At 65.5% G+C, this 55,309-nt stretch carries 57 protein-coding genes and 1 tRNA gene (2 of these 58 cut by a window edge); 30 read left to right on the top strand and 28 right to left on the bottom strand.

Annotation, left to right across the window (positions count from 1 at the left end; translation table 11 throughout):
• The 4 genes from NLM25_RS26855 to NLM25_RS26840 all read right to left on the bottom strand — a co-directional run.
• Positions 1-118: the start of an ABC transporter substrate-binding protein gene (locus NLM25_RS26855; protein WP_254138992.1), read on the bottom strand. 1,094 nt of this gene lie to the left of the window's left edge; 118 of the gene's 1,212 nt are visible here — the first part of the coding sequence; it begins with the start codon at positions 116-118; the stop codon falls past the left edge of the window.
• Positions 119-159: 41 nt separating this feature from the next.
• Complete coding sequence (locus NLM25_RS26850) at positions 160-1,011, bottom strand: fumarylacetoacetate hydrolase family protein (protein ID WP_254138991.1); 852 nt, start codon at positions 1,009-1,011, stop codon at positions 160-162.
• A gap of 24 nt (positions 1,012-1,035) precedes the next feature.
• Positions 1,036-2,544, bottom strand: a complete 1,509-nt coding sequence (locus NLM25_RS26845; protein WP_254138990.1) for a bifunctional 3-(3-hydroxy-phenyl)propionate/3-hydroxycinnamic acid hydroxylase — start codon at positions 2,542-2,544, stop codon at positions 1,036-1,038.
• 73 nt (positions 2,545-2,617) lie between these two features.
• Positions 2,618-3,409 (bottom strand): DNA-binding transcriptional regulator, encoded by a 792-nt coding sequence (locus NLM25_RS26840; protein ID WP_254138989.1) that lies wholly within the window; start codon positions 3,407-3,409, stop codon positions 2,618-2,620.
• 147 nt (positions 3,410-3,556) lie between these two features.
• On the opposite strand from NLM25_RS26840, the gene NLM25_RS26835 reads away from it, so the two are divergent.
• Together NLM25_RS26835 and NLM25_RS26830 are read left to right on the top strand one after the other, a co-directional pair.
• Positions 3,557-4,540, top strand: a complete 984-nt coding sequence (locus tag NLM25_RS26835; protein WP_254138988.1) for a VOC family protein — start codon at positions 3,557-3,559, stop codon at positions 4,538-4,540.
• Positions 4,541-4,585: 45 nt separating this feature from the next.
• A complete protein-coding gene (locus tag NLM25_RS26830; RefSeq protein ID WP_254138987.1) occupies positions 4,586-5,548 on the top strand; it encodes an MBL fold metallo-hydrolase in 963 nt (320 codons plus the stop codon).
• Between the two features lie 5 nt (positions 5,549-5,553).
• Here NLM25_RS26830 and NLM25_RS26825 read toward each other — a convergent pair whose 3' ends face one another.
• Both NLM25_RS26825 and NLM25_RS26820 read right to left on the bottom strand, forming a co-directional pair.
• Positions 5,554-6,201: a response regulator transcription factor gene (locus tag NLM25_RS26825; RefSeq protein ID WP_254120354.1), complete on the bottom strand. Its 648-nt coding sequence runs from the start codon at positions 6,199-6,201 to the stop codon at positions 5,554-5,556.
• Positions 6,198-7,583 carry a HAMP domain-containing sensor histidine kinase gene (locus tag NLM25_RS26820; RefSeq protein ID WP_254138986.1) on the bottom strand — a complete coding sequence of 462 codons (1,386 nt, stop codon included), beginning with the start codon at positions 7,581-7,583 and terminating at the stop codon, positions 6,198-6,200. The genes NLM25_RS26825 and NLM25_RS26820 overlap by 4 nt, the downstream gene beginning before the upstream one ends.
• A 190-nt stretch (positions 7,584-7,773) precedes the next feature.
• Between NLM25_RS26820 and NLM25_RS26815 the strand changes: the two genes are divergently transcribed.
• A complete protein-coding gene (locus tag NLM25_RS26815) occupies positions 7,774-8,649 on the top strand; it encodes a DUF3280 domain-containing protein (protein WP_254138985.1) in 876 nt (291 codons plus the stop codon).
• 17 nt (positions 8,650-8,666) lie between these two features.
• Here NLM25_RS26815 and NLM25_RS26810 read toward each other — a convergent pair whose 3' ends face one another.
• From NLM25_RS26810 to NLM25_RS26800, 3 genes are read right to left on the bottom strand one after another with little or no spacing between them, the layout of a single operon-like run.
• Positions 8,667-9,698, bottom strand: coding sequence for an L-idonate 5-dehydrogenase (locus tag NLM25_RS26810; RefSeq protein WP_254138984.1), 1,032 nt, complete (start codon positions 9,696-9,698; stop codon positions 8,667-8,669).
• 25 nt (positions 9,699-9,723) lie between these two features.
• Entirely contained in the window at positions 9,724-10,491 is a 768-nt protein-coding gene (locus NLM25_RS26805; protein ID WP_254138983.1) for an SDR family oxidoreductase, read from the bottom strand.
• A gap of 12 nt (positions 10,492-10,503) precedes the next feature.
• The gene (locus tag NLM25_RS26800) at positions 10,504-11,703 is read right to left on the bottom strand and encodes a mandelate racemase/muconate lactonizing enzyme family protein (RefSeq protein WP_254138982.1); all 1,200 of its coding nucleotides are present in this window, start codon (positions 11,701-11,703) and stop codon (positions 10,504-10,506) included.
• Positions 11,704-11,884: 181 nt separating this feature from the next.
• Between NLM25_RS26800 and NLM25_RS26795 the strand changes: the two genes are divergently transcribed.
• The gene (locus tag NLM25_RS26795; RefSeq protein ID WP_254138981.1) at positions 11,885-12,652 is read left to right on the top strand and encodes a GntR family transcriptional regulator; all 768 of its coding nucleotides are present in this window, start codon (positions 11,885-11,887) and stop codon (positions 12,650-12,652) included.
• Positions 12,653-12,676: 24 nt separating this feature from the next.
• Positions 12,677-14,041 (top strand): MFS transporter, encoded by a 1,365-nt coding sequence (locus NLM25_RS26790; RefSeq protein WP_309143614.1) that lies wholly within the window; start codon positions 12,677-12,679, stop codon positions 14,039-14,041.
• Between the two features lie 70 nt (positions 14,042-14,111).
• On the opposite strand, the gene NLM25_RS26785 is transcribed toward NLM25_RS26790, so the two are convergent.
• The 5 genes from NLM25_RS26785 to NLM25_RS26765 all read right to left on the bottom strand — a co-directional run bounded on the left by NLM25_RS26785 (position 14,112) and on the right by NLM25_RS26765 (position 19,993).
• Entirely contained in the window at positions 14,112-14,348 is a 237-nt protein-coding gene (locus tag NLM25_RS26785) for a hypothetical protein (protein ID WP_254138979.1), read from the bottom strand.
• Between the two features lie 97 nt (positions 14,349-14,445).
• Positions 14,446-15,696 (bottom strand): arsenic transporter, encoded by a 1,251-nt coding sequence (locus NLM25_RS26780; protein ID WP_254138978.1) that lies wholly within the window; start codon positions 15,694-15,696, stop codon positions 14,446-14,448.
• Positions 15,686-17,005: an MFS transporter gene (locus NLM25_RS26775; RefSeq protein WP_254138977.1), complete on the bottom strand. Its 1,320-nt coding sequence runs from the start codon at positions 17,003-17,005 to the stop codon at positions 15,686-15,688. The genes NLM25_RS26780 and NLM25_RS26775 overlap by 11 nt, the downstream gene beginning before the upstream one ends.
• Before the next feature lie 58 nt (positions 17,006-17,063).
• Positions 17,064-17,504 (bottom strand): EamA family transporter, encoded by a 441-nt coding sequence (locus NLM25_RS26770; protein ID WP_254120344.1) that lies wholly within the window; start codon positions 17,502-17,504, stop codon positions 17,064-17,066.
• An 11-nt stretch (positions 17,505-17,515) separates the two neighbouring features.
• A complete protein-coding gene (locus NLM25_RS26765) occupies positions 17,516-19,993 on the bottom strand; it encodes a PAS domain S-box protein (protein ID WP_254138976.1) in 2,478 nt (825 codons plus the stop codon).
• Between the two features lie 211 nt (positions 19,994-20,204).
• On the opposite strand from NLM25_RS26765, the gene NLM25_RS26760 reads away from it, so the two are divergent.
• The 4 genes from NLM25_RS26760 (at position 20,205) to NLM25_RS26745 (ending at position 24,777) form a co-directional block, all read left to right on the top strand.
• Entirely contained in the window at positions 20,205-21,275 is a 1,071-nt protein-coding gene (locus NLM25_RS26760) for a putative zinc-binding metallopeptidase (protein WP_254138975.1), read from the top strand.
• 176 nt (positions 21,276-21,451) lie between these two features.
• A complete protein-coding gene (locus NLM25_RS26755) occupies positions 21,452-23,467 on the top strand; it encodes an acetyl/propionyl/methylcrotonyl-CoA carboxylase subunit alpha (protein ID WP_254138974.1) in 2,016 nt (671 codons plus the stop codon).
• A gap of 147 nt (positions 23,468-23,614) precedes the next feature.
• Positions 23,615-24,481, top strand: a complete 867-nt coding sequence (locus tag NLM25_RS26750; RefSeq protein ID WP_254138973.1) for an oxaloacetate decarboxylase — start codon at positions 23,615-23,617, stop codon at positions 24,479-24,481.
• Entirely contained in the window at positions 24,478-24,777 is a 300-nt protein-coding gene (locus tag NLM25_RS26745; RefSeq protein WP_254120339.1) for an acylphosphatase, read from the top strand. The genes NLM25_RS26750 and NLM25_RS26745 overlap by 4 nt, the downstream gene beginning before the upstream one ends.
• A gap of 51 nt (positions 24,778-24,828) precedes the next feature.
• On the opposite strand, the gene NLM25_RS26740 is transcribed toward NLM25_RS26745, so the two are convergent.
• Positions 24,829-26,349 (bottom strand): PAS domain-containing sensor histidine kinase, encoded by a 1,521-nt coding sequence (locus NLM25_RS26740; RefSeq protein ID WP_254138972.1) that lies wholly within the window; start codon positions 26,347-26,349, stop codon positions 24,829-24,831.
• A 151-nt stretch (positions 26,350-26,500) separates the two neighbouring features.
• Between NLM25_RS26740 and NLM25_RS26735 the strand changes: the two genes are divergently transcribed.
• The 3 genes from NLM25_RS26735 to NLM25_RS26725 are packed head-to-tail and all read left to right on the top strand — an operon-like array spanning position 26,501 to position 29,173.
• Positions 26,501-27,058: a GbsR/MarR family transcriptional regulator gene (locus NLM25_RS26735; protein ID WP_212486519.1), complete on the top strand. Its 558-nt coding sequence runs from the start codon at positions 26,501-26,503 to the stop codon at positions 27,056-27,058.
• A gap of 16 nt (positions 27,059-27,074) precedes the next feature.
• Complete coding sequence (locus tag NLM25_RS26730) at positions 27,075-27,740, top strand: DUF4166 domain-containing protein (protein WP_254120337.1); 666 nt, start codon at positions 27,075-27,077, stop codon at positions 27,738-27,740.
• The gene (locus tag NLM25_RS26725) at positions 27,737-29,173 is read left to right on the top strand and encodes a TIGR01777 family oxidoreductase (RefSeq protein WP_254138971.1); all 1,437 of its coding nucleotides are present in this window, start codon (positions 27,737-27,739) and stop codon (positions 29,171-29,173) included. The genes NLM25_RS26730 and NLM25_RS26725 overlap by 4 nt, the downstream gene beginning before the upstream one ends.
• A 12-nt stretch (positions 29,174-29,185) precedes the next feature.
• Here NLM25_RS26725 and NLM25_RS26720 read toward each other — a convergent pair whose 3' ends face one another.
• Positions 29,186-30,037, bottom strand: a complete 852-nt coding sequence (locus NLM25_RS26720) for a LysR family transcriptional regulator (RefSeq protein WP_254138970.1) — start codon at positions 30,035-30,037, stop codon at positions 29,186-29,188.
• Between the two features lie 113 nt (positions 30,038-30,150).
• On the opposite strand from NLM25_RS26720, the gene NLM25_RS26715 reads away from it, so the two are divergent.
• Positions 30,151-30,573, top strand: a complete 423-nt coding sequence (locus NLM25_RS26715) for a 4-oxalocrotonate tautomerase family protein (RefSeq protein ID WP_254138969.1) — start codon at positions 30,151-30,153, stop codon at positions 30,571-30,573.
• Between the two features lie 42 nt (positions 30,574-30,615).
• Here the strand turns inward: NLM25_RS26715 and NLM25_RS26710 are convergent, their stop codons facing one another.
• Together NLM25_RS26710 and lipB are read right to left on the bottom strand one after the other, a co-directional pair.
• On the bottom strand, positions 30,616-31,329 hold the full coding sequence (locus NLM25_RS26710) for a DNA helicase (protein WP_254138968.1): 714 nt from the start codon (positions 31,327-31,329) through the stop codon (positions 30,616-30,618).
• Positions 31,330-31,530: 201 nt separating this feature from the next.
• Entirely contained in the window at positions 31,531-32,268 is a 738-nt protein-coding gene (lipB, locus tag NLM25_RS26705) for a lipoyl(octanoyl) transferase LipB (protein ID WP_254138967.1), read from the bottom strand.
• An 82-nt stretch (positions 32,269-32,350) separates the two neighbouring features.
• On the opposite strand from lipB, the gene NLM25_RS26700 reads away from it, so the two are divergent.
• Positions 32,351-32,593, top strand: a complete 243-nt coding sequence (locus NLM25_RS26700; protein ID WP_035714832.1) for a FliM/FliN family flagellar motor switch protein — start codon at positions 32,351-32,353, stop codon at positions 32,591-32,593.
• Between the two features lie 200 nt (positions 32,594-32,793).
• Positions 32,794-32,878: transfer RNA gene (locus tag NLM25_RS26695), tRNA-Leu, on the top strand.
• A gap of 151 nt (positions 32,879-33,029) precedes the next feature.
• Here the strand turns inward: NLM25_RS26695 and NLM25_RS26690 are convergent.
• The 3 genes from NLM25_RS26690 to NLM25_RS26680 form a co-directional block, all read right to left on the bottom strand.
• Positions 33,030-33,851, bottom strand: coding sequence for a DUF2182 domain-containing protein (locus tag NLM25_RS26690; protein WP_254138966.1), 822 nt, complete (start codon positions 33,849-33,851; stop codon positions 33,030-33,032).
• Between the two features lie 50 nt (positions 33,852-33,901).
• A complete protein-coding gene (locus tag NLM25_RS26685; RefSeq protein ID WP_254138965.1) occupies positions 33,902-34,531 on the bottom strand; it encodes a DUF1326 domain-containing protein in 630 nt (209 codons plus the stop codon).
• Between the two features lie 340 nt (positions 34,532-34,871).
• Entirely contained in the window at positions 34,872-35,129 is a 258-nt protein-coding gene (locus tag NLM25_RS26680) for a hypothetical protein (RefSeq protein WP_254120329.1), read from the bottom strand.
• Positions 35,130-35,345: 216 nt separating this feature from the next.
• Between NLM25_RS26680 and NLM25_RS26675 the strand changes: the two genes are divergently transcribed.
• Complete coding sequence (locus tag NLM25_RS26675) at positions 35,346-35,720, top strand: hypothetical protein (protein ID WP_254120328.1); 375 nt, start codon at positions 35,346-35,348, stop codon at positions 35,718-35,720.
• A 7-nt stretch (positions 35,721-35,727) separates the two neighbouring features.
• Here the strand turns inward: NLM25_RS26675 and NLM25_RS26670 are convergent, their stop codons facing one another.
• The gene (locus tag NLM25_RS26670; protein ID WP_254138964.1) at positions 35,728-36,996 is read right to left on the bottom strand and encodes a polysaccharide deacetylase family protein; all 1,269 of its coding nucleotides are present in this window, start codon (positions 36,994-36,996) and stop codon (positions 35,728-35,730) included.
• Between the two features lie 161 nt (positions 36,997-37,157).
• Positions 37,158-37,964 carry a polysaccharide deacetylase family protein gene (locus tag NLM25_RS26665; protein ID WP_254138963.1) on the bottom strand — a complete coding sequence of 269 codons (807 nt, stop codon included), beginning with the start codon at positions 37,962-37,964 and terminating at the stop codon, positions 37,158-37,160.
• Positions 37,965-38,047: 83 nt separating this feature from the next.
• On the opposite strand from NLM25_RS26665, the gene mgtE reads away from it, so the two are divergent.
• The 4 genes from mgtE to NLM25_RS26645 all read left to right on the top strand — a co-directional run bounded on the left by mgtE (position 38,048) and on the right by NLM25_RS26645 (position 42,009).
• Positions 38,048-39,469 (top strand): magnesium transporter, encoded by a 1,422-nt coding sequence (gene mgtE, locus NLM25_RS26660; RefSeq protein WP_254120325.1) that lies wholly within the window; start codon positions 38,048-38,050, stop codon positions 39,467-39,469.
• Between the two features lie 211 nt (positions 39,470-39,680).
• Positions 39,681-39,983 carry a DNA-binding transcriptional regulator gene (locus NLM25_RS26655; protein WP_254138962.1) on the top strand — a complete coding sequence of 101 codons (303 nt, stop codon included), beginning with the start codon at positions 39,681-39,683 and terminating at the stop codon, positions 39,981-39,983.
• A 159-nt stretch (positions 39,984-40,142) separates the two neighbouring features.
• Entirely contained in the window at positions 40,143-40,961 is an 819-nt protein-coding gene (locus NLM25_RS26650) for an aldo/keto reductase (protein WP_254138961.1), read from the top strand.
• Between the two features lie 49 nt (positions 40,962-41,010).
• The gene (locus tag NLM25_RS26645) at positions 41,011-42,009 is read left to right on the top strand and encodes a hypothetical protein (RefSeq protein ID WP_254138960.1); all 999 of its coding nucleotides are present in this window, start codon (positions 41,011-41,013) and stop codon (positions 42,007-42,009) included.
• Positions 42,010-42,160: 151 nt separating this feature from the next.
• Here the strand turns inward: NLM25_RS26645 and NLM25_RS26640 are convergent, their stop codons facing one another.
• Entirely contained in the window at positions 42,161-42,880 is a 720-nt protein-coding gene (locus tag NLM25_RS26640; protein ID WP_254138959.1) for a DUF599 domain-containing protein, read from the bottom strand.
• A gap of 123 nt (positions 42,881-43,003) precedes the next feature.
• Here NLM25_RS26640 and NLM25_RS26635 point away from each other — a divergent pair, with 123 nt between their 5' ends.
• The 5 genes from NLM25_RS26635 (at position 43,004) to NLM25_RS26615 (ending at position 46,150) form a co-directional block, all read left to right on the top strand.
• The gene (locus NLM25_RS26635; protein WP_254138958.1) at positions 43,004-43,666 is read left to right on the top strand and encodes a glutathione S-transferase family protein; all 663 of its coding nucleotides are present in this window, start codon (positions 43,004-43,006) and stop codon (positions 43,664-43,666) included.
• A gap of 83 nt (positions 43,667-43,749) precedes the next feature.
• Positions 43,750-44,118 carry a YidB family protein gene (locus NLM25_RS26630; RefSeq protein ID WP_254124422.1) on the top strand — a complete coding sequence of 123 codons (369 nt, stop codon included), beginning with the start codon at positions 43,750-43,752 and terminating at the stop codon, positions 44,116-44,118.
• Between the two features lie 205 nt (positions 44,119-44,323).
• Positions 44,324-44,515 carry a hypothetical protein gene (locus tag NLM25_RS26625; RefSeq protein ID WP_254120319.1) on the top strand — a complete coding sequence of 64 codons (192 nt, stop codon included), beginning with the start codon at positions 44,324-44,326 and terminating at the stop codon, positions 44,513-44,515.
• Between the two features lie 156 nt (positions 44,516-44,671).
• On the top strand, positions 44,672-45,667 hold the full coding sequence (locus tag NLM25_RS26620) for a hypothetical protein (protein WP_254120318.1): 996 nt from the start codon (positions 44,672-44,674) through the stop codon (positions 45,665-45,667).
• Positions 45,668-45,709: 42 nt separating this feature from the next.
• Positions 45,710-46,150: a DUF1489 family protein gene (locus tag NLM25_RS26615; RefSeq protein ID WP_254120317.1), complete on the top strand. Its 441-nt coding sequence runs from the start codon at positions 45,710-45,712 to the stop codon at positions 46,148-46,150.
• Between the two features lie 9 nt (positions 46,151-46,159).
• On the opposite strand, the gene NLM25_RS26610 is transcribed toward NLM25_RS26615, so the two are convergent.
• Positions 46,160-46,936 (bottom strand): hypothetical protein, encoded by a 777-nt coding sequence (locus tag NLM25_RS26610; protein WP_254138957.1) that lies wholly within the window; start codon positions 46,934-46,936, stop codon positions 46,160-46,162.
• 48 nt (positions 46,937-46,984) lie between these two features.
• A complete protein-coding gene (gene panC / locus NLM25_RS26605) occupies positions 46,985-47,836 on the bottom strand; it encodes a pantoate--beta-alanine ligase (protein ID WP_254138956.1) in 852 nt (283 codons plus the stop codon).
• Positions 47,837-48,121: 285 nt separating this feature from the next.
• Between panC and NLM25_RS26600 the strand changes: the two genes are divergently transcribed.
• The 4 genes from NLM25_RS26600 to NLM25_RS26585 all read left to right on the top strand — a co-directional run bounded on the left by NLM25_RS26600 (position 48,122) and on the right by NLM25_RS26585 (position 51,926).
• Positions 48,122-49,045 carry a division plane positioning ATPase MipZ gene (locus tag NLM25_RS26600; RefSeq protein WP_254138955.1) on the top strand — a complete coding sequence of 308 codons (924 nt, stop codon included), beginning with the start codon at positions 48,122-48,124 and terminating at the stop codon, positions 49,043-49,045.
• Between the two features lie 340 nt (positions 49,046-49,385).
• The gene (locus NLM25_RS26595) at positions 49,386-50,246 is read left to right on the top strand and encodes an alpha/beta fold hydrolase (protein ID WP_254120313.1); all 861 of its coding nucleotides are present in this window, start codon (positions 49,386-49,388) and stop codon (positions 50,244-50,246) included.
• A gap of 143 nt (positions 50,247-50,389) precedes the next feature.
• Positions 50,390-51,133, top strand: a complete 744-nt coding sequence (locus tag NLM25_RS26590) for a VWA domain-containing protein (protein WP_254138954.1) — start codon at positions 50,390-50,392, stop codon at positions 51,131-51,133.
• 67 nt (positions 51,134-51,200) lie between these two features.
• Complete coding sequence (locus tag NLM25_RS26585) at positions 51,201-51,926, top strand: DnaJ domain-containing protein (RefSeq protein WP_254138953.1); 726 nt, start codon at positions 51,201-51,203, stop codon at positions 51,924-51,926.
• Between the two features lie 224 nt (positions 51,927-52,150).
• On the opposite strand, the gene NLM25_RS26580 is transcribed toward NLM25_RS26585, so the two are convergent.
• A complete protein-coding gene (locus NLM25_RS26580) occupies positions 52,151-53,974 on the bottom strand; it encodes a serine hydrolase (protein WP_254138952.1) in 1,824 nt (607 codons plus the stop codon).
• 388 nt (positions 53,975-54,362) lie between these two features.
• Here NLM25_RS26580 and NLM25_RS26575 point away from each other — a divergent pair, with 388 nt between their 5' ends.
• The gene (locus NLM25_RS26575) at positions 54,363-54,701 is read left to right on the top strand and encodes a phasin family protein (protein ID WP_254120309.1); all 339 of its coding nucleotides are present in this window, start codon (positions 54,363-54,365) and stop codon (positions 54,699-54,701) included.
• A gap of 77 nt (positions 54,702-54,778) precedes the next feature.
• Here the strand turns inward: NLM25_RS26575 and NLM25_RS26570 are convergent, their stop codons facing one another.
• Positions 54,779-55,309, bottom strand: partial view of a pilus assembly protein gene (locus NLM25_RS26570; RefSeq protein ID WP_254138951.1) — the end only. It continues 1,125 nt past the right edge of the window; 531 of the gene's 1,656 nt are visible here — the last part of the coding sequence; its start codon lies off the right edge, out of view; its stop codon occupies positions 54,779-54,781.

Raw genomic sequence — 55,309 nt, 5'->3', positions numbered from 1 at the left:
TGTCGGTGAGGACGCCGATGCGGATGGCATCGCCCTTGATCTCGGCGCGCGCAGTGGTGCCCGCGAGCGCCAGCACGATCAGCAGGGTAGCGGTGGACGTCGTGCGGATTGTGGCCATGGCGTTTCCTGATTTTATCGTTGATTGATCGGTAGCGGTGGTCACGCCGGCTCGGCGATGACCTTGTTGCGCAAGATTCCGATGCCGGAGATTTCGACTTCGACAGTGTCGCCAGGGCGCATCCACAAGGGCGGGGTGCGCTTGGCGCCGACGCCGCCCGGCGTGCCCGTCACGATGACGTCGCCGGGGACGAGCGGGCAGATGGTCGAGATGTAGGCGATCAGCTCGGGGATGGCGATGATCAGCAGATCGGTGGTGGTGTCCTGCACCACGGTGCCGTTGAGGCGTGTCTGCAGGGTGAGCCTGGACGGATCGGGGATCTCGTCCGCCGTCACGAGCCACGGGCCGAAGCTGCCGCTCTCGGCAAACGTCTTGCCGGAGAGGAACTGGCTGGTGTGGCGCTGCCAGTCGCGGATGCTGCCTTCGTTGTAGCAGGAATAGCCGGCGGTATGGTCGAGCGCGCGACTCGCCGGGATGTGGCGGCCTTCCTTGCCGATGACGAGCGCAAGCTCGCCCTCATAGTCGAAATCGTCGCTCACCTTCGGTTTTACGATGGGTTGGAGATGGCCGACCTGGCTGCAGGGGAAGCGCACGAACAGGGCCGGCTTCTCGGTGACGGTGCGGCCGGTTTCGGCGACGTGGTCGCGATAGTTGAGGCCGACGCAGATGATCTTGCCGGGATCGGGGATGACGGGTGCGAAGCTGATCTTGTCGAGTGGATGATCGGGCGCCGTGGAGGCGACCAGCTTGGCCGCTTCGGCAACGCGACCCGCTTCAAACAACTGCCGCAGCGTGGTGCAGGGTGCCATGCGCGTGCCGAGATCGACGACGCCGTCGTCCTTGACGGCCCCGAAGGAGGCGCGGCCGTCGGCGATGAAAGAGAGCAGCTTCATGAGATGTCCTTAAGGGGTGTTCGGTCAGGCCGCGGACGGCACGTGGGTTGGAGGCGTGATTGCGGCGACGAGCCGGTCGAGCTCGGCATCGTTGCGGGCGGCGCCGAGGACGTAGCGGTCGGGGCGGACGAGCGCGGCGGTGATACCGTGCTCGTGGAGCCAGGGCCCGATACCCTCGGCATCGTCGCTGGTCAGGATTTTGATTGCTGCATGCGAAAGCGCGAGACGTGAGGCGAGCATGGCCGGGGCCTCGACAAGCAGCGCATGGCTGTAGCCGATCCGGTCGTCGCTGCGGCGGCCGTCCTCCAGCGCGAATTGCGGCGCGAGATGCCCGGCGAGAGGCAGGTCGGCCAGCGCAAGGCCCGGGCCGAGGAGGGGCTTCTTCACCTCGAGCTTGACCGGCGCGTTCTCGCGCACCTGCCCGGCGGCGAGGCCCGTCTCGATCGCCTTGGTGTTGATGACGCCACCGAGGCGGATGGCGAGTTCGATGAACTCGCGCACATGCGGCTGGCGTTCGCTCTGATAGGTGGCGAGCAGGTCGGCCGCGGCGCCACCGCGGATGACCGCAGCAAGCTTCCAGGCGAGGTTCGCAGCATCGCGAATGCCGGCGCACATGCCCTGGCCGAGGAAGGGCGGGGTCTGGTGTGCGGAATCGCCCGCGAGAAGCAGCCGGCCGCTGTGCCATTGCTGTGCGATGACGGAATGAAACGTGTAGACCGCCGCACGCTCGAGCTCGGCATCGTCAGGCGTGACCCAACGTGACAGCAGCTCCCAGACCTTTGCCGGCTCCGTGACTTCGTTCGAATCCTCGTCGGGGAGAACCGTGATCTCCCAGCGCCGCCGCGTTCCGGTGCCGCGGACATAGGTTGCCGGCCGCTGGGGATCGCAGTGCTGGAGGCTGTAGTCGCCGAGGTCGTCGCGCTCGCGCTTGAGCAGAACGTCGATCACGAGCCAGCGCTCGTGGAAGCCGAGATCGTCCATGCCGGAGCCGATGAAGCGGCGAACGAGAGAACGCGCGCCGTCGCAGCCGACGATATAAGCCGCGCGGACCTCGGTGAGCCTGCCGTTGGAAAGGTCCTCGTAGCGGACGCGCACGCCGGTCTCGTCCTGATCGAGCGCGAAGACGTCGCAGCGGCTCCGCAAGGTGACGTGCGGCCAGCGCGCAAGGCCGCCGAGCAGCACGTCCTCCAGATCGGGCTGGTGGAAGCGGTAGCTGAGATTCCAGCCCATCGGCGTCAGCGTTTGCGGCCGCGACCAGTCCAGCAGCATCTTGCCATCGGCGTCGAGGAATAGCATCCCGGGGCTGAGGATGGTCTGCGGCAGGATCGCATCGGCAAGGCCGATGGTCTGGAATACGCGCATGCATTCGTCGTCGAAATGCACCGCGCGGGGCAGATGATAAGTCCGCGCCTCGCGCTCCAGCACCAGCGTCCGCACGCCGCACAGGCCGAGCAGATTGGCCAGCGTCGCGCCGACCGGGCCGCGGCCCACGATCACGACGTCAAACTCTTCGAAGGCGGATTTATCTTGCATGGGGCTATCTCTTCCCCAGGTGGTGCCACGCCTTCAACGCCGCCGTGCCAAGTGTCCGCCCAGCGGACGGCCCCTAGACCTCGACCGGAATGGCCGAGGCGGTCTCCTGAAGCTGGCTCGCGAACTGCGCCACCGCTTCCTCGATGCCCAGCGCCGAGCGGATCCAGATGATGGAGATGCAGCCGAACACCGCGCCGTTCCGCACGATGGGGACGGCAATCGACGCCGTCTTCGGATTGTATTCACCCTCGCTGCGGATCGCGTAACCCCGCGCGGCAGTCTTTGTGATCATTTGGGCGAGGCGGCCCTGATCGAGGAAAGGGCGGTCATCAGCCTCGTCGATGCGGCGGAGATGATTAACGATCAGATCGCGTTCGCGCTCGGAGCAGGCGGCGAGATAGGCGCGTCCCGCCGACGTCCGCAGCATCGGCAGGCGCTTGCCGATCATGCCACGGTCGATCGAGAGCGGGCTGCGGGAATGGGTGGTTTCCTGCACCACCATCGCGGCGTTCTCGTAGGTCGAGAGGTCGACGGGCCAGACCAGGGTCTTGCTGAGTTCTGCGAGATAAGGTGCGGCCGCCTGGCAGATCACCACACCGGGATCGTAGCCGTCGCCGAGGCTCAGGGCGAGCCGGGTGACGCGAAAACGGTCGTCGCTGGCGCTGCGGGCGACATAGCCGAGTTCCTCCAGCGTCTCGAGCAGGCGATAGACGGTCGGGCGCGGCAGGTCGAGTGCGCGGGCGACGTCGCCGGCGCGGATGCCGCCGGAGCGATTGACCTCCTGCAGCACGTCCAGCCCGCGCTTGAAGGCGCGCACACCCTCCGACTGCCGGGGCTGCCCGTTCCGCGTCCGCTCCTTGGACACTTCGTATTTCCTCCCTTGTGGCCGACTGCTGCGCGATTATCGTCTTTGCGAACGCGACGCGATTGCGGGACGCCACCGTAGGAGCGCGCGCGGCCGGTATCAAGTTCGCCGCACTGCGGCGAGCGCGATGCCTTCGGGAGGAATTCGATGGAAATCACCGCGCTTGGTTATATCGGGATCAATTCATCAGAGCTCGACCAGTGGGGCCGGATGGCGACCGGGCTGCTCGGCATGCAGCAGGTCGATCGCGGTGGCAAGATGCGGGCCTTCCGCATGGACGATCGCAAGCAGCGGCTGATCGTCGACGGCAGCAGCGATGCTGGTTTGGCGGTGATGGGCTGGGAGGTTCCGTCGACCGCCGAGCTCGACCAGTTGGCGGGGCGGCTGGAAAGCCATGGCGTCAAAGTGACGCGCGGCTCACGCGCGCTGGCCGACGAGCGGCATGTGACCGAGCTGATCGCGTTCACTGACCCCGCCGGCAACCGGCTGGAGGCTTTTTGCAAGCCGGAGCTTGCGAGCGAGCCTTTCAAGCCGGGCCGGCCCATCTCGGGTTTCCGCACTGGTGCGCTCGGCATGGGGCATGTCGTGCTCAATGTCGAGGACGTCGAGCCGCTGGTGCCGTTCTATCGCGACGTGCTCGGCTTCCACGTCTCCGATTTCGGCCTCAAGCCCTATGGCCTCTACTTCTTCCACGTCAACGGCCGTCACCACTCCTTTGCGATGGTCGGCTCGGGGCGCAAGGCGCTGCATCATTTCATGGTCGAGCTCGGCAGTCTGGACGATGTCGGGCAGGGTTACGACCTCGCGCAGATGGACGACGGCCGCATCGCCTACACGCTGGGCCGGCACACCAACGACCACATGACGTCGTTCTATGTGAACACGCCGTCCGGCTTCTTCATTGAATATGGCTGGGGCGGGCGCGTCATCGAGCCTGCGACCTGGCAGCCGCACGAGACTTTCGATGGCCCATCGCTCTGGGGCCACGAACGGCTCTACATGCCCGACGAGCAGCGCAAGCGCCTGCGCGACATGCGGCTGGATGCGGCGGCGCGCGGCGTCCGCGTCGCCGACCCGCGCGTGCCGCCGCTGAACTGCGCGTGGCTGGACCAGGTGATCGCGCGGGAGTGATCCGCGGCCACGCGGCAATCATCTAATACCCAAGGAAAGGACGATATGCTCAAATCCCTCTTGAGGGCAGGCTTCGTGCTGCTCGCGTTCAGCACGGCTGCTTCGGCCGAACCGATCAAGGTGACGCTGCTCGGCACCGGCGTGCCGACGCCGCGGCCGACCAGCTTCAGCGCCTCGACGCTGGTGGAGGCGGGGAATGAAAAGCTGCTGTTCGATCTCGGTCGCGGTTCGACCATGCAGCTCTACAAGCTCAAGATTCCGCTCGGCGCGATCACCGCGAATTTCATCACGCACCTGCATTCCGACCACATCGTCGGCCTTCCCGACGTGTGGTTGACCGGATGGCTCGCCACAACCTGGGCCTCCCGCAAGGGACCGATGAAGCTCTATGGTCCCAAGGGCACCGTGGCGATGACGGAGAACCTGACCAGGGCATTCACTGACGACATCCGCATTCGCATCGATGACGAGCATCTCGATCCGAAGGCGGTGGAGTTCGCCGCGAAGGATATCGAGGTCGGAATTGTCTACGACAACAACGGCGTCAAGGTCAGCGCGATCGAGGTCAATCATGGCGACAAGATCAAGCCGTCGTTCGGCTACGTCATCAAATATGGCGGCCACAAGGTCGTGCTCTCGGGCGACACCAAATACGACGAGCGTATCGCCAAGGCCGCTGAAGGTGCCGATCTTCTGATTCACGAGGTCGCGGTGATCGAGCCGGAGCTGCTGGTCAAGAATCCCGTGTACAAGGATATCCAGGCGCACCACTCCTCGCCCGAGGAGGCCGGCCAGATCTTCGCGTTCGCCAAGCCAAAGCTCGCGGTTTATTCCCACATCGTGTTCGGCACGGTGAAGCCCGGGCCCGACATTCCCGAGGAGCCGCTGATCCTGCGCACGCGCACCGCCTACAAGGGGCCGCTGCTGGTCGGCCGCGACATGATGTCGTTCAGGATCGGCGACGCGGTCGAAGCGTTTGCGCCTGATGGCGCGAAGCTCGAGCCGTAAGACGATCAGACCTCCGTCAAAATCCCCTGACGAAGTGCCAGCCGCACCAGCTCGATGTCGGAGCCGACGCCGAGCTTGTCCTTGATCAGGGAGTGCAGGTTCGCCACCGTCTTCGGGCTGACATGCAGCGTCTCGGCGATTTCCTCCGTCGTGTTCTCGGCGAGCAGCAGCCGCAGCACCTCGAATTCGCGCGGCGTCAGCACGTCGGCGGCGGAGCTTTCCCCGGCGAGGCGGCTCAGCGCAAGCTCGTGGTCGATGTCCGGGCTGATGGCGATCTTGCCGGCGAGCACGTCCATCACGGCGCGCACCAGCGTCTCGGGCGGGCTGGTCTTGGTGACATAGCCCCTCGCGCCAGCGCGGATCGCCTGCACGGCGAAGCCGGCATTCTCGTGCATGGTGAAGACGAGGATCCGTGCGGCCTTGTCCCATTGCCTGATGCGCCTGACGGCCTCGATGCCGCCGATGCCGGGCATGCTCAGATCCATGATGACGAGGTCGGGTGTCTCGGACTTGAAGAGACGGTAGGCTTCCGCGCCATCGGCGGCTTCAGCCACGACGCGAAGCCCCGGCTGCTTCTCGAGCACGGAGCGATAGCCCTCGCGGACGACGGAATGGTCGTCGACCAGCAGAATGGTCGCATCGGCCGCGCTCACGCCGCGCGCTCCAGTGGCTGCCGATCGGCGGCGGCGAGCGGAATGACCACACGCAGCGCGGAGCCGCCGTTCGGCGCGGCCTCGAAGCTCAACTGGCCGCGCAAGGCCGCGACGCGCTCGCGCATGCCGAGCAGGCCCATGCCGGATTTTGCGACGGGATCGTTCGAACGTCCGTCGTCGTCGATCGCAAGCGCGATCTCGTCGGTACGCATGGCCAACTCCAGGCTTACCCGCGTGGCACCGGCATGCTTGGCGGCGTTGGTGAGCGCCTCCTGCACGATGCGGTAGAGGCTCGCGCTGATCGTGGCGGGCAGGCTCGCGAACGCACCGTCGAACCGGATCGAAAACCGCGTCTGGCCGCGGCTGCGCCCGTTCCAGCCCGCAACCAGGCCCTCGAGGCTGGCCACGAGCCCGAGCTCCTCGACGTCGGGCGGGCGCAGCCGGAACAGCGCGCCGCGCAGCGTCTCCATCATGCCGGTTGCGGTCCGCGCGATGCCGTCGCATTCGCCGAGCAAGGACGGGCAGTCCTGCGCGGCGGTCTGGCGGGCGGAGGAGGCCAGCGCACGGATCGCGGCCAGCGACTGGCCGAACTCGTCATGCAGCTCGCGGGCGAGATGGCGGCGCTCCTCATCCTGCAGCGCGATCAGCTTTCGCGTCAGCTCGCTGCGCTCGGCCAAGGCCGTGTCGAGGCTTTCGGCGAGATTGTTGAAGACGTCGCGGATCGCCGAGAGCTCGGCGAGGTCGAAGGGTGGCAGCCGCGTGGTGAGGTCGCCATCGGCGATCCGCTCGAGGCCCGTGCGGATCATGCGGGTGGGGCGCAGTGCGCGGGCCAGCGCAGCATAGACCAGCCCGCACAGCAGCGGCAGCGCGATCGCAAGCGCGAGCATCAGGCGGCCGGCCTCGTGCCAGGCCTCGGCGGTCTGCACGGCTGGATCGACCGTGACCACGGTCTCGCCGAGCCTGGTGCCGCGCACGATCACCGGCCGAGCCGCCTCGCGGCCGGGGTCGAACAGGCTGCGATAGAAGGTGGCGAAGGCCTGCGGCGGCGGGTTCGCCGGTATCGGCGCGCCGCTGCAGAACCGCTGAAGCATGTCGCCGTTCACCCCACGAAAACCCAGGCACAGGCCGGGCGTCATCACATAGGCCGAAACGGGGTCGAGGTTGGGAAAGTCCGAGCGGGGGCTCGCCACCCATTGGATCTTGCCCTGCTGCAGCTCCAGCGTCTTCGCCACGATGGCGGCGGTATCGTCGATGCGCGAATGGGCCGTGCGGTCGGCCGTAATGAGGAAATAAGCGGAGATCGCGGCGAAGCAGGCGGCCGATATCGCGGCCACGCGCAACGTCAGACGGACCTTGAGATCGAACCTCGGGCGGTTCCACATCGGCGTGCACCTGGCGCGAACGGAATTGTCGCCCGCGCATTAAACGGCAGAACGCAAGCGGCGGAAAGCGCTCCGCTTTGCCGCAGTGCAACGTCGTGAAATTTTCCCGGTGCTCGCCGGGACGGTTACGGCTGCATGGTCTGCGGCTACCGTCCAGATTTGTGGCGCCGCTCCATCACACGAGGCCCGCATGCGCCGTCCCTGGTTGATCCTCTCTGCCTTCCTCCTCTTCGTCCTCCCGGCGGCTCATGCGCCGGCCGACGCCGAGGACGCCATTGGCGTTGCCATGGACGACTTCAGCTACACCGATACGTCGGCCGAGCCGGCGAATCAGACCGCCGCCCACGAGCGACGGCTATCGGCGTTCATGGCCGCGCTCAGACGGGACATCGGCGCGGACCGGCGGTACCGGCTCGTGCCGTCCGCCCAGGACGGTGCGGCGTTCAAGGTCATCGGCGGTATCCAGAAGACGAGCACGCTGGTGCAATGGGCCAAGGTCGCCGTGATCGACGTCGGTGCCAAAAAGCTCGTGATGGACAAGCTCTATACCTTCCGCGGCGACAATGATGAATCATGGGAGCGCGCCGAGATCTTCGTGTCGCGCGAGGTGATGGCCGCGCTCGCCACACCCGCGCCGGTCGCGCTGGCGGTATTTGAATTCGAGCTCGACGACAACACTGCGGCCCCGGCCGCCGGCCTCGCGGCCGCAGATGCATCCTATCTGGCCGAAGTGACCGGCAGCGTCCGCGACGCCCTCGGCCAATCCGGCCGCTACCGGATCGTCGACGTCGGCAGCGCGGCCGGCGAGGCGGTGAAGGCACGTGCCTTGCGGGATTGCGGTGGCTGCGATGCGGCGATCGCACAAAAGCTCGGCGCCGATCAGTCGCTGATCGGCGTCGTGCGGCGGGTCAGCCGCACTGAATATACGCTCGGCTTCCAGGTCCGCGACGCCAGGACCGGAGCGGTGCTGGCGCGTGGCGACAGCGGCCTGCGCATGGGCGCGGACTATTCGTGGAAACGGGGCGCCGTGCGGCTGGTCAGCGACCGGCTGATCGAGAGCCAGTAGCTCCGCACCTGGCGCACCTAGAACGTCAGCTGCACCTTCATCGACTGGGAGCGGTCGCTGGCAAGCTCGAATGCCGCGACCGCGTTCTCGAACGGCATCGTCGCCGTGATCAGCGGCTTCACGTCAATCAGGCCTTCGCCCATCAGCCGCACCGCAAGCTCGAACTCGGGATCGAAGCGGAAGGTGCCGCGGAGCTGCAATTCCTTGGCGACGATGGAATTGATCGGCAGCGTCATCTCGCCGCCGAGGCCGAGTTGCACCAGCGTTGCGCCGGGCCGGAGCACGTCGAGCGCGGTGCGGAGCGCCGCCTGGTTGCCGGAGGCTTCAAACAGCGTGTCGAACACGCCTTTGCCGGCGCGCCAGGGATCGAGTGCGGCGGCATCGCTCGCGACATTGATGGCGTGCGTGGCGCCGAGTTTCCTGGCGACCGCGAGCGGCGCGTCGGCGACATCGGTCACCACGATCTCGGAGGCGCCGCCGAAGCGCGAGACCAGGATCATCAGCGCGCCGATCGGGCCGCAGCCGGTGATCAGAACGCGCTTGCCGAGGAGGGGGCCGGCCTGCTTGCCGGCATGCAGGCACACCGCGAGAGGCTCGGCGACCGCGGCTTCTGCCAAGGACAGCTTGTCCGCGATCGGCACCGCTTGCGTGGCATCGACCGTGATGAACTCGCGAAAACCGCCCTGCACATGGGGAAAGCGCATCGCGCTGCCGAGGAAGCGCATGTCGAGGCACTGGTTGCGCATGCCTTCCTGGCAATGCAGGCACTGGCCGCACGGTCTGCTCGGATTGACCGCGACGCGCGTGCCCGGCTTCACATTGGTGACGCCGTCACCGACGGCCGCGACCACGCCCGCGATCTCGTGGCCCAGCGCCATCGGCTGCTGAATGCGGACAACGCCGAAGCCGCCGTGATGGTAATAGTGCAGGTCCGAGCCGCAGATGCCGCCATTGGCGATCTTGACGCGGACCTCGCCCGGGCCGGGTGCCGGATCGGGATAGAGGTCGATCCGCAGGTCTTTCGGGGCGTGGATGACGACGGCGCGCATGGCTTGCTCCCTCAGCGTTCCCAGATCACATCGCGGCGATCATGCCGCCATCGACATAGATGATCTGGCCGTTGACGTAGGTCGAGGCATCGGACGCCAGGAAGATCGCGGCGCCCACCAGCTCGTCCGGCTTGCCCCAGCGTTTTGAGGGGATGCGGCCCATCAGCCAGTTGTTGAAGTCGGTGTTGTTGACCAGCGCCTCGTTCATGTCGGTGAGCATATAGCCGGGGCCGATCGCATTGGCCTGGATGCCGTGCTGGGCCCATTCCACCGCCATCGAGCGCGTGAGATTCTTGATGCCCCCCTTGGCGGCGGTGTAGGGCGCAATGGTGGGGCGCGCCAGCTCGCTGCCGAGCGAGCCGATATTGATGATCTTGCCGTGCTTGCGCGGGATCATGCGCTTCGCTGCCTCCCGGCCGATCACGAACGCGCTCGTGAGGTTGGTCTCGATCACCTTGCGCCACTCGTCGGTGGTGAATTCCACCAGCGGCTTGCGGTGCTGGATGCCGGCATTGTTGACGACGATGTCGACCGCAATGCCCTTCTTGTCGAAGTCGTTGAAGGCCGCGACGATCGCGGGCTCGTCGGTGACGTTGAAAGCGGCGCCTTCGGCCTGATGCCCGGCGGCGCGAAATTCGGCCACAGCCTGCTCGACGCGCATGGGATCGACGCCGTTGACGATGATCCTGGCGCCGGCCTTGGCCATGCCCTCGGCAATGGCGCGGCCGAGACCGCGGGAGGAGCCGGTCACGAGCGCGGTGCGGCCGGAGAGATCAAAGAGGGAGGTGCTCATATCGAGAAATCCTTAAGGGTTGGAGCGGCGCACGGTCAGATCGGAGCGCTCGAATACGGCGGGCAGAAGGTCGACGCCGAGGCCGGGCCCTTCCATCGGATAGACGAAACCGTCCTTGATCGTGGGCATGGTGGTGACAAGCTCATTGTACCAGCCCTTGTAGAAGGCGCGCACCGATTCCTGGATCAGCGTGTTGGGCTGGCTGAACGACATGTGGATGGCGGCGATGAAGCCGATCGGGCCGATGCAGTCATGCGGCGCGAAGGGACGGTGATAGGTTTCGGCCATCGCTGCGATCTTGCGGCCTTCGGTCAGGCCCCCGGTCCAGCACAGGTCCGCCATCACCACATGCATGGCGTCGCGGTCGAGCATGTCCTTGTAGGGGAAGCGCGAGCCCAGCGTCTCGCTGGCGCAGACCCAGACGTCGGTCGAGCGCGCATATTCGGCCAGCGCCTGCGGCGAGTTCATCCGGATCGGGTCTTCATACCAGGTCGGCTTGTAGGGCTCGAGCGCGCGCGCAATCTGCTTGGCGGTCGGCAGGTTCCAGAGCGAATGGAGCTCGACCATGATCTCCATCTTGTCGCCGACCGCTTTGCGGATCTTCTCGAACGGCTCGATCGCCTGCTTCATCTGCGCGGCGGTGATGTAGAGGCCCTTGTTCTCCTGTGCCGCCGGATCGAACGGCCAGATCTTCATCGCGGAGATGCCGCTCTCCAGCAGGCTCTCTGCGAGTGCATCGGCGTGATTCATGAAGCCATCGAGGTCTTCATAGGGACCTTTGGACGCCCCGAGATTCCAGTTGGCGACCGGACTGATATTGGTCGAGCGGACATATTGGGTGCCGGCGCAGGTGTTGTAGATGCGCTGCTTGTCGCGGCAGAGGCCGCCGAGCATCTGGTGTACCGGCTGATTGCAGACCTTGCCGAACAGGTCCCACAGCGCGATGTCGATCGCGGAGGCTGCGCGATACTCTACGCCGGTCGAGGACTGCGCCATCGGCAGGTTGAGCATGTCGCGATGGATCGCCTCGATGTGCAGGGGATTACGGCCGAGCAGGCGGCCGGCAAAGGTGTCGTGGATCTGCGCTTCGACTGCGCCCGCGCCATAGAACGTTTCGCCGAGACCAATTACGCCCGTGTCGGTGTGAACGCGCACCCAGATGACGTTGGAGAATTCCTCGGTGCGCAGCGTCTCGATCGACGTGATCTTCACGGCAATTATCCTCCCGTCAGAAGGCGCGCTGCGCCCGTCTTGTTGTCATTCCGCACCGCAACATGGTACGGGCCATGCGGACGTCTTACGCCTGCTTGTAATATATCACAACATGTTTTAAGGGTGCCACAGATATGGCGCCACCTTTCAACGAGAGCGCGGGCTGACGGGAGAGAACGGCATGGCACGGCGCAAGCGCGCGCTCGAGGTGGTGAGAAGCGGCGACGACGGAGAGGGCAAACCCTCCCGGCGCAACCGGCTCAACTTCTTCGAGCTGGCCTATCAGAAGATCGAAGAGCTCCTGGTTCACTGCGAGCTCAAGCCCGGACAATTCATGACGATGCTGGAATTGCAGCACATCACCGGCTTCGGGCGCACGCCGGTGCATCACGCCGTCAATCGTCTCTCCGCCGATACGCTCATCATCATCCGTCCGCGTCACGGCCTGCACATTGCGCCGATCGATCTGGCGCGCGAGCGGATGCTGCTGGCCTTGCGCCGCGACATGGAACGCTTCGTAATCCGCCTTGCGGCCGACCGCGCCAGCCTCTCGCACCGCAATCAGGCGCTGCACATCGAGCGACTGCTGCGCGAGCGCCGCGCCACACTGACCCTCGACGAATTCAACAGCATCGACCGCCGCATCGACGCACTGGTGCTGGAAGCAGCCGGCGAGCCCTTCCTGGTGCATACGTTGCGGCCGCTCCACACGCTGTACCGCCGCATCGGCTACATCCACCACCGCTTCATGCCGGGGCAGGCCGATCTGTCAGGCACGATCGATCACCATCTCGCCATTCTCAGTGCAGTCGCCGGCCGCCACGTCGAGGACGCTGTGCAGGCGAGCGATGCGTTGATCGACTACATGGATTCGATGTTCACGGGCATGGAGGCGGGGATCGATCCGCGCCTGCTCGATTGCAGCATCGAGCCGCTGCTCGGTACGTAAAGAGTTTTCAAGAGAGGACCAAAGATGTCAACGATGGCGATGCCACAACCGACCGCGAGCGAAGCCGCGGTCCGCTACCTCATCACGAACTACAGTCCCAAGGGCAACAAGGTCGGCTGGCTGATGATGGCCTCGATCCTGGTCGAAGCCTGGGACCTGTATTCGATCGCCTTCGTGCTGATCTTCATCAAGGAGCAGTACAATCCCACCGCACTGATGCTCGGCCTTGCTGCCGCGGGCACGCAGGGCGGCGCGCTGATCGGTGCGCTGCTCGGCGGCTGGCTCTCGGACAAGATCGGCCGCCGCGTCATGTTCCTGACCACGATGGTGCTGTTCATCGTGCTGGCGCTGGCGCAGGCCTTCGTGTCTGATATCACCTGGCTCATCGTGATCCGCTTCCTGCTCGGCATTCCGCTCGGCTCGGACATCTCGACCGGCTACACCTACATCATGGAATCCATGGCCAAGGGTGAGCGCGAGGTCATGGGCAACCGCTGGCAGTTCATGTTCGCGGTCGGCGAGGTCCTCACCATCGGCGTCATCGTGATCTTCCTCCTGATCGACATGAATCACGAGTTGCTGTGGCGTGTGACGCTCGGCCTCGGCGCGTTGCCGGCGCTGATCATCCTGATCATGCGGCATGACGTGCCGGAGACGGCGGTGTGGCTGGTGCAGAAGGGCCGTTACCGCGAGGCCAAGCAGGTCGCGCGCGAGATGTTCAACGACAATCTCGACATGTTGCCGGACCAGGACGTCGAAGTGCCGAAGGTCTCGACCCGCGCATTCCTCGCCGATCTCAGGAAGGATCCGATCCGCTGGCGTGCGACGATCTACGGCTGGATCGCCTGCTTCGTGCAAGCCAGCGAGTTTTCGACCTTCGCGTTCTATCTGCCGGTACTCTTTGTGATGGTCGGCGTGTCGAGCGTGCTCGGCATCAATCTGGTGACGATGGCGCTGTTCTCCTTCGCCGCCTTGTCGGGTTGGGTCGGTCCGCTGCTGACGCCGAAGATCGGCCACCGCGGTATTTCGATCGCGGGCTTCTCGATCGTACTGGCGTCGCTGCTGGTCGCGGCCTTCGCGCTCTATACCGACAACAAGATCCTGCTGCCGTTCGCGGCCGCCGCGATGTTGTGGGGCCATTATTGGGACGCGTCGAACTGCATGACGATCCCGACCATGGTCGCCAAGCCCAAGTATCGCGGCACGGCCAGCGGCTTCGCCTACATGTTCGTGAAGCTGCCCTCGTTCCTGGCGATCTTCCTGTTCCCGACGGTGTTCGCGGCGATCGGCCAAGCGAACGCTACGCTCATGGTCGCGATCTTTCCGCTGATCGGATTGCTCGCTGCGATCTTCATCCTGCCGGAAGTCTACGGCTACGAGAACGACTGACGATGCGTGACCCGGTCGCGGCCATCGTGGCCGCGACCGGGACCGTCCTTGGGATGGGCCGCACGAGCGGCTAGGGGCTCAGGAAGACGGGATCGATCTCGATCCCATGGCCGAGCAGGCCGATCGCCTGAAGCTGGGCGCTGTGCAGGTCGATCTCCACGATCGCGAACAGGGCCAGCAACACGACAGCCGAGTAAATCAGCAGCGGGTGCGATGCCTCGGCTCGCCCTTCGCCCGGGGCTTTGAAGCCCTGAAACGAGCGGCGCAGGGAAAAGCTCTGCGGCAATGCCTTGGACTGAATCTTCATGATGGACCTCCGTGCCGCGCCGTATGGGGACGCGCGACAAGGTGAAGGATAGGTCCGGCTTTGGCGACGACATTGATGCGCCGCAAATTGCGCGCGATTACCAGATCGCAGCCGCGAGCGCTCCGATCAAGGCTGGTGGCGTCACCAGCAGGCCCAGCTTGAGGAACGGCCAGGCGCCGACCTCGATCTTCTCCCGCCGCAGCGCGACCAGCCAGAGGATGGTGGCGAGCGAGCCTGTTACCGACAGATTGGGCCCGAGATCGACGCCGATCAGGATGGCGCTGACGACGGGGGCGGGCAGGTGATCGCTGGCCGCGACCGAGCCTGCGACGAGGCCGACGGGCAAATTGTTGGCGATGTTGTCGGCGATCGCGGTGGCAATGCCGACGCTCCAGGCGGCGTTCGTCACGGATTGAGCGACCGCCTGATGCAGCAGCGCACTGAGGTGGCCGATCACGCCGGTCTTGATCAGCGCTTCCACCATCACGAAGAGCCCGCCGACCAGCGGCAGCACGCTCCAGGACACGCCGCGCAGCACCGGCAGCGGCGATTGCCGGCTGATCAGCAGGACGAAGGCGGCCGTCACCACGCCGCAGATGAAAGTCGGCAGGCCCAGCTGCTTGTCGAGCGCGGAGGCCGTGACCAGCACGACGCCGATCGCCACGATACCCACCGCGGTCAGCTTGCCGCCGCGGCCGAGCTCTGGATGCGGCACGCTGCGCGCGATCGTCTCCTCCTTCAGCGCGCGGTGCAGGGTCAGGCGCAGCACGATGTAGGTCAGCAGGATCGAGGCCGCCGAGGGCAGGGCGAACAGGCGCAGCCATTCCGTCAAGTGCGGCATGCGCGCGCCGAACACGACGAGATTGGCCGGGTTGGAGATCGGCAGCACGAAGCTTGCGGCGTTGGCGATGAAGGCACAGACGAAGAGATAGGGCAGCGGCTTCGCGCCGGCCGCGCGCGTTGCGGCATAGACGGCGGGCGTGAGCACGATGGCGGTGGCGTCGTTGGAGAGCAGCACGGTGACGATCGTACCGACGATGTAGATCAGCAGGAACAGCCGTTGCGGCGAGCCACCCGCATATTCGACCGCAAGCGCTGCGAGATAGTCGAACAGGCCTTCGAGCCGGGCAAGCTCGGCGATCAGCATCATGCCGATCAGGAAGAGGTAGACGTCGATGCCTTTCTCGATGCCTGTGAGCGCATCCTGCCACGGCAGGAACCCGAGCAACACCAGGGAGCCGGCGCCGACCAGGGCCCAGATCGCCTCGGGCAGGCGAAAGGGCCGGATGATGACGCCTCCGGTCGCGGCGGCGATGATGCTCCAGGCCCAGATGGCGTTAGACGGCACGTTCAGTCCTCGAAATGGAACGGGTTTGTTCGGCAGCGATAGCGGAAGCCGGCGCCTCTGTCTTCCCCCGAGGGCGCGGATCGCTATCTTCGCCTTGCCGCGTCTCGGGCAAAGCGACGATGCAGACGACGGCGCCGATCGCGGCCACGGCGCCGAGTGTCATGAACGCTGCGCTATAGCCGGCGCCGACCACGACGAGGCCGGCCAGTGTCGTCGACAGCGCGGCGCCAATGCTCTGCGCGGTGATGACAGCACCTTGCGCCACGTTGAAGCGGCCGGTGTTGCGCATGAGGTCGGCGACGATGACGGGGAAGATCGCACCAAAGATGCCGGCGCCGACGCCGTCGAGCAGCTGGACCCCGACCAGCCAGAACGGATTGTCGGAGAGCGTATAGAGCGCCCCCCGAAGCGGCAGGATCAACAGCGCGGCGAGGAAGAAGCGCTTGTGCCCCCAGCGGTCGGCCCTGGCCCCGACCAGCATGGCGAACGGCACCATCACGATTTGCGCGGCGACGATGCAGGCCGACATCAGGCTGGTGCCCATGTTCCTGTCCTGGAGCGCGAGCTTTTGCCCGACCAGCGGCAGCATGGCAGCGTTGGAAAGATGGAAGAGCAGGACGCAGATCGCGAAGACGAGCAGCGGGCGGCAGGTCAACAGCACCGCGAGACCCGAGGGCTGCTCGCGCTGAAGGCCCGCATCGGCCTCGTGCAGGCCGCGGGCGAGGTCATGGTCGATGGCGCGGGCGGGGATCGCGAGGATGCTGACGAGGCTCGCAATCGCCATGGCCCCGAGAAGGTAGAACACGACGGTCGGGCCGAACCAGTAGGCCGAGAGGCCGGCGAGAGCCGCCGCGACCGCGTTGCCGGCGTGATTGAAAGTCTCGTTGCGGCCGATCCGCCGGGTGAACGCGGCATGGCCGAAGATGCCGAGCGAGACGGCGGCGATCGCCGGTGGAAAGACCACGGCGGCGGCCTGCGCGATCCCTTGCGAGATTGCGACGGGCAAAAACCCCGGAAACAGTGGCAGCGACAGCGAGGCGAGCGTGACCATGATCGCTGCGATGACCATCACCAGCCGCTTCGCCCGGGTCGCGTCGACCAGCGCGCCGGCCGGCGTCTGCGCCACGATGCCGGCAATGGTCGCGATCGACATCACGAGGCCGATGCGCGCCTCGTCCCAGTGCTGCTCGGTGAGGAGATAGACGGCGAGATAGGGGCCGAGCCCGTCGCGGACGTCGGCGAGGAAGAAATTCGCCGCATCCAGCGCGCGGCCGGCACGCCTTGCCTGATCGGGATTTTCGCTCGACATCGCTCTCCCCGATCATGGCTGGGAACAGAAACCGATCTCACGCAGCCTTTGTTCCGTCCTAGAATTTTACGGCCAGCAGCACTGCGCCGGCGCCGATCATGGCGATGCCAAGCCAGCCTTGCGCGGTCGGCCGCTCGCCGAGAAAGGCGAAGGCGAAGAGAGCGACCAGCACGACGCTGAGCTTGTCGATCGGCGCCACCAGCGTGGCGGGGCCGAGCTTCAACGCGCGAAAGTAACAGAGCCATGAGGCGCCGGTCGCAAGCCCCGACAGCACCAGGAACGTCCATGTCTTCGGCGAGACCGCCGACGGGACGGCGAATTGGCCGGTGAAGAACAGCAGCACCGAGAACGCGAGCAGCACCACGATGGTGCGGATGAAGGTGGCGAGATCCGGATTGATGTTCTCGACGCCGACCTTGGCGAAGATCGCCGTCAGCGCCGCGAAGCAGGCGGAGAGGAGCGCCCAGGTCTGCCAGGCGGAAAAGAGGGCGGGTTTCATGGAGTCTCTCTTTAGCGCGCCACCGACAGCTTCTCCGTGATCGCCTTGCGCAAAATGCGCGACAGCGACTCCACCGAATACGGCTTCTGGATCAGTTCGAACCCGCGATGCGCATTTTCCGCGAGGACGTTGCTGTAGCCGGAGGTGAGCACGACGGGCAGGCCCGGATAGCGCTCGCGGATGATGCCGGCGAGCTCGACGCCGTTCATCCCGGGCATGATGACGTCGGAGAAGACGAGGTCGACGGAGAATTCGTTCTCGCCGAGGATGGCGAGCGCCGCATTGGCGTTGGCGACGCGGCGGACGACGTAGCCGAGGTCCTCCAGCAGTTCGGTCGAGAACTGGCCGACATCGTCATTGTCCTCGACCACAAGCACGCGATAGCCGCGCCCCGTGGTCGCGGCTTCGCTGGTCAGTGCCGCAGCGTCCTTCTCCGCGGCAGGACTGTGCGCCTGCGGCAGGTAGATGGTGAAGGTCGCGCCTTCGCCGTGCATGCTGGTCACCGCGATGTCGCCCTCGGACTGCTTGGCGAAGCCGAAGGCCTGGCTGAGGCCGAGGCCGGTACCCTTGCCGACTTCCTTGGTGGTGAAGAACGGCTCGAAGATGGCGTCGATGTTCTCAGGCGCGATGCCGCTGCCGGTGTCCGCGACCGAGATCGCGACATAGTCGCCGCCACGCGCCGACTGCGCGCGCAAGCCGGGGATGCCCGCGACCTTGCGCACGGCGATGGTGAGGCGGCCTTCACCGTCCATGGCGTCGCGGGCGTTGATGGCGAGGTTGATCAGCGCGCTCTCAAACTGCGCGATGTCGGCCACCGTGAAGCAGTCGGCATCGTTCACCTCGACGCCGATCTCGATGCGGCCGCCGACCAGCGGCCGGATCAGTTGCGCCACGCCCTCGACCTGGCTGCCGACGTTGAAGATCTGCGGTTTCAGCGGCTGCCTGCGCGCAAAGGCCAGAAGCTGTGCGGTGAGCTTGGAGGCGCGCTCCACGGTGTCGGAAATGGCGTCGACATAGCGGCGGCGGCGTTCTTCCGGCAGCTCGCGGCGGCGCAGGAAGTCGGTCGCGGAGCGGATGATGGTGAGCAGGTTGTTGAAGTCATGTGCGACGCCGCCGGTGAGCTGGCCGATCGCCTCCATCTTCTGCGATTGCCGCAGCGCTTCCTCGCCGCGACGGCGCTCGGTGATGTCGACGGCCTCGGGTACCGCGCCGGTGATGTTACCGTGGCGGTCGAGCACGGGACGCATGCCGAAGTCGAAATCGCGCTCGCCGATGGGCAGGCGCAGGCGCATCTCCAGCCGCACCGCTTCGCCTCTGAGCACGGTGTCGAAGGCCTCGCGCACGGTTGCGCTCATGCCGTGGGTGCCGGTGAACCAGGGCGTGTCCCAGAATGGCTTGCCGATCACGTCCGCAGGGCTGGCCTTGATGCCGTCGAGCGCGGTCTTGTTGGCATAGAGCAATTCGCCCTCGAGGTTGACCAGACCCTGATACTGGTTGCTGGTCTCCAGGATGGCGCGTAGCCGCGCCTCGTTGGATTCGAGCTGGGCGGTGCGCTCCACGATGCGCTCTTCCAGCGTCTCGTTGAGTTGCCGCAGCTCGATCTCGGCCTGCTTGGCGACGGTGATGTCGTGGGCGACGCCGATGAAGCCGATATGCTTGCCGGTCGGGTCCCAGCGCGGTTGCGATTCCGAGCGCAGCCAGCGCCATTGACCGGATGCGTCCTTGTAGCGTGCCTCCAGCACGAACGGTTTGAGCGAAGCTTCGCCCTGGACCGATTGCTGGAGCACATGCGGCAGGTCCTCGGGATGCAGCACCTTGCGCCAGTCGAAGGCGATGGCCTGGTCGTAGGGCAGGCCGACGAAGTCGACATAAGCCTGGTTGGCGAAGGAACGCGTGCGGTCGAGCTTTGTGACCCAGATCGGCACCGGCGCGCTGTCGGCGATCAGCCGGAAACGCTCCTCGCTCTCGCGCAGGGTCTCGCGCGCGAGCGCCTGGGCCGTGACGTCGATATGGGCGCCCACGAGGCGGATGGCGCGGCCGTCGGTGTCGCGTTCGAGCTTGGCGACGACGCGGATCCAGCGGGTCTCGCCGTCGCTGGGGCGGATAATGCGGTACTCGGCTGTATAGTCTTCGCTCGTGCCGGCCAGCGCATCGAAGAAATGCTTGACCGCGGCGTCGCGGTCCTCGGGATGGATGCGGTTGACCCAGTCCTCGTGCGTCTCGTCGGCGGCTTCCGCCGGCAGCCCGTGGATCATCAGATATTCCGGCGAGCGGCGGTTCTTGAAGCCCTGGCGGAAGTCGACCTCGAGGCCGCCGACCTTGCCGATGCGCTGGATGCGCGCCAGCTCCGCCTCGCGCTCCTGGAGCGCGCGGTAGGCATCGTCGCGCTCGCGCGCGATGTCTTCGAGGTGCTGGCGCAGCCTTTCGGCGGCGGTGGTCTCGGGCAGAGGATCGTTCAAGGTGTCGGCCGTTGTGATGCGAGAGCGCACGTGCCGGGCCGATATTCACACAGACAAAGCGTGATAGCCATTGCTCAAAAGGGGATAAGAATGGAAAGGCGCCACCGATCCGGTGTGGATGTGAACGAACGCCGGGTCTGGCTATTTGTTCCGAATATTGGAACGATGAGCCCTCCGCGCGCGTATCTGCGAGGCGCCACAACTCTTATTGATAAAACTCCCTTCCCGAAGAGGCTAAATCTTGAAGCTCTTTGTCTGCCAGGACTGCGGCAACGTCCTCTATTTCGAGAACCGCGCCTGCGAACGCTGCGGCCACCGGGTCGCATTCCTGCCGGAGAGGGAGACGATGTCGGCGATCGAGCCCGATGGCGAGGCCTGGGCCACGCTCGCCGACAAGGGCAAGCGTCGGATGCTCTGCCGCAACGCCGAGTACGATGCCTGCAACTGGCTGACGGATGCGGGCGATACCACCGGCTATTGCCGCGCCTGCCGCCACAACGGCATCGTGCCTGATCTGTCCGATCCGGTTCAGCTCGCCGGCTGGCGCGAGCTGGAGGTGGCGAAACACCGGCTGTTCTATTCCCTGATCCGCTGGAAGCTGCCGCTCCAGACGCGGCAGGAAAATCCTGAACATGGGCTGATCTTCAATTTCCTCGCCGACGATCCGAACAGCGGGCAGAGGATCATGACCGGCCACGACAACGGCCTGATCACGATCGCGCTGACCGAGACCGACGACATCGAACGCGAGCGGCGCAGGCTCGAGATGGGCGAGCCCTACCGCACGCTGCTCGGGCATTTCCGCCACGAGGTCGGCCACTATTTCTGGGATGTGCTGGTGCGCGACGGCGACAGGCTGGAGGAATGCCGCGCGGTGTTCGGCGATGATTCCGCCGATTACGGCCAGGCCTTGCAGCTCCATTATGCCGAAGGCGCGCCGCCGGACTGGCAGCAGAACTACGTCTCGGCCTACGCGACCACGCATCCCTGGGAAGACTTCGCCGAGACCTGGGCGCACTACCTCCACATCGTCGATACCCTGGAGATGGCCTCCGAGTTCGGCATGGAGGTGCGCCCCAAGGTCGACCGCGACGGGGAATTGACGGCGCGCATCCGTTTCAACCCCTATGAGACGAGGAACGTCGAGGCGCTCGTCAACGCATGGCTGCCCTTCACCTTCGCCATGAACAGCGTCAACCGCGCCATGGGGCTGCGCGACCTCTATCCCTTCATCCTGTCTCCGGCGGTGGTCGGCAAGCTGGGCTTCATTCACGGCCTGGTCCGGGACGTGGCCCGGGCCGCGAAGCCGTAGGTCCGCTCAAGGGCTCACCAGGCCGGTTTCGGTCTTGCGCTGGTACGCCAGAGGACGCGGATTTAGACCGTTGCCTCCGGCCCATTTTGATGTACCACGGGGGCCACACGGCCCGTCCCCGCAGGCCCCAACGGCCAGGGGAAGGGTCCCGCCCAAGGTCGAGACTCAAGAAAAGCATGTTCAAACGCATTCTGATCGCCAATCGCGGCGAAATCGCCTGCCGGGTCATCAAGACCGCTCGCCGCATGGGAATTCAGACGGTTGCGGTCTATTCTGAGGCCGACCGCGATGCCCTCCATGTCGAGATGGCCGACGAGGCCGTGCTGATCGGCCCGCCGGCAGCCGCCGAGAGCTATCTGGTGATCGAGAAGATCGTGGAGGCTTGCCGCAAGACCGGCGCCGAGGCCGTGCATCCCGGCTACGGCTTCCTGTCCGAGCGCGAGGCGTTTCCGCGCGCGCTGGAGGCCGCCGGCATCGTCTTCATCGGCCCGAACCCGGGCGCGATCGCCGCGATGGGCGACAAGATCGAGTCCAAGAAGGCCGCCGCCAAGGCCAAGGTCTCGACCGTGCCCGGCTATCTCGGCGTCATCGAGGACGACAAGCACGCGGTCAGGATCGCCGACGAGATCGGCTATCCCGTGATGATCAAGGCCTCTGCCGGCGGCGGCGGCAAGGGCATGCGCATCGCGCATTCCAAGGCCGAAGTTGCCGAGGGCTTCAACCTCGCCAAGGCCGAGGCCAAGGCCTCGTTCGGCGACGACCGCGTCTTCGTCGAGAAGTTCATCGTCGACCCCCGCCACATCGAGATCCAGGTGCTGGGCGACAAGCACGGCAACGTGATCTATCTCGGCGAGCGCGAATGCTCGATCCAGCGCCGCAACCAGAAGGTCATCGAGGAGGCGCCGTCGCCGCTGCTCGACGAGGCCACCCGCCGCAAGATGGGCGAGCAGGCAGTCGCACTCGCCAAGGCGGTGAACTACGATTCCGCCGGCACCGTCGAATTCGTCGCGGGCCAGGACAAGAGCTTCTTCTTCCTGGAGATGAACACGCGTCTCCAGGTCGAGCATCCCGTCACCGAGCTTGTCACCGGCATCGACCTCGTCGAGCAGATGCTCCGCGTCGCCGCCGGCGAGAAGCTGGCGATCAGCCAGAAGGACGTCACGCTGACCGGCTGGGCGGTGGAATCGCGTCTCTACGCCGAAGACCCGTTCCGCAATTTCCTGCCCTCGATCGGGCGCCTCGTGAAGTACCGCCCGCCGGCCGAAGCGAGCCAGGACGGCATCACCGTGCGCAACGATACCGGCGTGCAGGAGGGCGGCGAGATCTCGATCCATTACGATCCGATGATCGCCAAGCTCGTCACGCATGCGCCCTCGCGCGCGGCCGCGATCGAGGCGCAGGCCACCGCGCTGGACTCGTTCTATGTCGAGGGTATCCGCCACAACATCCCGTTCCTGTCGGCGCTGATGCACCATCCGCGCTGGCGTGAGGGACGGCTCTCGACCGGCTTCATCGCCGAGGAATTCCCCAAGGGCTTTGCGGTGCGCGTGCCCGAAGGCGAGGTCGCGCGGCGGATCGCCGCGGTCGGCGCCGCCATCGATCACGTGCTCGGCGAGCGCAAGCGGCAGATCTCGGGCCAGATGGGCGGCCGCGTCGTGCAGCGCGAGCGCCGCCGTGCGGTCTGGCTCGACCGCCAGGAGATCCTGCTCGAGGTCGGACGCGAGAGCGATGCCATCGCGATCCGCTTCATCGATGCCGAAGGCAAGGCCGGCACCGCGCATCTGCTGCAGTCGCCGTGGAAGCCGGGTGATCCGGTCTGGCAGGGCACCATCGACGGCCATTTCGTCGCGGTGCAGGCACGCCCTGTCGCCAACGGCATCCGTCTCGCGCATCAAGGCGTAGAAGTGCCGGTCTATGTCTGGACCGAAACGGAAGCGACCTCCGCGCGGCTGATGCCGGTGACTACGGCTTCCGACACCGGCAAGAAGCTGCTTTGTCCGATGCCCGGCCTCGTGGTCTCGATCGCGGTGACCGAAGGGCAGGAGGTCAAGGCCGGCGAGACGCTGGCGGTGGTCGAAGCCATGAAGATGCAGAACGTGCTGCGCGCCGAGCAGGACGGCACCGTGAAGAAGGTCCACGCCAGCGCGGGCGCGACGCTCGCGGTGGACGCGCTGATTCTGGAGTTTGCGTAAGCGCTCCAGGGCACAACAGTCGACCCTCACCCTGAGGAGCCGCGCCTGCGCGGTGTCTCGAAGGGCGAGGCCACCAGTCGGGCCTTCATCCTTCGAGACGCGCGCAAGAGCGCGCTCCTCAGGATGAGGAATTGAGAGTGAGGCACCATGGCCTTTCGTTCCCGCCGCGAAAAACTGCGATCGATCCTGACGGGCTCGGCCTGCGTTCATCCCGGCTCGGTCTATGACGCGATCTCCATCCGCATCGCCGAGGATCTCGGCTTTCCACTCGGCATGTTCGGCGGCTCGGTGGCCTCGCTCGCGGTGCTCGGCGACCCCGATATCACGCTGATCACGCTCACCGAGCTCGCCGAGCAGATGCGGCGGATGTCGCGCGCGGCAGTGCTCCCGGTGCTGGTCGATGCCGATCACGGCTATGGCAATGCGCTCAACGTGCGCCGCACGGTGCAGGAGCTGGAGACCGCGGGTGCTGCCGGCCTCACCATTGAGGACACGCTGCTGCCGGCCGCCTTTGGCGAGGCGAAGACGCAGCTGATCTCGCTGGAAGAGGGCGTCGGCAAGATGAAGGCGGCGCTCGATGGCCGCGGCGATCCCTCGCTCGTTATCATGGGCCGCACCGGAGCTGCCTCCGTCACCTCCATCGAGGATGCGATCCGCCGCGCCAGGGCCTATGAGGCGACCGGTGTCGATGCGCTGTTCTTCACCGGCATCAAGTCGCGCGCGGAGCTCGAGGCGATCGTATCCGCTACGCATCTGCCGATCGTGCTCGGCGGTGCGCCGGACGACTTGAACGCCACCGACTATCTCGCCAGCCAGCGTGTGCGCATCGCGCTCCAGGGCCACGCGCCGATCGCGGCTGCAACGCAGGCCGTCTACGACACGCAGAAGGCGTTGCGTGAGGGCATGCCACCGAAGAACCTCAAAGGACTCCCATCGTCTGACTTGACCAAGCGCGTCATGCGCGAGGCCGACGTCAAGGCGCGCGGCGCCGACTTTCTCGGACTGAAAACATGAGTCGGGCGATTCTCCAGGTCATGATCCGCGGGCGCGTTCAGGGCGTCGGCTATCGGGCCTGGGTCGAGTATCAGGCGACGGCGAGCGGCCTCGAAGGCTGGGTTCGCAACCGCCGCGACGGCAGCGTGGAGGCTTTGTTCGCGGGCGCACCCAAGCATGTCGCCGACATGGTCGCGCTCTGCCGCCACGGCCCGCCGTCCTCGCGCGTGGACAGCGTCACGAGCGAGACCGCCAGTGAGGATGAATTGAACCTGCGCAGGGCGGGGGATGTGTTTTCGGTGTTGCCGACGGTGTAGGTGAGCTGCGTTCGCTCTTCTCGCACGCGGGGAGTGGCGAAGAAGCCAGCTTCACCGCGGCAGCTTCGAGATCGCCTCGCTCAGTTCGTGGATCTCGTAGGGCTTGCGCAGGATCGGGAAAACGCCGCGGACGTCGGCGGCGGCTTCGCTGTAGCCGGTGGCGAGCAGGATCGGCAGGCCAGGGCGGATCTGGCGCAGATGATGGGCAAGGCCGAGCCCGTCCATCTTGCCGGGCATCACGATGTCGGTGAACACGAAGTCGACGCCGTTCTTCTCGAGCTCGCGCAATGCGGACTCGGCGTCGGCAACCCGGCGCACGCGATAGCCGAGTTGCTCCAGCAGCCCGATGCTGACGATCGCGACGTCGGGATTGTCCTCGACCAGCAGCACTGTGCCGGTGCCGAGAACGGGAACTGTCTCAGGCGGCTCGCTCGCCGGGGCCCCGGTTTCGCGCGGCAGCAGGATGGTGAATGTCGTGCCCTTGCCGAGTTCGCTTGCGACCTTGACCGTGCCGCCCGCCTGATGCGCGAAGCCGTGCACCTGCGACAGGCCGAGGCCGGTGCCTTTTCCGACGGGTTTGGTCGTGAAGAACGGCTCGAAGATCTTGTCGACGACGTCGGAGGGGATGCCAATCCCGGTATCGGCGACCGTGATGGCGACGAACTCGCCGGCATGGAGCGGATCGTCCAGGACGACGTTGCCTGCGCCGACCGTCACCGTGCCGCCGTCGGGCATGGCATCGCGAGCGTTGATGACGAGATTGAGCAATCCCGTCTCGAGCTCGGAGACATCGGCCTTGACCGACCAGACCTCGCGGTCGATGTCGAAGGCGAGATGAACGGCGCTGCCGACGCCGGCTTGAAGCACTTCACGGATCGCCTCGATGCGGTCGCCGAAGCGGATCGCCTGGGGATTGACGCTCTGCCGCCGCGCGAAGGTCAGGAGCTGGCTGGTCAGTGCGGCGCCACGCTTGGTTGCCGTCTCGATCGCTGACATCGCGCGCTGAAGCTTGGCCTCGTCGTCGTCGCCCTTCTTCAGGATGTGAAGGCTGCCGCTGATGATCATCAACAGGTTGTTGAAGTCGTGCGCGACGCCGCCGGTAAGCTGTCCGAGCGCATCGAATTTCTGCGACTCCGCAAGCTGCCTCTGCATCGCTTCGAGCTTGAGCTGCGAATTGCGCCGCTCGGTGATGTCGCGAGTGATCTTGGCGAAGCCGACCAGGCTACCGTGCTCGTAGATCGGATCGATGATGACGCTCGCCCAGAAGAACGTGCCATCCTTGCGGACGCGCCAGCCTTCCTCCTCGTAGCGGCCGTGGTCCCGCGCAATGCCGAGGGCACGCGCGGGCTTGCCGTTGGCGCGGTCGGTCTCGGTGTAGAAGCGCGAGAAATGCTGGCCGAGGATCTCTTCGGGCGCGTAGCCCTTGATCCGCTCGCCGCCGATATTCCAGCTCGTGATGATCCCGGTGGGATCGAGCATGTAGAGTGCGTAATCCGCGACTCCTTCCACCAACAGCCGAAAACTGCGCTCGCTTTCGAACAAGTCTCTCTGTTGACTGGACTTTGTCGCCATTCTCAACCCGCCTGGAACCGGGGCAAACGCGCCGAAGGGCGTTTGGTTCCCGTTCTCTGGGATGTTTTTAGGCAAATATGACGGACGGTATGCAGGGCGCAAGCGGCCGGGCGCTCTTGACAGTCAGTCGCATTCATCAGATATTTCTGTTATGACAGAAATAACCGGAAAGAAGAAATTGCCTGCCGCCGTCGAGCGCTTCATCCTGCATTGGGGCGACATGGGGGACGGGTGGGGCGTCAATCGCTCGGTCAGCCAGATCCACGGGCTGCTCTATCTCGCCGAGGCTCCGATGACGGCCGAGGACATCGCCGACACGCTCGGCATGGCGCGCTCCAACGTCTCCAATTCGCTGAAGGAGCTGCTCGCCTGGAACTTGATCCGGCGGGTGCCGATCCTCGGCGACCGCCGCGATCATTACGAGGCCGAGACCGACATTTGGGAGGTCGCAGCGAGGATCGCGGCGCGCCGCAAGGAGCGCGAGCTCGACCCGGCGATCACAGCGCTCCGGGCCTGCGTGTCCGATGCCGCCGACGATCCGACCATCAATCCGGTCGCGAGCAAACGGCTGAAGGAGATGCTCGCCTTCACCGAGCTCGCCGACCACTGGTTCATGCAGATGCTGAAGGTGCCGCGGCCGCGGCTGGTCGCCTTGATGCGGCTTGGCGAGAAGATCGCCAACCTGCTGCCGCTGGGCAAGGCCAAATAGTTCTGAGGAGGGTACGATGACGTCGGCTCGATTATCAGGCTCCAGCGCATCTCCCTCCACTCACACCAAACTGCTCGACGATCGCCGCTTCCGTTCGCTGCTGTCGGACGAGGATTGGGGCCGACTGCCGCTCGCGACCTGGCGGCGCTTTTCCAAGCGCGTCGCCGATGGCGACAGCGTCGTCTATGTCGGCGTGGTCGACGAGTTAGCCTTCAGCGACATCGGCTGGTGGTTCGCGCAAATCGCGCGGCTGATCGGCGGGCCGCTACCCACGGGGCGCGACACCGGCGTGCCGATGATCGTCACTGTCACCGAGGACGGTGCGACCGGCGGCCAGACCTGGACCCGCATCTGCGCGCGCAAGCGTGGCTTTCCGCAGGTCATCCACTCGGCCAAGCGCTTCGCCGGTCCGACCGGGCTGGAGGAATATGTCGGCTTCGGCGTGTCCATGGCGCTCCGCATCGCGGTCGAAGGCGAGACGCTCACTTTCCGCAGCGCCGGCTACGGGCTGCAGCTCGGGCGCCTCTGGATCCCACTGCCGCAATGGCTCACGCCCGGCGATCTCACGGTGACGCATCGCGACCTCGGCGAGGGTGCGTTTCGCTTCACTCTCGACGTCATTCATCCGCGTTACGGCGCGCTGATCCACCAGTCCGCCGTGTTCAGGGAGGCCGTGTCATGACCCCGCTACTGTGGACGCTCATCGCCATCCAGATCGTGATGGGTGTGTTCGACACTTTCTATCACCACGAATTCACCGAGCGCCTCGCGTGGCGCCCGTCGCAGCGTTTCGAATTGAAGCTGCACGGCACCCGCAACATGCTTTATGCGCTGCTATTCCTGCTGCTCGGCTGGCTCGAGGTCTACGGCGTGTTGGCGCTCTTGATCGTCGCGGTGCTGGTCGCCGAGATCGTCATCACGCTGATGGATTTCGTCGAGGAGGATTTGAGTCGGAAGCTGCCGCCGAGCGAGCGGATCAATCACACGCTGCTTGCGATCAACTACGGCGCCATCCTGGTGCTGCTGCTGCCGGTGCTGATCGACTGGGCGATGCGGCCCTTCGGCGTGACGGTCGTGTATCAAGGCCTGCTCAGCATCGCCGCAACCGCCTGCGCGGTCGGTGCTGCGCTCTGCGGCATCAGGGATTTTGCCGCGATGCGCCGTCTCGGCCGCATGCGTAGCGTTCCCGCCGCCGGGCTCGTCGAAAAGCTCACCAGTCGCAAGACCGTGCTAATCACCGGCGCGACTGGCTTCATCGGCAGCCGTCTTGCTGCGAGCCTCAGCGGGACAGGGCACCACGTCATCGCGCTGATTCGCAATCCTGCCAAGGCCGAGATGTTGCCGCCGCCGGTCACGCTGATCACCAGTCTCGACCAGCTCGCTTCGGATACGCCAATCGACGCCATCGTCAACCTCGCGGGCGAGCCGATCGGCAACGGCCTGTGGACCGAGGCGAAGCGCGCGAAGATCATCGGCTCGCGCATCGACATGACCGGTGAGGTCGTCAAGCTGATCGCGCGGCTCGACCAAAAGCCGGACGTGCTCGTCAGCGGCTCCGCGATCGGCTGGTACGGCCTGTGGGCCGACCAGGTGTTGACGGAGTCGGCCAAGTCTCACGCCTGCTTCAGTCACGAGCTTTGCGCGGCCTGGGAGAAGGCGGCACGGGCCGCGGAGGAGCTTGGCGTCCGCGTCGTCAATTTGCGCATCGGCCTCGTGCTCGGCACCGAGGGCGGCTTCATTACGCGCATGCTGACGCCGTTCGAATTCGGCCTCGGCGGCCCCATCGGCACCGGGCGGCAGTGGATGTCCTGGATCGAGCGCGACGATCTCATCAGGCTGATCGCCTATGTGATGGCGACGCCCGATCTCGCCGGCCCCGTCAACGCCACCGCGCCGATCCCCGTCACCAACGCAAAATTCACCGAGGAGCTCGGCCGCCGTCTGCACCGGCCCGCAGTGTTTCGCATCCCCGGTGGCCTGTTGCGCCGGATCGGCGGCGGCTTTGCCGACGAACTCCTGCTCGGCGGTCAGCGCGTGCTGCCGAACAAGGCGCTGAGCCGCGGTTTTGTGTTTCGGCACGAGACGCTGCGCAGCGCATTCGAGGCGATCCTGTGAGCGTTCGCGGCATCAACCCGCCACGCTCCGGAATGTCGCCGCGACCGCGCGGAGCGCTGCGAGCTTTGCGGGATCGCTGACCTTCGAATGCAGCATCACCTTCGAGCTGCCGAGTTTTGGCAGCTTGTGCGCGGGTCCGATGTCGATAAGTCCTGCCGGAGCAATCCGCCGCGCCAGTGGCGCCACAGCCAGGCCTGCAAGGGCGGCCGCGACCACCGCGGTCACGCCACCGCCGACAAAGCGCTCGCGCCAGGCGGTGCCGGCCTTGTCCAGCGCGCGCACGGCGACGGCGCGGACACCGCAGGGCGGGGCTAGTGTTGCGAGCGGCAGCGCTTCACCTTTCGGCAGCGTGAAGCGTCGCGATGCGAACCAGCCGAACTCGTCCTCGGTCAGCTTCTCGCCGCCGCGGCGGCTGCCTTCCTGACGGACGATCACCGCATCGAGCTCGCCCGCGTCATAGGCATCCTGCATCTCGCGCGAGAAGCCGATGGTGACGGCCAGCGTGAGGTTCGACGACATCGCGTGCAGACGTTCGAGCAACGGCACCAGCTCGGGGCCTGCCGCGTGGTCGGAGATGCCGAGCGAGAGCGACTGCGCGGCTGGTGCCTCACCTGACAGCGCGCGGTCATGCGCCGTCATCAGCGCGCGGGCGCGATCGAGGAAGCTGGCGCCTTCGGCGGTGAGCCGGACGGCGCGCGGCGAGCGCTCGACGAGGCGCTTGCCGAGCAATGTCTCCAGCCGCTGTAGCTTTAGGCTGACCGCCGCCTGCGTCGTGCCGAGCGCTTCGGCGGCGCGGGTAAAGCTCTGGAGGTCGGCGACCAGCAGGAAGGCCTGGACGGTGGCGATGTCGAGGATTGGTGTCATTACGCATGCTTATCACTGGTATCAATAGAGATAAGATACCAAAATGACGAGGGGAGGTCTAGTTTCTCACCAACGCCGTGCAAGACCTGCGCAGCATCTTGAGGAGAACCACCATGCCCCTGATCACCGTGTCCTACACCTCGTCCCGCCGGTCGCCGTCGCTGAAGGCCGACATTGCGAGCGCCGTGTCCGAGCTCACTGCAAAAATCCTGCACAAGGATCCCAAGGTGACCGCCATCATCGTCAAGTCCGTGGACGCCGATGACTGGTTCGCCGGCGGCAAGTCGCTCGCCGAGCAGAAGCTCGCCAGCTACTGGATCGACATCCACGTCAGCGAAGGCACCAACACCAAGGACGAGAAGGCCGCCTATCTCGCCGCGATGTTCAAGCGCATGGCCGAGATCCTGGGCCCGCTGCATCCGGAGACCTACCTGCATGTCGACGAGGTCAAGGGCGACGCCTACGGCTTTGGCGGCCTGACCCAGGAGCGGCGCTACATCGCCGGCAAGCTCGAGGTGCCGCTCAAGGCGGCGTGAGATGACAGCCGCGGGTGAGGCATCTCGCCCGCGGCCTGATCGTCAGCTCGCCGCGCGGAACTGAACCTCGGAATTGTTCAGGAAGCACGTCTTGTCGAACAGTTTTAGATCCAGCGGATTCGGCAGCCTGACATCGCCGAGATCAGGGCAGGGCTTGACGGCGGGATCATAGGACCGGTCGATTTGCGAGATGAAGACGACGATCAGCCCCTTGTCGCGCGCGAAGGATTTCAGCGCGCGAACCTGAACGGTCAGATCAGGGTTTTCCCGCCTCTGGTCGAGCAGTTGCAGATAGTCGATCACCACGACCGTACCGCGAGGGGCTGCGGCCATTTGCTTGACAACGTAATCGGCGCAGATGACGTCGGAGCAATCGACCTCGAAGAGTCCGCGGAATTGCGCGGGGTTCGCACCGATCGCCCGCAAGCGGTTCAGGACGTCCTTTTCGGTATATTCGAGCGAGAAGAACGCGGCGCGGCGGCCCGACTTCATGGCCTCGACGGCGAGTTCGAGGCTCATCAAGGTCTTGCCTTGGCCAGGGCGCGCCCCGACCAGCACCAAGTCCCCCGGTTGGAATTGTGGAAACAGCCTGTTGGCCGGCGTCAGTGCGGCGGCCTTTGCCGCCAGCATGCTCCAGGCGGAAAACCCTTCGCTCGCAGCAATGCGGTCGAGCGCATCGTGCAGCGGAATGCCTTCCTCGCGCGACAAGCGCTTCGCCTTACGCTTCAGATGATAGATCGGCGCAGACAACTTCACGGAGAGAACCTCCCATTGCGAGCAGAAAGCGCAATCCCTCCTTATGCCTGGCGCTCGAACAGTCGGTCCGATGATCTCATCGCCCGGCATGATCTGTACTTTCCCGGCGGAGGGGGGAGGCGTGGGCGGCACCTGGCTCAAGCATAGCCGATTCCCCGGCGAGCGGAGACGCGCACGGTTCCGGCTGAAACAGAAAAAGTGCTAGGCGGCCGCTTCGGGCAATAGTGCGCGTGTCGGCCCGAACAGCTCCTCGAACGCCTGCCGGAGCGCGACGTCGACGTCGGCGATGGTCACGAGCTGGCCGAGATCCACCAGCGAGGTGACGCCATAACGGGGATCGGCAACGCCGCAGGGCACGATGCCGGCGAAATGGGATAGCTCGGGCTCGACATTGATGGCGATGCCGTGGAACGAAACCCAGCGCTTCAGCCGGACGCCGATCGCCGCGATCTTGTCCTCGTGCCCGACGCCCTTGTCGGGCCGCTTCACCCAGACGCCGACCCGGTCCTCGCGCCGCTCGCCGCGGACGTTGAAGGCGGCGAGCGTGCGCAGGATCAATTCCTCCAAGCTCGCGACATAGGCCCGGACGTCCGGCCGGCGGCGCTTGAGGTCGAGCATGACATAGGCCACCCGCTGGCCCGGCCCGTGATAGGTCAGCTGCCCGCCGCGCCCGGTGGCAAAGGTCGGGAATCGCGGATCGAGCAGGTCGGAGTCCTTGCCGGAGGTCCCGGAGGTGTAGAGTGGGGGGTGCTCGAGCAGCCAGACCAGTTCCGGGGCTTCGCCCGCCGCGATTGCGGCGACCCGCGCCTCCATGGCGGCCACCGCCTCCGGATACGGCACGGGCGCGTCCGAGATTCGCCATTCGACGGGCTCACCGCCGGCGGCGGAAAACGGCGTCAAATCGAGGTCTTGGCGGGGGTTTTGAGGCGAATTAACCATTGGCTAACCATAACGTGGTGATGATCGCAGGCGCAAATGCCAAGTCCTTTGGCTTAAGTCCCAAGTTGCGGCGGTCCTGACAGTGCCCACTCTCGACAAAGTCACCGTGGATCTCATGGTCGTCCTCGGGACGACCACCATGCCGATCCATCAAGTATTACGTCTTTCCCGCGGCGCCATCATCGAACTGGACGCAACCGAGGCCGACGAGGTCAAGGTTCTGGCCAACAACCTGCCGGTGGCCTCCGGCGTCGTGCTGGTCGACCGCAACCGGATCGCGGTTGAGGTCAAGCAGATGCTGCCGCGCACGGCGGGCACGCGGTAGCGGCCCGGGGACCCGGTAGGGCCCGGGGCAGGCGGTTGCGGCCGAGGCACCCGATAGGGCCGATCCGGGGGGAGCGGCAGAATTTTCCTGCAAAGCTTGTGGAATTCGGGGCCTTTGCAGGCTTGTACCCCTCTGATGGATTTGTTAGATCGGCGCCGTTGATCCGGTTGGCCCTCAAGCCTAAAGCCGGCATCCCCTAAGCGCTCGTGGCGGAACTGGTAGACGCGCTGCCTTGAGGTGGCAGTGAGTAAAATCGTGGGGGTTCGAGTCCCTCCGAGCGCACCAAGGGAAGAGAGGCGCGAAGAATCTTTCTGCGATCTTCGACGCCCGCCTTGTTGGCACTGCCAATCCTGGAATGTGCCCCCGCTGATCCCTGATGTTCGATCTCTCGGCCGGGGGGCGCTCCGTCGTCGCGATAAACGTCCGCGACCTGCAGTCACTGCGGCAAGAACACCAGCAGCGAGGCGCCCGCGGCGACACATGCAATGCCGGCAGCACGCGCGATCCATCGTCCGACCGGAGTGAGTTTCTCCAAAAGGACAAGCAGCGCCAAAAGCGCAATCCAGAGCACGTTCATCACCCCGCCGACGAACAAAAGCGCCATCAAAACCCAGCAGCAGCCGACACAATAGCCTCCGTGCCGAAGCCCCAGCAGCAGGCAGCCTCGCCGGTCGCCGCGAAAGCCGCCGTGGCGCATCAGGAACAGAAACGGCGACTGGCATTGGGCGAGACAGACGTCCTTGAGCGGTGTCCATTGATAGACTCCCGCCGCGATCAGCACGATGGCGCCGAGCAGGTTGCTGGCGATCGCCATCCGGGAATCGAGCAAGGCGGCCCGCTCGATCACCCATTGCAGAAAGGTGGCCGCCAGCGAAAAGCCGCACCAGGCGAGGAGATAACCGGCCGCAAACCAGCCGGTCGCGGCGAACGGCTTGCCCTGCGCTTTGCCCTGTCGACCCACGCGGGCGTACATCAGGATCATGGGCGCGGCCGAGGGGGCCATCATTCCGATCATCATCACGGCCCACATCAGCAACACATACGCGAACTCGATCGCTCGCCATGGCTCGTTGGCCGGCAGCATGATGCCGATCCCGGCCGGGATCATGCGGAACCCGGTCATGTCCATGCCGCCCATGTCCATGTCGTTAGCGAGCCAGATCACATAGCTCCATGCCAGCGCGACAATGACGCCGATCGCGCCGCCGACAATCCAACGATCGCGCCGGAGCACGGTTTCCAGAGGGCTGTCCGTCATTTGCGATCGACGTTGCTGGCCCTGACGCTGGCCGGTATCGGGAGCTTACATCACGCCTGGTTCGACCAGCGGATCGGCGCATAGAGGCCGTTCTTGCCGGAATTATCCCAGTGCATGCCGTGATCGCTGAATGTATTGCCGGGGGCGCCGACGGCCATCACCATGGCGTCGGGGCTGACCGGATGACCGATGTTTGCCCACATCTCGCCGCTCGGATGCATGGTTGGTAAGGGATCGACGGACATGTGCAGGATGCCGGGGATTTCCGCGGACCGCGTCTTGCCGTTGATCCGGAACGTGATCGGGACCTTGCGCACGCCCAGGTTCTTGCTGATCAGCGGTGTGAACGCGGCCATCGGACCACCGGCGGCGCCGGTGAAGATCGCAGCTAGAGCCTCGGTCTGCTCATCGTTGGCGCGCTGATCGATATAGGCGGCCACCGACCAATCTCCGTCTGCCATGACCCCAGGTGCTTGGAGGATAACCAGGACATTGAGTCCATCGAGCTCGATGTCGCCATAGCGGCCGCTTTCGACGTGGAAGATCAGCGGTACGTTACAGAAGCCTTCGGTCGGTCGCGCGGTCAGCGGGGGAGCCGCCGACACGAGGCAGGGACACACGATGCTGCAACTGCAATTTTCGAAATAGTCACCGGAAAGGTGCCATGGGACATCTGCCATCGCTCTCTCCCGCTAGGCCGAACCCGATAGTTTGCTTTCGAATGAGCTACGTGTAGTTGAAAGTTACGCTTCGTGGGGAAGCGCCGCAAGCCGATTCCACTATCGAAATACGTTGAGGAAGGTGAGCTAGTGCCGGCAGATTTCAAAGGTGCGCACCTCTACTCGGCGAAGCGGAGTGTGAGCCTCGGCCGACTTGCTGGAAGAGCACCCTATCAGCGGAAACGCACCTAACTCTTTACCGATTTCCGCAAGCCATTGAAATCGCACCAGATGCGACCGCCCTCCGAGCGCGCCAGCCTCGAAGATCCTGATCTGACGCGAAACGGCCCCCACGGGCCGCTCAGCCGTATTCGTCGCCGATCCCGTATTCCCGGTAGATCTCGAGCGGATCTGCCTCCGGAAACAGGCGACATTTGGCCTGGGCGAGGTGCAGGCTCACGGCCGACGGCTCCTTGCCGTTCGCCAGCATTTTGCGGATGTCGTCCATATGCGCGCTCGGCTGGTGCTTCGGCTCGAGCTGCTCGAGCGCGACCAGCGCGGTCGCAAGCGCCTCGGTCAGAACCCAGTCGTCGTGGCCGGTGATTCCCTTTTTCGGCATCGGCAGACCCCACATGCGGTGGCTGAGCCAATCTACCGTAGCTTCCAGCGAATCTCCATCGAGCTGCTGGCAACCTCTCGTTTACGTGGAACGCGCAAGCCCCTGGGCTCTCCCTTGCATTATGACCGCGCGTGGCTAAAAGGCGCCCGGCGATCGTATCTTTGTCGAAATTAAGTTGGCGTAGACCGGGTCGCATCGCTCAGGGCTGGAGCCAGCATGGTCTTTCTTAGCTTCGTCTACCGTTTCGTGACCAACTTCGCGTTCATGGCGATGGTCTATTTCAGCCTGAACTTCATGGAAAAATACCAGAACCGGGCGATCCTCGCGATCCTGGTGCTGGTCTATGCCGGCATGCGTGCCGCCTCAACGCTGCGTGCGTTCTATTTCTTCCAGAAGATCGAGAAGCTGGAGGCGGAGACGAAGCGCCTGCAGGCTCCGATCAATGACGGTTCGGGCGGAACGAGCGCGCGCAAGCAGGTCGTGGCCGACGTTGCCCGGCTGCGCCGCGACGGCGAGCTGAAGTCCTATATGGACCTGTTCTTCCTGGCGCTGATCGTGCTGCTCTGCGTCGCCAACATCATGCGGCAGTGACGACGACTTAGGCGCGCTTCTTCACGCCGGTCGCGACGCGGGTCGAATGCGATGCGGGGCCCTTGGGCGCAGCGCTCTTGGCCTGCGCCGTATGCTTCGGTGCGCCATGGGCCGCATGCGCGGCGCGGGCAGCGTGCGGCTTGCCGGCCTTTCCCTTGGCCGCACGGGGCGTCTCGGACGCCATCGCCAGCCGCGTCGCCGCGCGCCGCGACAAGGTCGTCGACAGCAGGACTTCGAGCGAGCCCTCGGGAATGGCAAACAGATCGGGGCCGGGCACGGGCAGGGAGGATGCGACGTCCACCTGCGCCTTGGTCCGGCGCGGCAGCAGCGGCTGATGCTCGGTCTGCGCATTGAGGTCGGCCAGCGAGGGCGCCGGCAGCGTTTTGGTCTGCGTGAACACGAAGCTGGGCACGGAGGGCCAGCGTGCGATCGGCACGGTCTCGGTCGGCGGATGCAGCAGCCATTCCACCGCCGTGGTCGGCGTCGCCGGACGGTCCGCGGTCGCCGGCACCACATGCACGATGCGATAGCCGCGCGCCTTGAGGTCGCGGATGATCTTCGGCAGCGCCGCGACCGTGCGGGCCTGGATGTCGTGCAGCAGCAGGATGCCCTTGCCCTTGGCTTCCAGCCGCTGCATCGCGAGTTGGTAGACGCGGTCGGACGACACATGGCGCCAGTCGTCGGCCGGGAAATCGGCGCTCCAGACCTGGATGCCGCGCGAGATCAGAAGGTTCTCGACGCCTTCGGCGCGCATCAGGCCGGGAATGCGGAAGAACGGCGCCAGCTTGGACGGATCGGTCATCGCGGCCGAGGTCCACGCGATGCCGCCGTTGATCTGCGTCTCGGCCTTGTCGAGCGGCATCCGGTCGAACGTCAGCGGATGGTTCATGCTGTGCGTGCCGACGGTGTGGCCCGCCGCCACCAGCTTGCGCACGCCTTCCGGGTTCGCCTTGGCCTGTTCGCCGATGATGAAGAAGGTCGCCTTGATGCACTCGTCGGCGAGCATCTGGAGGATCTGGTTCGAATATTTCGGCAGCGGACCGTCGTCGAAGGTCAGGACGACTTCATGGTCTTTCAGCGGCAGCGTCTCGCGGTACTGCATGGTGCCGATGCGCGGATGCTCGCGCGGGTCGACCACGAGGGTGCGGGATGTTCCGAGCGCGTCGGGATGACCGGGGCACTCCGCCGCAAGGGCCGCCGGCGAACCGACGACCAATAGCCCCAGACAGAGGACGATCCACGATCGCGTCCGAAGAACAACGCTACTTCCGATCATGAACCTCGTCTTCCTCCTTACGCGGTTGCCGCCTTAGTAGGTCGGAGATGCCCAGAAACGGTTCAGGCGCAATACCCCCTGCATCTTTGCATGGCGTAGCATGAACAGACTGTTAATGGGGCTCAAATCACCCCATTTTGCGACGCCGTGACATTACGGCATCAATGCGCGTCGGCGTTCTTCTGTGATGCGCCCGCCGGCACCACGTGAACCACGCGATAGCCGTTCTCCCTCAGATACCGCAGGAAGGCCGGCATGATAGCGGCCGTGCGCGCCTTGGGGTCGTGGAAGAGGATGATGCCCTTGCCGGCGGCGGCAAGGCGCTCGGTGACGAGCTTCAATTCCTGCTCCGGCGTCATCTCGTTCCAGTCGCTGGCCCAGAGGTCGGCCCCGAACACGACGATGCCGCGCGACTGGAGCAGGTCGAGCTGCGCTTGCGTGTGTTCGAAATAAGGGAAGCGGAAGAACGGCGTCGAAGGCGTCGTCGTCGACACGCCCTTGAGGGCCATCTCGTCGGCCGCGATGCCGCGGTCGATCTCGCTCTTCGCCTTCTCGAACGGGATCCGCGCCATGAACGGATGCGACCATGTGTGGTGGCCGATGCTGTGGCCCTCGCGCGCGATGCGCTTGACCATCTCGGGCTGCTGCGAGGCGTGCAGGCCGATCAGGAAGAAGGTCGCGCGCACGCATTCCTGCGCCAGCGCGGCCAGCACCTTCGACGTCGTCGGCGGGTTCGGGCCGTCGTCGAAGGTCAGCACGACCTCGTGATCGGCGAGCGGCAGCGTCTGCGGAAAGCTCTTCAGGCCCACACGCGGCGTGGTCCTGGCATCGACGCTCAGAACGCGCGAGGTGCCGAGCGCGTCCTTGCGCGGGCACTCCGCGGCATCCGCCGAGGCGACGCCGGCGAGGGCCGCGAAGACCGCGCTCACCGAGATCGACGTCCATTTCAGCCGAAGCATCTTTGCCATTGCGCTCGCAGTTCGCTTGTGGGTATTGCCTGACCGTCAGCTCAGACCACTCGTTCCAACCTAGTCAAACGGCGAGGCGCGCCATGGATGAACATATGGACGGTGCCCCATCCGCCGAGGCCTCGGTACTCGACCACGTTCCGATGCGCAATGAAGACGGCGAAATTCGTCACGAATTCGTCGAGGAGATTGCCCATGCGATCGAGGCCGGCGACAGCGCCGCGCTGCGCGCCTGCGTCGCGGAGCTGCATGAGGCCGATCTCGGCGATCTGATCGGGGCCCTCGAGCCCGACCATCGCGTTCGCCTGGTCGAGTTGACCGGGCGCGACTTCGACTTCTCGGCACTGAACGAGCTCGACGAGGGCGTGCGCGAGGAGATCCTCGAGGAGCTGCCGCCGGAGACGGTCGCGGAGGGCGTCCGCGAGCTCGAATCCGACGACGCGGTCGAGCTGCTGGAAACCCTCGACCAGGCGGAGCAGGAGGAGATCCTCGAGAAGCTGCCGTTGCCTGAGCGCGTCGCGCTCGAGCGCAGCCTGCTTTATCCCGAAAATTCCGCCGGCCGCCGGATGCAGACCGAATTCATCGCGGTGCCGCAGGATTTCACCGTCGGGCAGGCGATCGACTACATGCGCGAGACGCCGGATCTGCCAGACCGTTTCTACGAGATCTATGTCGTCGACAGGGACCAGCATTGGCAGGGCGCGGTCTCGCTCGACGTCCTGCTCCGTGCCCGTCGTCCCGTGGCGCTTGCCGAGCTGACCGACGAGGATCGCCGCCGCGTCTCCGTCCTGGAGGACCAGGAGGAGGTGGCGCGCATGTTCGGCAAGTACAATCTCGTCGCCGCGCCCGTGCTCGACACCCAGGACCGCCTGGTCGGCGTCATCACCGTCGACGACGTCGTCGACGTGATCGAGGAGGAGGCGGACGAAGACCTGAAGGCGCTCGGCGGCGTCACCAGCGATGAAGAACTCTCCGACACCGTGTTCACGATTGCGCGCGCGCGGTTCAACTGGCTGCTGGTCAATCTCGCCACCGCCTTTCTCGCATCCTCCGTGCTCGGCCTGTTCGAGGGCCAGCTCGAGAAGATGGTCGCGCTCGCGGTGCTGGCGCCGATCGTCGCAAGCCAGGGCGGCAATGCCGCGACCCAGACCATGACGGTCGCGGTGCGCGCGCTTGCGACGCGCGAGCTCGGCTCCTCCAACGCCTGGCGCGTGGTGATACGCGAAGGCATGGTCGGGCTCGTCAACGGCCTTGCCTTCGCCGTGATCACGGGCATCGCGGCGGTGGCCTGGTTCAAGATCCCGGGCCTCGGCATCGTCATCGGGCTGGCGATGGTGTGCAACCTCATCGCCGGCGCGCTCGGCGGCATCCTGATCCCGATGGCGCTCGAACGTGTCAGGGCCGATCCGGCCGTGGCCTCGGGCACGTTCGTCACGACGGTGACCGACGTCGTCGGCTTCTTCTCCTTCCTTGGCATCGCGACGCTGTGGTTCGGGTTGAGGTAGGGGTGTTCGGACGCATCTCTCCCCGTCATTGCGAGCGCAGCGAAGCAATCCAGAATCTCTCCGCGGAAAGATCCTGGATTGCTTCGTCGCAAGAGCTCCTCGCAATGACGGGGGTTGGGCCGGGGGCACCCTCACTCCCGTGTCCCGGGTTACGGGGCCATCTTTAATCCGAACTTAAGCGACCTGCCGCATCATCGCTCCGCTTGGGGGAATGAACATGCGGTTGCGGCTGAAGGCGGACGGACGGGTCGTCGAGTTGCGGGATGGACAGGAATTTCCGGTCCAGCCGTCGGCCAATGCTGCGCAGGGCGACACCAGCTCGCTCGCGGTGCGCGACTTGCGCCGCCGCGCCTGCCTGACCCAGATGGAGTTCGCCGCCAAGCTCGGCGTTCCCGTCGAGACCATCCGCAACTGGGAGCAGGGCAAGCGCGCCCCGCGGGGACCGGCCCGCGCGCTGCTCGCCGTGATCGCGCATGCGCCGGATACGGTGTTCCAGGCGCTCGCCAAAGCCTGACGTCAAGTCGTGACGTCGAGGTCTGACGCGAACCTCCCGTTAGCATTGCCCTGAAGATCCGGCCCGGCGGCCGGCGTCGTCCGTTGGCAGTGTCACGGACGGGGTCCATAATGACGCCTGGACGATGATTTGGGGCGATCGCAACAGAGAGGATTCCTCATGCTGTTCGTCGAGGCCAACGGCGCAAGGATACCGGCGATCGGGCTCGGGACCTGGGAGCTGAGCGGGCGCACCTGCGCCCGCGTGGTCGAGCAGGCGCTGCGGCTCGGCTATCGCCACATCGACACCGCGCAGGTCTACGACAACGAGCGCGAGGTCGGTGACGGCTTGCGCGGCTCCGGCGTGCGCCGCGACGACATCTTCCTCACTACGAAGGTCTGGACCAACCATTTCGCGCCCCACGATCTCGAACGCTCGGTCAAGGAGAGCCTCGCCCGGATGCGGCTCCCGTCCGTCGATCTCCTGCTCCTGCACTGGCCCAATTCGCATGTGCCGCTGGAGGAGACGCTGGGTGCGTTGTCGCATGCCAAGCGGATGGGCCTGACCCGCCACATCGGCGTTTCCAACTTCACGGTGGCGCTGACCGAGCAGGCGGTGGCGCTCTCGCCGGAGCCGCTGGTCTGCAACCAGGTCGAATATCATCCTTATCTCGACCAGACGAAGGTGAGGGCGACCTGCAACCAGCACGGCCTCGCGCTGGTCGCCTACAGCCCGATCGCCAAGGGTCGCATCAAGACAGATCAGACGCTCGCGGCGATCGGCCGCGCACATCGCAAGACACCGGCGCAAATCTGCCTACGCTGGCTAGTGCAACAGAACGTGTCCGCGATCCCGCGCACCTCGCGCGTCGAACGGTTGTCGGAAAACATCGATATCTTCGATTTCGAGCTCTCTGACGACAAGATGGCCGAGATCGCTGCGCTGGCCAATCCCAAGGGCCGCCTGACCGATTTCGGCTTCGCGCCGAAATGGGATTGAGGGGGCACCGCGGTATGCTAACAGCAGGGCGGCAACCCAAGATCGGTCGATGGAACTGCGGAAGATCATACGGACGGACATTGCAGCGTCGGCGATCGCGCATCTGACGCTGGTGGCGCTGATCATCGTGATCAGCGAAGTCCGTCCGTTCCACGCCGCAGCGCCCGAGGCCGTTTCGGTCGACATCGTCACGCCGGAGCAGGTGAAGCAGGAGGAGGAAAAGGCCGAGGAGAAGGCTCAAGAGGAGGCGAAGGAGAAGCCGCCGGAGCCGAAACCCGACCTGAAATTGCCGAAGCTGGATTTCACCGACAAGGACAAGGCGGAAGCGGCGTCAAAGCCTGCGGCCAAGCAGCAGGCGTCGCCTGAACCTGAGAAGCCGACGCAACAGAAGCAGCCGCAGCCGCAACCCTCACAGGCGCCGAAGCAGCGCGAGGCCAACGTCCAGCCGCAGCCTCAACAACCGCAGCCGTCGCAACAGCCGCAACCGCAATCGCAGACGATGCCGCAACCGCCGCTTCAGGCGATGCAGCCGTCGCCGACACCGCAGCCTCCGATGCAGCCGCCGCCACCAGCGATGCCGCAGCCGCAGGCCGCGCCGCCGCCGGCGTATCAGGCACCGGAGCCGGACGTCACCGTCAAATACGGCGTCATGCTGGGCCTGCCGCCTGAATTGCCGACGGATTTGCCGAAAGACGCGCCCAGGGACGATGGCGGCGACGCCAAGGATTCAATCGCGGCCAAGCTGCCGGCCGAAGTCATCGCCGCGCTTCGTCGCCATTTGCGAAGCTGCGCCAGGCTGCCGGCCGGGGTCAGCCCGACCGACTCCGTCAACATCAAGCTGCGCACGCTGTTCGCCACCAATGGAACGCTGGCGCGCGAGCCGATCCTGATCGAAGCCCCGCCATCCGCGAAGGGCGTGGCCCTCGTCAAGTCCGCGATGGCCGCGCTCCAGGCCTGCCAGCCCTACAAGATGCTGCCGGCCAATCTGTACGACGAATGGAAGATCTTAGATCTGCCATTCAGCCCACGGGATTTCGGCGGATCGTAGCCCGGATGGAGCGCAGCGCAATCCGGGGTCGCTGTTGCGCCGCGAGGACGCGAAGGTGCGTCTGCGAGTGGAGACGCGAATGAGCGCACGACGGCGATGCATTTTGGTCCGTCGCTGCGCTCGCAATGACGAGGAGGAGAGTGAGAGCGCATCAATGACCGCGCTTCAGCCCCTCGCCACCCTCCACCGCCTCCGGCGCCATCGCCGCCCAGGCACTCGACGCGAACTGCCGTCGCCACGTCACCACCACCACCACCGCCGCCGTGGTCACGAACAGCACCCAGGGGCTGACGAACCAGCCGAGATAGCCGAGCGCGAAGAAGAAGGCGCGCTGGCCGCGGTTGAAATGGCGGCCGGCGGATTCGAACAGGCGAGAGGTCCGGATGACATGAGCTTCGGCTTCGGGCGTGTCGCGCCGGTCGGCCGGCGGCATGCCGCCGAACAGGATCGCGACATAGTTGAACAGGCGATAGGCCCAGGCGAATTTGAAGAAGGCGTAGACGCAGATCAGCACCAGGCCGACGCATTTCAGTTCCCACAGCGCCGGCGTGGGGCTGAGGTCGATCGGCAGCTTGCTCAGGATCGCGATCGCGTCGTTGGTCGCGTGCAGCAGCGCCAGCGCGCCGCCGAGCGCGAACAGGCTGGTGGAGGCGAAGAAGGCGGTGCCGTTCTGGAGCGAGGCCATGATCTGCATGTCGACCATGCGGGTGTCGCGGTCGAGCAGGCGGCGGACCCAGACCTCGCGATAGCGGTTCATGCGCGCCGACAGGCTGTCGCGGCCATAGGCTGAGTGCTCCAGCGTCAGGGCATAGACCAGCCATTCGATGATGAAGAAGCCGACCGCCGTGATGTCGACCCAATGCCTGCTCATGTCGCTCTCCTCGCGCGGATCGCAACGATTGCCACGCATGCATTGGCACGGCAACGATTGATTGGGGGCAGGCGATGGCGCTAAAAGCAGCGCATCCAGAGCACGCAGGGAAGGACCAGCGACATGGCAGCGCTCAAGCTCGCGATCGGCAACAAGAACTACTCGTCATGGTCGATGCGGCCATGGCTCGCACTGCGTGCTAACGACATCCCGTTCGTCGAGACCGTCATTCCGCTCTACACGGACAATCCCGCGGACAAGGATCAGATCCTGTCCTTCAGCCGCGCCGGCAAGGTGCCGGTACTGGTCGACGGCGACATCACGGTGTGGGATTCGCTCAGCATCATCGAGTACGTCGCCGAGCGCTACCCGGAAGTGAAGCTGTGGCCCGACGATGTCGCCGCCCGCGCCCACGCCCGTTCGGTGTGCGCCGAGATGCATTCCGGCTTCATGGCCTTGCGCAACGAATGCGGCATGAACCTGCACCGCCCCGTGGGCGCCGTGACGCTGTCGGCGGATGCCAAGGCCAACATCGCGCGCGTGCAGGAGATCTGGCGCGAGTGCCGGGCGCGCTACGGTGCCAGGGGTCCGTTCCTGTTCGGCCGCTTCGGTGCGGCGGATGCGATGTACGCCCCGGTCGTGCACCGTTTCCGCACCTATGCGATCGAGGTCACACCGGAGACAAAGGCCTACATGGACACGATGATGGCGCTGCCGGCGTTCCAGGAGTGGACGCGCGACGGGATCGCCGAAACGCTTCGCATCGCGAAGTTCGAGGACGCCTAACCCGCGAATGTGATCGGGCGCCGCTTGACGATGAGTAAGCCGGCGGCGCTCAATCTTGGTAAGGGCAACAAGAGGGCACGGCCATGGGAATCCTGGACTCGCTGGAGAACAACCCCGCGCTTCGCAGCGCGCTCGGCCAGCTCGGTGCCGCCGTCTTGCCCGCCGTGCTGAACGAGGTGCTCGGCAGCAACAATCAGGGCGGCCTCAGCGCGATCGTCGCCAAGCTCCAGCAGTCCGGCTTCGGCGACCAGGTCAAATCCTGGCTCGGCAACGGCCAGAACCTGCCGATCTCGGCCGACCAGCTCCGTGCCGTGCTCGGCAGCGACACGGTCCGCCAGCTTGCCGCCCGCTATAACATCCCGGTCGACCAGCTCGGCCAGATCCTTGCCCAGGAACTGCCCAAGGCGGTGGACCACGCGAGCCCGGACGGCCATTTGCCCCATACCGCCTGAAGGGGGCGGTTCCGGCGGCATCATCGGCTAGCCGGTTCGCCGATTATCGTCCTGAAAACACTGCGGGATTAGCCCATTAGCCAGGCCTGCATACCGCTGGCCAAAACGCCGCATCGCGTGCTATAGAGCGGGCCGGGTTTTCAGCCGGTCCGTCGCAGTGGGACCCTGGGCACGGCCGGCGCTGTTTGAGTGATGGAGATGGGCGTTGAAGCATAAATTCCCCGTGGGAACGCGCGTGTTGTTCACTGCCAGCAACGTCGCGCGCCCGGCTGCGAGTGGCGCATACGAGATCATCCGCCTGCTGCCGACGGACGGCGACGACTGCCAGTACCGGATCAAGAGCTCGACCGAAGCCTTCGAACGCGTCGCCAAGGAAAGCCAGCTCGCTCAATCCTGACGGATGACGGTGCCGCGCGTTGACATCGCGGACGAATTTGCTTCGCTCGCCGTCAAAAGGCCCCCTTCGCCTCGACAAGGTGAGCCGGGGGCAGTTGCCGAGTCGCGGTGCTAGCTTTGACCATTCGCGCATTGCTCGCGTGAGGGGACGTCGCGCATGAACTGGGCATCGGCCACTTCGTTCGACCAGATATGGCATTCGCAGGGCCTTGCGATGTGGATGACCTTGGCCGCCGCCGGCTTCTTCGGACTGATTCTCCTGGTTACGGTGCTGCGCGCCGAAAGGTCGGTTGCCAACGGCGCGCTGACTGTCATCGCGCTGCTTGCCATTGCCATCGCGCTGGCCGCCACCGAGCGTGCATACGGTCCGGCGGAGCAGGCCGCCCCGGTCGAGGCGCGCACGCAGACGGCGGTCATCGCCAGCCTGCCGGCGCTGTCCTGTCTCGACGATCTCGCCGGCAACGCCGTGGCGATTGGCTGCGAGAAGGCGCTGTTCGGCTCGCCTGACGCGGCGGCTGCGGCCGTCTCCTACACCGCCGCCCGGATCGACCGGCTGACTGCGCTCGGCGACGCCGCGACCGCCGAGAAGAGCCTGACGCTGGACATGAAGGTGTTGCGCAAGGCGCTGGAGCATGATCGCTACGGCCTCGTCGCGCAGGTGCTGGTCGCGCGCGACGGCTGCACGCAGTTCGACTGCCCCGCCTTCCGCTCCCTGACCGATCAGCAGCGGGTCGCTGCCAACATGGATTCCCATCTCTACGACACGCTGGTCGCGCGCTATGCGCCGACCTGGAACGCGCCCGCAACGGGACCGGCGATGCCAGCGATGCCGGCCACTGCGGCGCTAGCCGGGATGCCGCCGTCGATGCCAACGGGCAAGCCGACCAATGCTGAGTTCCCGAGCGCCTCATCGACGCCGCCGGTGAGCATCATGAATCCGGAGCCGCCCACGGCGTCGGCGCGCCAGGCGGCGCCAGGCGCAGCGTCGGCGCCGCGCGCGTCCGCTCCGACCTCAACGCAGGCCGCAGCTCCAGCGGCGCCGGCTGCGAAGAAGCCGCCTGCGCCGAAGGCCGCGCGTGCGCCGGCCGCAGCACCGGTTCCGCTCGCGCCGCCGCCTCCGGCCCCGGCTCCCGCGGCTGCGGATAACGAATAGTTCGGCATTCCAAATGCGTGGCCGCCCGGCTAATGCTGGGGCATGCCGCTACACCTGATCAAGCTCGCCGTCGGCTGCGACTCCGTCAAGGAATTGAAGGGGTGGGTCGCCGAACGGATGCAGACCGCCAAGAAGAAGGGTCTGCCGCAACATCACATCCACATTACCCGCATGGTGCCCAAGCGCGACGCCGAGATCCTGTCGGGCGGATCGCTCTACTGGGTGATCAAGGGCGAGATCGCCGCGCGTGAAAAGATCATCGGCATCGAGCCGTTCCGCGACAAGGACGGCATCGGCCGCTGCCGGATCGTGATGCAGCCGAAGGTGATCATGGTATCGCCGCGGCCGATGCGCCCGTTCCAGGGCTGGCGCTATCTCACCGACGATTCCGTGCCGTCCGATCTCGGCAAGTCGGCCGCCGGCTCGATCGCGGCGATGCCGGAGCCGATGCGGCGCGAGCTGCGCGATCTCGGACTGCTCTGACGCGGCCGTCTACGGCGGCGTGACGATGTGCAGCCGCGCCCAGTCTGCGGGCGGCATCACGATCGGACGTCCACCGTCGCCAATGGCGTCGACCATGTCGACCAGCTCGGGCTCGACGCCCATCTCGAGCAGGTACTTGCGATACTGCTCGCCAAAGATCACGGTCAGGCTCTCGCGCTGGTCGGGCGCCACGTTGGGCGCGCGCCGGTTGCGGATGGAGCGGCCGGTCAGCACCACCGTGGCACCTTGCGGGAGACTGCGATGCACGCCGCCGGCGAGCATGAGGACGCATGCGAAATCGCAGGCCGGATCCGGCAACGTCACCTTGGCGTCGAGCGGCCTGCCCGGGCGCTTCAGCGTAAAACAGTCTGCTTCCGGCTTGCCGGTGCAGGCCTCGACCTCGGTCGCACCGACCGTGGCATCCAGGCCGCGGTCGCGCAGGATGCGGCCCATGCTGACCGCGACATTGAGGTTGGAGCCGCCCCAGCTATGGATGACGAGCGGCAGCTTGTGACCGACTTGGCGATCGAGGATCGCGATCAGCCGCTTGTAGCTGTCCCATTGCACCGTGCCCTCGGCCGCGATCCAGTCAGAGCAGCCCGGCCCGCAGGCACCGGCAGGGCCGTGGGCGACATAGAAGATCATCGCGTCCGGCGGCGACCCATACAGGCCGATCGGCTGGCGCTGTTGTGCTTGCGCGGCAGTGGCGGCGACGAGCGCCAGCACGCCGCTCACGATCATTGTGCGGATGGATGACATGCCCTGCCGGTCGGCTCGCTTCCTCATGCCGATCATCCATCCGGGCGGGGGGGCGCGCAAGATCGGCGCGGGCGTTCACACCGCGATATTGTCGATCAGCCGGGTCGTGCCGAGCTTGGCCGCCACCAGGATCCGCAAAGGGCCGTCCTTGCGCGAGAGGACCGGCGCCAGCGTCTCGGCATGGCGCGCCTCGAAATAGTCCAGCGCAAAGCCGGCCGCTGTGATCATCCCGGCGCCGCGCGCCATCGCAGCTGCGATCGCTTCGCCGGCGCGGATGCGCCCGGCGCTGTCCTTCATGGCGCGGTAAAGTGTGGTCGCGGTCAGCCGTTCCTCCGGCGAGAGATAGACGTTGCGCGAGGACATCGCGAGCCCGTCGCGCTCGCGCACCGTGCCGGAGCCGGTCACCTTGACGCCGAGATCGAGGTCGCGCGCCATCTGCGTCACCACCCGCAGCTGCTGAAAGTCCTTCTCGCCGAAGATCGCGACATCCGGCCGGCACTGCGTGAACAGCTTGCCGACGACGGTGGCGACGCCGCCGAAGAAGTGCGGCCTGAAGCGGTCCTCCAGGCCGGCCAGCGCCGGTCCCTCCGGTACGATGCGGGTCGCAAAGCCCTCCGGATACATCGCCTCGACCCCCGGGTGCCAGACGATGTCGACGCCCTCGGCTTCGAGCTTGGCGATGTCGGCCTTCCAGGTCCGTGGATAGGCGCCGAAGTCCTCGGTCGGGGCGAACTGCGTCGGGTTGACGAAGATCGACACCACGACGCGACTCGCGCGCCGCTTGGCGAGGCGCACTAGCGACACATGCCCGTCATGGAGCGCCCCCATGGTCGGGACCAGCGCGATCGTGGCCTTTCGCTTGCGAAGATTGTCGACGGCGCGTCGCAGGGTGGGGACCGTGCGGGCGATCAAGGGGCTTCGTGACATCAGGACTCGACTGGGTTGGATTGGGAGGTGGGCGCGTCCCGGCGCCCGGCCGGCTAACCTTAACAAGCGGCGATCGTGGACGCCATGCATGCGGATGCGGCACAGCATCCCGCGCGCGGCCGCGCACGACGTCGCGACGGTGTGGGCCGGATCACGGACGAGAGAAGGCGCCGCGATTCATGTTGAAGAACTGGCGCGCTGCGATTTGCATTTGCTGTCACGCATTTCACTTGACCGCAGACGCGGCCAACTCGAAGATATTCGTCAGGGGTGTTGAGGATCGCAATGCTTGTGCAGGCTAGCCAAGGCCAATCCGGCGCGGCGCATGTCGTCGTGCTCGGCAACGAGAAAGGCGGCTCCGGCAAGTCGACCACCGCCCTGCACATCGCGGTCGCGCTGCTGAAGGCCGGCCAGCGCGTCGCCACCATCGACCTCGACTGCCGTCAGCAGAGCTTTACCCGCTACATCAGCAACCGTTCCGCCTGGGCGCGCCGCACCGGCCTCGGCCTCGAGCTGCCGGTGCATCGCTGCATCAAGCTCGGCGAGACCATGCAGATCGCCGAGAACGAGAACTCCGAGTTCCTGCAATTCATGGAGGCGGTCTCGGCGGTCGAGAGCAGTTTCGACTTCATCGTCATCGATACGCCCGGCACCGACAGCTACCTGATGCGCCTTGCGCACTCGATGGCCGACACGCTGGTCACGCCGATCAACGACAGCTTCCTCGATTTCGACGTGCTCGGCACCGTCGATCCCGCCAACTATGCGGTGACGGGCGAGAGCCACTATGCCGAGATGGTGCGGGATGTCAGGCGCAAGCGGCGCCAGCTCGACGGCTCCAGCACCGACTGGATCGTCGTGCGCAACCGCCTGTCGATGCTCGGCTCCCGCAACAAGCAGCTCGTCGCCGAGGGCCTCAAGGATCTGTCGCTGCGGCTCGGCTTCCGCTACGTCGACGGCTTCGCCGAGCGCGTCGTCTATCGCGAATTTTTTCCACGCGGCCTGACCGCGCTCGACGAGATCGACGAGGCCACGCTCGGCATGCGGCCCAATCTTGGCCATCTCACTGCGCGGGAAGAGGTGACGGGCCTGCTCCGACAGCTCAAGCTGCCGCTCGACGAGCGCGGCCGCCGGCGTGCGGCAAATCGCGCCGAGTGGTTCAGCCAGGTCGACAAGCCGCTTGAGGTCCACGACATCCTCGGCGCCTGAGGCGGTATAAAGCTACTTTCAGTCGCCCTGAGCGGTCGGTTCGCAGGGGAACCGGGCCGGCGTTCGGTCGTTTTAACCCTGCATTCACTGCGAAATTGAACCCAATCGAGACTGGTTGCGTCGGATGGTGACCTGCACCTCACGTAGCCGTCCGAGAACGGGATGCCCAACAAACGTGTGCGACGCACAATGAAAGGGCTGCCAGTTCACAATATTTGGCCTTCCTGTCACGCCGCTGTGACATATATTAGGGAATAGGCGACCAGGGGCCGAAGAGCCCCGGAACAACACGATTTTCAACAGGGATTCAGGCCGCAAGAGCCTGAGGCTGAGGACGAAAATGAAGCGTGGAATTGCCGTTCTGGTTTCGGTCAGTGCCCTCTGCGGCGTCGCCTATTTCACGGCGAGCAAGTGGGCCATCAAGCACGAGACCATCACCTTCTACGACGCCTCGCGCGACAACCGTCCCGTGCCTGTCGATATCGCGGTCCGCCGCGACAAGGAAATGCAGGCCAACGCCGGCATGATCACGCTGCCGGTCGCCGTGATCAATCACGGCAACACTGTCAAGAATACCGAGTACGGCTTCCTCGCCAACATCTTCGCGGCGCGCGGCTATATGGTCGTGAGCCCGCAGCATGATTTGCCGACAGATCCGCCGATGGTGACCAAGCCCGGCGAGCTCTATGTCGGCCGGCTGCCGCAGATCCTGCGCGGCGTTGCCAACATCCATCTCGCCATGCAGGAGATGAAGAAGGTTCAGCCCAACGCCGACTACGACAGGGTGACGATGGTCGGCCACTCCATGGGCGGCGACATCACGATGTATTTCGCCAAGCAGTATCCGGATGAGGTCAAGAAGGTCGTCACGCTCGACAATCTGCGGGTGCCCTTCGTCACTGCCGGCAAGTTCAAGATCCTGTCGTTCCGCTCGCAGGATCCGCAGTTCAAGACCGACGCCGGTGTGATCCCGACCGATGAGGAATGCGAGAAGGCCGGCATTCAGGTCGTGAAGACCGAATTCCAGCATAACGACATGCGCGATACCGGTCCGGATGCGGCCAAGAACTCGATCCAGGGCATGCTCGACAAGTTCCTGAACGACTCCGACAGCGCGGTGGCGCCCGTCGATACGCGTTCGGCCCCGCCGAAGATCCTGGAGCCCGGTCCGGTTGCTCTGATGGCGCCCGCCAAGAGCTGAACCCGACAAGAGCTGAGCCCGACACCGCTCCGATCGTCATCACGACTTCAAAGCCTCCGCCGGCATCGGCCGCGGAGGCTTTGCACATTGACCGGGCAGCATGCGCTATCCACATTAGTCGCTCACGCAAGAAGCGAGCAGGGATGCCCGGCGAACCCGTCAAACCGCGTGGCCGTGATGCCGTCTCGAGAGAGGCTGGCGGCGCGCTGCCCCAAGCCAGCACTTCGGAGGACATCGCCGCGTTCGTCGCCAAGGCGCGTGCGCTGTCGCCGCATGCCCCTGGCGCGAAGGGGCGGCTGATTTTCGCGCTGGATGCGACGATGAGCCGGCAGCCGACCTGGGACATGGCCTGCGCGCTCCAGGCGGACATGTTCCGCGAGGCCGCAGCCATCGGCAGTCTCGACATCCGGCTCGTCTACTATCGCGGTTTCAATGAGTGCCGCGCCACGGGCTGGATCTCGGACAGCGCCAGGCTCGCGACGTTGATGAGCAAGATCGACTGTCGCGGCGGCGACACCCAGATCGGCAAGGTGCTGAGCGACGTCCGGCGCGAGGCGGTCGCTTCGGGCGTGCGTGCCGTCGTCTTCGTCGGCGATGCCATGGAGGAGCAGCTCGACGAGCTCTGCGCCAAGGCCGGCGAGCTCGGCATGCTCAAGGTCCCCGTGTTCGTGTTTCAGGAAGGCGGCGACGCCGTGGCCGAGCATGCCTTTCGCGAAATCGCGCGGCTGACCGGCGGGGCTTGGTGCCGGTTCGATCCCGGCGCGGCAGCGCAGCTCCGTGAGCTGTTGCGGGCAGCCGCGGCCTATGCCGCCGGCGGTCGCGAGGCGCTGCTGAAATTGGCGCAAAGCGCGAGCGGCGCGGCGAAGTTGATCGGCCAGATGAAGTAGCGCCGGCGCGGTCTATGCGGAACGAGGACACCATGCATTTTGACGATCGGGCGACTATAATCCGGCCATGACCCTGATCGCCGGCGCCGTCGCCGTTATCACGCTTTATCTGCTGCTCCAGATGTTCCGCTCCGCCAATCCGGCGGTGCTGGCGCGCGCCATCAAGTTCGGTGGTGGCGTGGTGGCGCTCGCGGTCGCAGCGTTCACGGGCCTGCGGGGCGAACTGGCGGTGGCGATCCCGCTCGGGATCTTCGGCGCCGGGCTCCTCGGCTGGACGCCGCTGGCGAACGCCGGCTTCGGCAATATCGGGGGGCTGTTCGGCGGCGGCGCAACGCGCGCGTCCGGACAGGCCTCGCGGGTGCGCTCGCAATTCCTGGACATGCGGCTCGACCACGATTCCGGCCAGCTCAAAGGCCAGATCGTCGCCGGGCCTCACGCCGGGCGCGATCTCGACGAGTTCGATCTCGCCGGCCTGCTGGCGATGGCTCCGGCGTTCGACGCCGAGAGCGTGGCCCTACTTGAAAGCTATCTGGACCGCCGGTTTCCCGCCTGGCGTCAGAACGCGCAGGGCGATGCGGCAGGGCGGCAGCGCCGCACGGCGCCGAGCGGCAAAATGACGGCGGAGGAAGCCTATCAGATCCTTGGCTTGCAGCCGGGCGCGGGACGTGACGACATCAGCAGGGCTCACAAGTCCCTGATGAAGAAACTCCATCCCGACCAGGGGGGCTCGACGTATCTCGCCGCCCGTGTGAACGAGGCCAAGGATACTCTGCTTCGTACGCATAACGGCTAACTCCGGCACTACGCTACAAACGCCCGTACCGCGTGAACTCCGCTTGCTCTGTTTGCCGTCGCCCAGATGCCCGCCATTGCCGGCGTGGTCGATCCCTTGCGTAAAAATTTAACCGTAAATTGTTGACGAGAAGTTGTCGCGGAACTGACTTTGTCTGACCGCGTCCCCAAAACAAAAATGCCCGCGCAAGGCGCGGGCATTTTGTTTGGGGCGGGTCCGATAGATCAGTTGCGGACGGTGATGCAGGAGATGTCGGCGCGCTTGAGGGCGCGGCAGACGGCCTCGGCTTGGTCCCGCTCGAGCCCGGCGAAGCGGGCCCGGTAAAGCTTGCGATTGTCCTTGGCGACGACCTCGGTGAACGGGTCGGCCTTGCTGAGCAGGCCGCGGGCCGAGCTGCGTGCGGCGTCGATACGCTGCTGAGCCTCGTTCTCGCTCTCGAGCGCGCCGACCTGGACGATCCAGCCGCTATGGGTGACGACGGGCTTGGTGGTGGCACTCATCTGGATCGGCTGCGGGGCAGGATCGGCCGAAGCGAGCTTCGCGGTCGTGGGGGCAGGGGCCGCAGCGGTTGTGGCCGGCAGCACGCCCAGGATGCCGTTGCCGGTGCCGAAGCCCGCCGGCTGACGGGGCATCTCGGTGCGGGCGATCTCGGCCTTCGGCGCGTCCGGCTGGCTCGCCGTCTCGGGCCTGTTGATGAGATCGGCCCGGGCGACCACGGCGCCGGAGGTTTCCGCGACGTCGGAGCGGGCCGCAATTGTGCTGGTGACCTGCGGTGCGACCTGAGCCGGGGCGGCGGAGGCGACCTTCACGGCGCCGGCCTTGACCTGAACCGTCTTCACCCGGACCGGCTTCATCGGCTCGGACGAGCCGGGGATGATGGAGAGCGGCTGGCTCGAGATCACACCATTGGTGAGCGGCGCGGGCTCGATCTTGGATTCAGTCTGCCGAACTTCAGGTTTGGCCTGAGCCGGCGGCATCGCGGCCGTCGCAGCGGCAAGGGTGGACAGGCGCGCAGCCAGACGCGACGGGGCGGCCTCGGGAGCGGCCGCAGCCTGAACCTGCGGAGCGGGGCGGGCCGGGGTCTCCGATGCATCGGCAACGTCGGTATTGGCGTCAGCGCCGTTGCGCTCGGTGACGGCGACGACGGTGTGGGTGGTCGCGCCCTTATCGAGGTTCTCCGCGAGCAGGTTGCGCATGATGGCGTCGCGCGAGCCGCCGCTGCGGCCGCCGAGCACCACACCGATCAGATGGCGGTTGCCGCGGCGCATCGAGGTCACGAGGTTGAAGCCGGAGGCGCGGGTGTAGCCGGTCTTGATGCCGTCCACGCCCTCGACGCTGCCGAGCAGATGATTGTGATTCCGGATCGACTGTCCGCGCCAATTGAACGTCGAGGTCGCGAAGTAGCGGTAGTAGCGCGGGAAGCGCTCCTGGATGGCGCGGCCGAGCGTGGCCTGGTCGCGCGCGGTCGTGACCTGCTCGTCGTTGGGAAGGCCGTTGGCGTTGCGGTAGACCGTCTTCGACATGCCGAGCGAGCGCGCCTTGCGCGTCATCATCTGGGCGAAGTCGTCCTCGTCGCCGGCGATCGCTTCCGCGATCACAACGGCCGCGTCGTTGGCCGAGCGGGTGACGAGACCCTTGATCGCGTCCTCGACGCGGATGGTCTGACCGGCACGCAGGTTCAGCTTGGTCGGATCCTGATCGGCGGCGTGCTGCGACACCGGCATCTCGGTGTCGAGCTTCATCTTGCCGGACTCGAGGCGCTCGAACAGCAGATAGAGCGTCATGATCTTGGTCAGCGAGGCGGGGTGGCGAATTCCGTCGGGGCTCGTTGCCTGGAGCACGGAGCCGGAATTGCCGTCGACGATGATCGATGCGAATTTCGGGCTGGAACTCTCGGACACATCGCGCTGCACCCGGTGGTGCGCGTAGTGGCGGCGGTGACGCCGTGCCTCGGCAGCATCCGTGAAGATGATTACGGTGGTGACCGTAAGAAGCCCGAAAACGCCAACCCGCGCCAAGCGCGAGGAAGACAAGTTTTTACGAAGCATGAAACCCCGTCCCCGTTTCTGACTTGATCACCGGCTCGTGGGGCGAAATTGTGCCCACTGGACCCGGGATCATTACCTGCTCAGGCTGTCCCTCCGCTGGTGTTCGCTGCGGGGGACGTTGGGCCTGAGCCGCTGTTCTGGCTAAGGTGGTGTTCTCAAACGGCTTTTGACCGTTCGCGGAAGATGAACACGTCCAGGGAATCAGGGTAGGGGTCCGCGGTTTCCAAAAGCTTAAGGAACCCTTGCGGGAAACCCCGGGAATCTCCGAGATTTGCATCGAATTTTGTGCGTCGCACAAGATTCTTGACTTTTTTGTGCGTTGCACTATTTTTGGGCGAAGTCAGGGAGCCGGGGCTTCCGGACGAGAGCCAGGGAAAAGGATTCCGAAATGTTCAAGGTTGAAGACTTTCAGAGCTACGGGAAAGAGCAGTTCGAGCAGTGCGTTGCTTCCGCGACCTCGATGCAGCACGGCCTCCAGGCGATCGCCAGCGCGTATGGCGACTACACCAAGAAGTCGTTCGAAGACACCAAGTCCTTCGTCGAGAAGCTTTCCGGCGTGAAGTCGCTGGACAAGGCCGTGGAAGCGCAGACCGACTTCGCCCGTTCCGCCTACGAGACCTTCGTTGCGGAATCGCAGAAGATCGCCGGCCTCTACAGCGACCTCGCCAAGCAGGCGTTCAAGCCGGTCGAGACCGTCGTGTCGAAGTTCACCCCGGCCGCCAACTAACGCTTTCTGGAAGTCCTGGAATCAAAAAGCCCGGCTGATGCAGTCGGGCTTTTTTTGTTCGTGCGAGCTGGTCTGGATTACTTCGCGACGCGCAGCTTGGAGATCTGCGTGAGGATGTTCTTGAACGCATCGGACGTGTCGGACGACTTCATGATCATCTGGAAATTGCCATTGGTCGCGCAGTCCTGCAGCACCTGCGATTTGGCGTCCTTGCTGTTGATGTTGACCTGGATCGTGAAAATCGTGACCGGGTTTGCCGTGTCGCCCTTGATGTTCTGGCAAAGGATTTCCTGGCGGTCGTCGATGCTGGACTGGGTCGTGCTCCAGCGGTTCTGGGTGTTCAAGCCGTCGGACAGCAGCACGATGTAATCCTTGTAGACGTAGTTGCTGGCTTTGGGCGGTGCCGCGATCGGTCCGTTGGTCGTACTGAGGGATTGCCATCCCCACGCGAGGCCCACGGCCTGGTTGGTATTGCCGCTCGGGGCCATCGCGGTGATCTGGTCCTTCAGCGTCTGCCACTGGTTGCTCATCGGAAAGACGGTGGCCGGAAGGCAGCCCGACCACTGCTCCGCATAGAATTTCGTAGATGGGGTTCCGCTGCCCGAGGC

Origin of the sequence: Bradyrhizobium sp. CCGB01 (genome assembly GCF_024199795.1) — a bacterium.
Taxonomy (GTDB): Bacteria; Pseudomonadota; Alphaproteobacteria; order Rhizobiales; family Xanthobacteraceae; genus Bradyrhizobium.
This window is presented reverse-complemented; position numbering and strand designations above follow the sequence as displayed.

Bases quoted from the DNA above. Each gene is read 5' to 3' on its own strand.
- NLM25_RS26850 (WP_254138991.1), bottom strand. From the start codon at position 1,011: ATGAAGCTGCTCTCTTTCATCGCCGACGGCCGCGCCTCCTTCGGGGCC.
- NLM25_RS26845 (WP_254138990.1), bottom strand. From the start codon at position 2,544: ATGCAAGATAAATCCGCCTTCGAAGAGTTTGACGTCGTGATCGTGGGC.
- NLM25_RS26835 (WP_254138988.1), top strand. From the start codon at position 3,557: ATGGAAATCACCGCGCTTGGTTATATCGGGATCAATTCATCAGAGCTC.
- NLM25_RS26830 (WP_254138987.1), top strand. From the start codon at position 4,586: ATGCTCAAATCCCTCTTGAGGGCAGGCTTCGTGCTGCTCGCGTTCAGC.
- NLM25_RS26820 (WP_254138986.1), bottom strand. From the start codon at position 7,583: ATGTGGAACCGCCCGAGGTTCGATCTCAAGGTCCGTCTGACGTTGCGC.
- NLM25_RS26815 (WP_254138985.1), top strand. From the start codon at position 7,774: ATGCGCCGTCCCTGGTTGATCCTCTCTGCCTTCCTCCTCTTCGTCCTC.
- NLM25_RS26810 (WP_254138984.1), bottom strand. From the start codon at position 9,698: ATGCGCGCCGTCGTCATCCACGCCCCGAAAGACCTGCGGATCGACCTC.
- NLM25_RS26805 (WP_254138983.1), bottom strand. From the start codon at position 10,491: ATGAGCACCTCCCTCTTTGATCTCTCCGGCCGCACCGCGCTCGTGACC.
- NLM25_RS26795 (WP_254138981.1), top strand. From the start codon at position 11,885: ATGGCACGGCGCAAGCGCGCGCTCGAGGTGGTGAGAAGCGGCGACGAC.
- NLM25_RS26790 (WP_309143614.1), top strand. From the start codon at position 12,677: ATGTCAACGATGGCGATGCCACAACCGACCGCGAGCGAAGCCGCGGTC.
- NLM25_RS26785 (WP_254138979.1), bottom strand. From the start codon at position 14,348: ATGAAGATTCAGTCCAAGGCATTGCCGCAGAGCTTTTCCCTGCGCCGC.
- NLM25_RS26775 (WP_254138977.1), bottom strand. From the start codon at position 17,005: ATGTCGAGCGAAAATCCCGATCAGGCAAGGCGTGCCGGCCGCGCGCTG.
- NLM25_RS26770 (WP_254120344.1), bottom strand. From the start codon at position 17,504: ATGAAACCCGCCCTCTTTTCCGCCTGGCAGACCTGGGCGCTCCTCTCC.
- NLM25_RS26755 (WP_254138974.1), top strand. From the start codon at position 21,452: ATGTTCAAACGCATTCTGATCGCCAATCGCGGCGAAATCGCCTGCCGG.
- NLM25_RS26750 (WP_254138973.1), top strand. From the start codon at position 23,615: ATGGCCTTTCGTTCCCGCCGCGAAAAACTGCGATCGATCCTGACGGGC.
- NLM25_RS26745 (WP_254120339.1), top strand. From the start codon at position 24,478: ATGAGTCGGGCGATTCTCCAGGTCATGATCCGCGGGCGCGTTCAGGGC.
- NLM25_RS26740 (WP_254138972.1), bottom strand. From the start codon at position 26,349: ATGGCGACAAAGTCCAGTCAACAGAGAGACTTGTTCGAAAGCGAGCGC.
- NLM25_RS26735 (WP_212486519.1), top strand. From the start codon at position 26,501: ATGACAGAAATAACCGGAAAGAAGAAATTGCCTGCCGCCGTCGAGCGC.
- NLM25_RS26730 (WP_254120337.1), top strand. From the start codon at position 27,075: ATGACGTCGGCTCGATTATCAGGCTCCAGCGCATCTCCCTCCACTCAC.
- NLM25_RS26725 (WP_254138971.1), top strand. From the start codon at position 27,737: ATGACCCCGCTACTGTGGACGCTCATCGCCATCCAGATCGTGATGGGT.
- NLM25_RS26720 (WP_254138970.1), bottom strand. From the start codon at position 30,037: ATGACACCAATCCTCGACATCGCCACCGTCCAGGCCTTCCTGCTGGTC.
- NLM25_RS26715 (WP_254138969.1), top strand. From the start codon at position 30,151: ATGCCCCTGATCACCGTGTCCTACACCTCGTCCCGCCGGTCGCCGTCG.
- lipB (WP_254138967.1), bottom strand. From the start codon at position 32,268: ATGGTTAATTCGCCTCAAAACCCCCGCCAAGACCTCGATTTGACGCCG.
- NLM25_RS26690 (WP_254138966.1), bottom strand. From the start codon at position 33,851: ATGACGGACAGCCCTCTGGAAACCGTGCTCCGGCGCGATCGTTGGATT.
- NLM25_RS26685 (WP_254138965.1), bottom strand. From the start codon at position 34,531: ATGGCAGATGTCCCATGGCACCTTTCCGGTGACTATTTCGAAAATTGC.
- NLM25_RS26680 (WP_254120329.1), bottom strand. From the start codon at position 35,129: ATGCCGAAAAAGGGAATCACCGGCCACGACGACTGGGTTCTGACCGAG.
- NLM25_RS26675 (WP_254120328.1), top strand. From the start codon at position 35,346: ATGGTCTTTCTTAGCTTCGTCTACCGTTTCGTGACCAACTTCGCGTTC.
- NLM25_RS26670 (WP_254138964.1), bottom strand. From the start codon at position 36,996: ATGATCGGAAGTAGCGTTGTTCTTCGGACGCGATCGTGGATCGTCCTC.
- NLM25_RS26665 (WP_254138963.1), bottom strand. From the start codon at position 37,964: ATGGCAAAGATGCTTCGGCTGAAATGGACGTCGATCTCGGTGAGCGCG.
- mgtE (WP_254120325.1), top strand. From the start codon at position 38,048: ATGGATGAACATATGGACGGTGCCCCATCCGCCGAGGCCTCGGTACTC.
- NLM25_RS26655 (WP_254138962.1), top strand. From the start codon at position 39,681: ATGAACATGCGGTTGCGGCTGAAGGCGGACGGACGGGTCGTCGAGTTG.
- NLM25_RS26650 (WP_254138961.1), top strand. From the start codon at position 40,143: ATGCTGTTCGTCGAGGCCAACGGCGCAAGGATACCGGCGATCGGGCTC.
- NLM25_RS26645 (WP_254138960.1), top strand. From the start codon at position 41,011: ATGGAACTGCGGAAGATCATACGGACGGACATTGCAGCGTCGGCGATC.
- NLM25_RS26640 (WP_254138959.1), bottom strand. From the start codon at position 42,880: ATGAGCAGGCATTGGGTCGACATCACGGCGGTCGGCTTCTTCATCATC.
- NLM25_RS26635 (WP_254138958.1), top strand. From the start codon at position 43,004: ATGGCAGCGCTCAAGCTCGCGATCGGCAACAAGAACTACTCGTCATGG.
- NLM25_RS26630 (WP_254124422.1), top strand. From the start codon at position 43,750: ATGGGAATCCTGGACTCGCTGGAGAACAACCCCGCGCTTCGCAGCGCG.
- NLM25_RS26620 (WP_254120318.1), top strand. From the start codon at position 44,672: ATGAACTGGGCATCGGCCACTTCGTTCGACCAGATATGGCATTCGCAG.
- NLM25_RS26615 (WP_254120317.1), top strand. From the start codon at position 45,710: ATGCCGCTACACCTGATCAAGCTCGCCGTCGGCTGCGACTCCGTCAAG.
- NLM25_RS26610 (WP_254138957.1), bottom strand. From the start codon at position 46,936: ATGAGGAAGCGAGCCGACCGGCAGGGCATGTCATCCATCCGCACAATG.
- panC (WP_254138956.1), bottom strand. From the start codon at position 47,836: ATGTCACGAAGCCCCTTGATCGCCCGCACGGTCCCCACCCTGCGACGC.
- NLM25_RS26600 (WP_254138955.1), top strand. From the start codon at position 48,122: ATGCTTGTGCAGGCTAGCCAAGGCCAATCCGGCGCGGCGCATGTCGTC.
- NLM25_RS26595 (WP_254120313.1), top strand. From the start codon at position 49,386: ATGAAGCGTGGAATTGCCGTTCTGGTTTCGGTCAGTGCCCTCTGCGGC.
- NLM25_RS26590 (WP_254138954.1), top strand. From the start codon at position 50,390: ATGCCCGGCGAACCCGTCAAACCGCGTGGCCGTGATGCCGTCTCGAGA.
- NLM25_RS26585 (WP_254138953.1), top strand. From the start codon at position 51,201: ATGACCCTGATCGCCGGCGCCGTCGCCGTTATCACGCTTTATCTGCTG.
- NLM25_RS26580 (WP_254138952.1), bottom strand. From the start codon at position 53,974: ATGCTTCGTAAAAACTTGTCTTCCTCGCGCTTGGCGCGGGTTGGCGTT.
- NLM25_RS26575 (WP_254120309.1), top strand. From the start codon at position 54,363: ATGTTCAAGGTTGAAGACTTTCAGAGCTACGGGAAAGAGCAGTTCGAG.